45 protein-coding genes are annotated in these 47,802 nt (G+C 70.9%); 23 read left to right on the top strand and 22 right to left on the bottom strand.

Annotated features, from left to right (window positions below; genetic code table 11):
- From DCW30_RS01870 to DCW30_RS01830, 7 genes are all read left to right on the top strand, one after another.
- A partial coding sequence (locus DCW30_RS01870) for a type II secretion system F family protein (protein ID WP_206740250.1) occupies nt 1–478 on the top strand: 478 nt, incomplete at its 5' end.
- Nucleotides 479–527: 49 nt separating this feature from the next.
- Nucleotides 528–1,415, top strand: a complete 888-nt coding sequence (locus DCW30_RS01865) for a DUF5936 domain-containing protein (RefSeq protein WP_062783981.1) — start codon at nt 528–530, stop codon at nt 1,413–1,415.
- 275 nt (nt 1,416–1,690) lie between these two features.
- A complete protein-coding gene (locus tag DCW30_RS01860) occupies nt 1,691–1,909 on the top strand; it encodes a hypothetical protein (RefSeq protein WP_103557426.1) in 219 nt (72 codons plus the stop codon).
- Between the two features lie 38 nt (nt 1,910–1,947).
- A complete protein-coding gene (locus tag DCW30_RS01855; RefSeq protein ID WP_472573278.1) occupies nt 1,948–2,508 on the top strand; it encodes a pilus assembly protein TadG-related protein in 561 nt (186 codons plus the stop codon).
- Between the two features lie 32 nt (nt 2,509–2,540).
- Nucleotides 2,541–3,140: a hypothetical protein gene (locus DCW30_RS01850; RefSeq protein WP_076684787.1), complete on the top strand. Its 600-nt coding sequence runs from the start codon at nt 2,541–2,543 to the stop codon at nt 3,138–3,140.
- A gap of 4 nt (nt 3,141–3,144) precedes the next feature.
- Nucleotides 3,145–3,885: an OmpA family protein gene (locus DCW30_RS01840; protein ID WP_076684786.1), complete on the top strand. Its 741-nt coding sequence runs from the start codon at nt 3,145–3,147 to the stop codon at nt 3,883–3,885.
- Nucleotides 3,886–4,210: 325 nt separating this feature from the next.
- Complete coding sequence (locus tag DCW30_RS01830) at nt 4,211–5,152, top strand: class I SAM-dependent methyltransferase (protein WP_079250020.1); 942 nt, start codon at nt 4,211–4,213, stop codon at nt 5,150–5,152.
- A 653-nt stretch (nt 5,153–5,805) separates the two neighbouring features.
- Here DCW30_RS01830 and mgrA read toward each other — a convergent pair.
- Nucleotides 5,806–6,843: an L-glyceraldehyde 3-phosphate reductase gene (gene mgrA / locus DCW30_RS01825; protein WP_076684785.1), complete on the bottom strand. Its 1,038-nt coding sequence runs from the start codon at nt 6,841–6,843 to the stop codon at nt 5,806–5,808.
- A gap of 143 nt (nt 6,844–6,986) precedes the next feature.
- Between mgrA and DCW30_RS01820 the strand changes: the two genes are divergently transcribed.
- The 4 genes from DCW30_RS01820 (at nt 6,987) to DCW30_RS01805 (ending at nt 12,016) form a co-directional block, all read left to right on the top strand.
- Nucleotides 6,987–7,748, top strand: coding sequence for an isoprenyl transferase (locus DCW30_RS01820; protein ID WP_062781907.1), 762 nt, complete (start codon nt 6,987–6,989; stop codon nt 7,746–7,748).
- A 329-nt stretch (nt 7,749–8,077) separates the two neighbouring features.
- Complete coding sequence (locus DCW30_RS01815) at nt 8,078–9,400, top strand: PhoH family protein (protein WP_062781910.1); 1,323 nt, start codon at nt 8,078–8,080, stop codon at nt 9,398–9,400.
- Nucleotides 9,401–9,798: 398 nt separating this feature from the next.
- Nucleotides 9,799–10,527, top strand: a complete 729-nt coding sequence (locus DCW30_RS01810; protein WP_472573273.1) for an aggregation-promoting factor C-terminal-like domain-containing protein — start codon at nt 9,799–9,801, stop codon at nt 10,525–10,527.
- Nucleotides 10,528–10,660: 133 nt separating this feature from the next.
- Nucleotides 10,661–12,016 (top strand): AI-2E family transporter, encoded by a 1,356-nt coding sequence (locus DCW30_RS01805; protein ID WP_076684783.1) that lies wholly within the window; start codon nt 10,661–10,663, stop codon nt 12,014–12,016.
- Between the two features lie 112 nt (nt 12,017–12,128).
- Here the strand turns inward: DCW30_RS01805 and DCW30_RS01800 are convergent, their stop codons facing one another.
- On the bottom strand, nt 12,129–12,659 hold the full coding sequence (locus DCW30_RS01800) for an alkyl hydroperoxide reductase (protein WP_062781919.1): 531 nt from the start codon (nt 12,657–12,659) through the stop codon (nt 12,129–12,131).
- Between the two features lie 15 nt (nt 12,660–12,674).
- On the bottom strand, nt 12,675–13,229 hold the full coding sequence (locus DCW30_RS01795; RefSeq protein ID WP_062781922.1) for a peroxiredoxin: 555 nt from the start codon (nt 13,227–13,229) through the stop codon (nt 12,675–12,677).
- Nucleotides 13,230–13,360: 131 nt separating this feature from the next.
- Between DCW30_RS01795 and DCW30_RS01790 the strand changes: the two genes are divergently transcribed.
- Nucleotides 13,361–14,314 carry a hydrogen peroxide-inducible genes activator gene (locus DCW30_RS01790; RefSeq protein ID WP_076684782.1) on the top strand — a complete coding sequence of 318 codons (954 nt, stop codon included), beginning with the start codon at nt 13,361–13,363 and terminating at the stop codon, nt 14,312–14,314.
- A gap of 37 nt (nt 14,315–14,351) precedes the next feature.
- Here the strand turns inward: DCW30_RS01790 and DCW30_RS01785 are convergent, their stop codons facing one another.
- The 3 genes from DCW30_RS01785 to DCW30_RS01775 are packed head-to-tail and all read right to left on the bottom strand — an operon-like array spanning nt 14,352 to nt 17,976.
- Complete coding sequence (locus tag DCW30_RS01785) at nt 14,352–16,769, bottom strand: ABC transporter permease (protein WP_076684781.1); 2,418 nt, start codon at nt 16,767–16,769, stop codon at nt 14,352–14,354.
- The gene (locus tag DCW30_RS01780) at nt 16,766–17,452 is read right to left on the bottom strand and encodes an ABC transporter ATP-binding protein (protein ID WP_076684780.1); all 687 of its coding nucleotides are present in this window, start codon (nt 17,450–17,452) and stop codon (nt 16,766–16,768) included. Before DCW30_RS01780 ends, DCW30_RS01785 begins: the two co-directional genes overlap by 4 nt.
- Nucleotides 17,449–17,976, bottom strand: a complete 528-nt coding sequence (locus DCW30_RS01775; protein WP_062781931.1) for a PadR family transcriptional regulator — start codon at nt 17,974–17,976, stop codon at nt 17,449–17,451. Before DCW30_RS01775 ends, DCW30_RS01780 begins: the two co-directional genes overlap by 4 nt.
- Nucleotides 17,977–18,274: 298 nt before the next feature.
- On the opposite strand from DCW30_RS01775, the gene DCW30_RS01770 reads away from it, so the two are divergent.
- Nucleotides 18,275–20,533, top strand: a complete 2,259-nt coding sequence (locus DCW30_RS01770) for a transglycosylase domain-containing protein (RefSeq protein ID WP_076684779.1) — start codon at nt 18,275–18,277, stop codon at nt 20,531–20,533.
- 62 nt (nt 20,534–20,595) lie between these two features.
- On the opposite strand, the gene DCW30_RS01765 is transcribed toward DCW30_RS01770, so the two are convergent.
- The 5 genes from DCW30_RS01765 to DCW30_RS01745 form a co-directional block, all read right to left on the bottom strand.
- Nucleotides 20,596–22,593, bottom strand: coding sequence for an ATP-binding SpoIIE family protein phosphatase (locus tag DCW30_RS01765; protein ID WP_205576596.1), 1,998 nt, complete (start codon nt 22,591–22,593; stop codon nt 20,596–20,598).
- A 62-nt stretch (nt 22,594–22,655) separates the two neighbouring features.
- Nucleotides 22,656–23,309 carry a class I SAM-dependent DNA methyltransferase gene (locus DCW30_RS01760; RefSeq protein ID WP_418347078.1) on the bottom strand — a complete coding sequence of 218 codons (654 nt, stop codon included), beginning with the start codon at nt 23,307–23,309 and terminating at the stop codon, nt 22,656–22,658.
- 122 nt (nt 23,310–23,431) lie between these two features.
- The gene (fomD, locus tag DCW30_RS01755) at nt 23,432–24,115 is read right to left on the bottom strand and encodes a cytidylyl-2-hydroxypropylphosphonate hydrolase (protein WP_076684777.1); all 684 of its coding nucleotides are present in this window, start codon (nt 24,113–24,115) and stop codon (nt 23,432–23,434) included.
- 57 nt (nt 24,116–24,172) lie between these two features.
- Nucleotides 24,173–25,576, bottom strand: a complete 1,404-nt coding sequence (locus tag DCW30_RS01750; protein ID WP_062781943.1) for a class II fumarate hydratase — start codon at nt 25,574–25,576, stop codon at nt 24,173–24,175.
- Nucleotides 25,577–25,728: 152 nt separating this feature from the next.
- Nucleotides 25,729–27,402: a fumarate hydratase gene (locus DCW30_RS01745; protein WP_076684776.1), complete on the bottom strand. Its 1,674-nt coding sequence runs from the start codon at nt 27,400–27,402 to the stop codon at nt 25,729–25,731.
- 226 nt (nt 27,403–27,628) lie between these two features.
- Between DCW30_RS01745 and DCW30_RS01740 the strand changes: the two genes are divergently transcribed.
- A complete protein-coding gene (locus tag DCW30_RS01740) occupies nt 27,629–28,315 on the top strand; it encodes a DUF1707 SHOCT-like domain-containing protein (protein ID WP_076684775.1) in 687 nt (228 codons plus the stop codon).
- A gap of 126 nt (nt 28,316–28,441) precedes the next feature.
- Nucleotides 28,442–28,849, top strand: coding sequence for a WhiB family transcriptional regulator (locus tag DCW30_RS01735; RefSeq protein ID WP_076684774.1), 408 nt, complete (start codon nt 28,442–28,444; stop codon nt 28,847–28,849).
- Between the two features lie 73 nt (nt 28,850–28,922).
- Here DCW30_RS01735 and glpX read toward each other — a convergent pair whose 3' ends face one another.
- Nucleotides 28,923–29,954, bottom strand: coding sequence for a class II fructose-bisphosphatase (gene glpX / locus DCW30_RS01730; protein WP_076684773.1), 1,032 nt, complete (start codon nt 29,952–29,954; stop codon nt 28,923–28,925).
- A 241-nt stretch (nt 29,955–30,195) separates the two neighbouring features.
- Here glpX and DCW30_RS01725 point away from each other — a divergent pair, with 241 nt between their 5' ends.
- A complete protein-coding gene (locus DCW30_RS01725) occupies nt 30,196–30,714 on the top strand; it encodes a DUF4245 domain-containing protein (protein ID WP_076684772.1) in 519 nt (172 codons plus the stop codon).
- Nucleotides 30,715–30,786: 72 nt separating this feature from the next.
- Here the strand turns inward: DCW30_RS01725 and DCW30_RS01720 are convergent, their stop codons facing one another.
- The 5 genes from DCW30_RS01720 to DCW30_RS01700 form a co-directional block, all read right to left on the bottom strand.
- Nucleotides 30,787–32,163, bottom strand: coding sequence for an erythromycin esterase family protein (locus tag DCW30_RS01720; protein WP_076684771.1), 1,377 nt, complete (start codon nt 32,161–32,163; stop codon nt 30,787–30,789).
- A 288-nt stretch (nt 32,164–32,451) separates the two neighbouring features.
- Nucleotides 32,452–33,042, bottom strand: a complete 591-nt coding sequence (locus tag DCW30_RS01715) for a malonic semialdehyde reductase (RefSeq protein WP_076684770.1) — start codon at nt 33,040–33,042, stop codon at nt 32,452–32,454.
- A gap of 256 nt (nt 33,043–33,298) precedes the next feature.
- The gene (locus tag DCW30_RS01710) at nt 33,299–33,562 is read right to left on the bottom strand and encodes an exodeoxyribonuclease VII small subunit (protein WP_076684769.1); all 264 of its coding nucleotides are present in this window, start codon (nt 33,560–33,562) and stop codon (nt 33,299–33,301) included.
- 9 nt (nt 33,563–33,571) lie between these two features.
- A complete protein-coding gene (gene xseA, locus DCW30_RS01705) occupies nt 33,572–34,822 on the bottom strand; it encodes an exodeoxyribonuclease VII large subunit (protein ID WP_076684768.1) in 1,251 nt (416 codons plus the stop codon).
- Nucleotides 34,823–35,023: 201 nt separating this feature from the next.
- Nucleotides 35,024–36,406 carry an APC family permease gene (locus DCW30_RS01700; protein WP_076684767.1) on the bottom strand — a complete coding sequence of 461 codons (1,383 nt, stop codon included), beginning with the start codon at nt 36,404–36,406 and terminating at the stop codon, nt 35,024–35,026.
- A gap of 88 nt (nt 36,407–36,494) precedes the next feature.
- Between DCW30_RS01700 and DCW30_RS01695 the strand changes: the two genes are divergently transcribed.
- Both DCW30_RS01695 and ppgK read left to right on the top strand, forming a co-directional pair.
- Nucleotides 36,495–37,487, top strand: a complete 993-nt coding sequence (locus DCW30_RS01695) for a 4-hydroxy-3-methylbut-2-enyl diphosphate reductase (protein ID WP_076684766.1) — start codon at nt 36,495–36,497, stop codon at nt 37,485–37,487.
- A 260-nt stretch (nt 37,488–37,747) separates the two neighbouring features.
- On the top strand, nt 37,748–38,488 hold the full coding sequence (gene ppgK / locus DCW30_RS01690; protein ID WP_062781976.1) for a polyphosphate--glucose phosphotransferase: 741 nt from the start codon (nt 37,748–37,750) through the stop codon (nt 38,486–38,488).
- 14 nt (nt 38,489–38,502) lie between these two features.
- Here ppgK and DCW30_RS01685 read toward each other — a convergent pair whose 3' ends face one another.
- The gene (locus tag DCW30_RS01685; protein ID WP_418347077.1) at nt 38,503–39,096 is read right to left on the bottom strand and encodes a DUF6542 domain-containing protein; all 594 of its coding nucleotides are present in this window, start codon (nt 39,094–39,096) and stop codon (nt 38,503–38,505) included.
- A gap of 311 nt (nt 39,097–39,407) precedes the next feature.
- Here DCW30_RS01685 and ychF point away from each other — a divergent pair, with 311 nt between their 5' ends.
- From ychF to DCW30_RS01670, 3 genes are all read left to right on the top strand, one after another.
- Entirely contained in the window at nt 39,408–40,496 is a 1,089-nt protein-coding gene (gene ychF / locus DCW30_RS01680) for a redox-regulated ATPase YchF (RefSeq protein WP_062781979.1), read from the top strand.
- 524 nt (nt 40,497–41,020) lie between these two features.
- Complete coding sequence (locus tag DCW30_RS01675) at nt 41,021–41,272, top strand: type II toxin-antitoxin system VapB family antitoxin (RefSeq protein WP_076684765.1); 252 nt, start codon at nt 41,021–41,023, stop codon at nt 41,270–41,272.
- Nucleotides 41,269–41,685 (top strand): PIN domain nuclease, encoded by a 417-nt coding sequence (locus DCW30_RS01670; RefSeq protein WP_076684764.1) that lies wholly within the window; start codon nt 41,269–41,271, stop codon nt 41,683–41,685. The genes DCW30_RS01675 and DCW30_RS01670 overlap by 4 nt, the downstream gene beginning before the upstream one ends.
- Before the next feature lie 626 nt (nt 41,686–42,311).
- Here the strand turns inward: DCW30_RS01670 and DCW30_RS01665 are convergent.
- The gene (locus DCW30_RS01665; protein WP_076684763.1) at nt 42,312–43,325 is read right to left on the bottom strand and encodes an ABC transporter permease; all 1,014 of its coding nucleotides are present in this window, start codon (nt 43,323–43,325) and stop codon (nt 42,312–42,314) included.
- Nucleotides 43,322–44,290 (bottom strand): ABC transporter ATP-binding protein, encoded by a 969-nt coding sequence (locus tag DCW30_RS01660; RefSeq protein WP_076688926.1) that lies wholly within the window; start codon nt 44,288–44,290, stop codon nt 43,322–43,324. Before DCW30_RS01660 ends, DCW30_RS01665 begins: the two co-directional genes overlap by 4 nt.
- A 603-nt stretch (nt 44,291–44,893) precedes the next feature.
- On the opposite strand from DCW30_RS01660, the gene DCW30_RS01655 reads away from it, so the two are divergent.
- Nucleotides 44,894–46,153, top strand: coding sequence for a sensor histidine kinase (locus DCW30_RS01655; protein ID WP_076684762.1), 1,260 nt, complete (start codon nt 44,894–44,896; stop codon nt 46,151–46,153).
- Nucleotides 46,150–46,806: a response regulator gene (locus tag DCW30_RS01650; RefSeq protein ID WP_076688924.1), complete on the top strand. Its 657-nt coding sequence runs from the start codon at nt 46,150–46,152 to the stop codon at nt 46,804–46,806. Before DCW30_RS01655 ends, DCW30_RS01650 begins: the two co-directional genes overlap by 4 nt.
- A 90-nt stretch (nt 46,807–46,896) precedes the next feature.
- On the opposite strand, the gene DCW30_RS01645 is transcribed toward DCW30_RS01650, so the two are convergent.
- Both DCW30_RS01645 and DCW30_RS01640 read right to left on the bottom strand, forming a co-directional pair.
- Nucleotides 46,897–47,082 (bottom strand): acyl-CoA carboxylase subunit epsilon, encoded by a 186-nt coding sequence (locus tag DCW30_RS01645; RefSeq protein WP_076684761.1) that lies wholly within the window; start codon nt 47,080–47,082, stop codon nt 46,897–46,899.
- 28 nt (nt 47,083–47,110) lie between these two features.
- The coding region (locus DCW30_RS01640; RefSeq protein WP_277820324.1) for an acyl-CoA carboxylase subunit beta at nt 47,111–47,802 on the bottom strand (692 nt) is incomplete at its 5' end.

The raw sequence follows: 47,802 nt of genomic DNA, 5'->3' as shown, positions 1-47,802 counted from the left end.
GGGCCTCGCCCTGCGCACCTCCCTGGCCATGGCGGCCGAGGAACTGGAGGCGCCGGCGGGCGAGGAGCTCTCGCACGTCGCCGACCAGCTCACGCTGGGCCGCTCCATCGACGACACCCTGGGCGAGCTGGCACGCCGCCTCCCCTCCCGCGAACTGATCGTCCTGGTCACCACGCTGGTCCTGTCCAACAAGGCGGGCGGCACGGTCGTCAACTCCCTCCGCAACCTCACGCAGACCCTGGAGGACAGGAAGGAGACGCGGCGCGAGGTCCGCACGATGCTGTCGGAGGTCCACGCGACCGCGTTCACGGTCCCGCTCCTCGGCCTCGGCTCCCTCCTGCTCATCAACTCCTCCAACGAGGGCGCGCTGGAGCGGGTGACCGGCTCCCCGATGGGCCAGACGCTGATCCTGATCTCCCTGGGCCTCTACGGCATCGGCTTCTTCGTGATCCGACGCCTCGGCAAGATCGAGGTGTGAGGCCCATGAACCGGCCGACCGGGCACCGCTCCACGAAGGGGTTACGTTGATGGCGCTGGCTCTCGCGGTGGTGATGGCCCTGGCCGTGGCGGGCGTCTGCCAGGGCATCCGCATGTACCGCGCGGACGCGAAGCTCCCCTCCGACCTCGCCGTGGCCCTGGAGGTCGGCGCGACCCGCGTCTCGGCGGCGGGCTCGGCGGTGGACCGCCTCGGCATGCGGTTCGCCCCCCTCGTCCTGCGCCTGATGGGCCCGAAGCGGGTCGACGCCAAGCGGCGCCGCATCGACATGGCGGGCAACCCCGGCGGCCTCACGATCGACCGCTACGCGGCGCGCCGCGCGGTCTACGGCGTCTTCGGAACCCTCCTCGGCCTGATCTTCCTCACCAACGGCTCCCCGCTCTTCGCCGTCCTGACCTTCGCCTTCGGCGCCACGGCCGCGGACGGCCTGATCTGGCAGGCGATCCGCGAACGCCGGGAGGTCATCGACCGCACCCTGCCGGACTTCCTCGACGTCCTCGCGGTCGTCGTCTCGGCCGGACTCGGCTTCCGCCAGGCCCTGGACCGGGTGGCCGAGCGGTACGAGGGGCCCTGGGCGGACGAACTCCGCATCACGCTGCGCCAGATGGACATGGGCGTCAGCCGCCGCCAGGCCTTCGACGCCCTGCGCCGCCGCAACGCCTCCGAGCAGGTCGCCCAGTTCGTCTCCGCCCTGCAGCAGGGCGAGGAGCTGGGCTCCCCGATCGCGGACACGCTGATCCAGATCGCCACGGACATGCGCCGCACCGACGCCCAGAATTCCCGCCGCCGGGCCGCGAAGACCATTCCCAAGGCCACGATGGTGACCTTGGTCTTCATGCTCCCCGCCACGATGATCCTTATCGCGGCAGGCATGTTCCTGGGCTCGGGTTCCGACTTCGGCTCCATTCTGGGCCGTTGAGCACGATGCCGACATCGACTTCGCGAAACCCCTTCGCGTGTGCAACTCGATGTGGGACAGTCGTTCCTGAGTTCGCGGATCGCGGGAGGGGGCTTCGTGCATGATGATCTCACCGAGGGGGGAGAGAATCCGCCAACTTGCCGGGCCGGGGCGTACCAAAACCCATTGTCTGCGCAGAGTTGCTGCCGAGTCACGTGTTGTCGCGTACGTTGCCCATGGCGACGCCGACGGTGGTAGCGGTGGTCGCGGAATCGGGTGGGAGAGAAGGGGCCGTCGTGCTGAAGGAACGCGTGCTCGAAGTCTGGGTGAACTGGACGTTGACGATCGCGGGTCGCATCCGCGGGCGGGAGCGGGATGCGGGGGCGGGGTTCGTGGAGTATGCGGGGTTGATGATTCTTATTGCGGGGATCTTCACGTTGATCGACCAACTGGGCTTGGACGGGACCATTTCGTCGGCCATCGGGGACGCGGTCGACGATGTCGTGGGCGGCTAGCGCATCAGCTGCATGGTGACCGAGGCTCGACCCTCCCTATCTACATCTGGCTGACGGGGATTCTTCTCTTTGTCGCGTTTGCCTTCTTCGCTTTCGCTCAAGCGGCCTCGGCACGCAACGGTGCGCAGTCAGCTGCGGATGCGGCAGCTCTGGCCGCTGCGCAGGAGGCCAGGGAGGAACTGGTCGTGGGCCTCGGGTTGTCCATCGGTGAAGGCGGGGACTGGCTCGACTGGCTCGCGGGGAATGGGCTGACCGGTGCCGGTGCACACGAGGCGGGCCAGTCGCTCGCCGCGCTCAACGGCGCGAAGGCTACTGTCGTCGCGACCGAAATGAACGGATACCCCGGCTTTCGGGCTTCGGTCGTAACCAATTACACGGTGGGTGACTCGATCATTCCCGGCACGGAATCCCAGCACGCCAAGGCTGATGCCACTGCGGTCATCAAGCCGCGCTGTAATGTTGACTCGGCGGCCGACCCGGGGAAGACCGTGGAATTCACGTGCGACGGCGAAGAACCCATCGAGATCGACCCGGATGACTTCGAGCTGGACGATCTCCCGGAAGCATCCGTTCTCTTCTCTGTCCACCTGGCCGACTGACCGGCGATCGACGAAAGAAGGAAGCCGTAGCCATGAACTCTCGGCGAACCCTCACGGCCCGTCGGGCGATGACTGCTGTAGCAATCACAACCGGGCTGGTCCTCACGCTGGCTGGTTGTGGCGGTGGGGATGACGGAAACGGCAAGGCCGAAGAACCCACCTCGTCCGCTTCTTCAGGGCAGAAGGACAGTGGCGGTGATGAAAAAGGGCAGACGGACAAGCCCTCCGGCGGCCAGGCATTGGCGGAGGCCAAAGACGGGGACATCAATGTGAAGATCAACTCCGCCCTTCGGGACGGAGGTGGGTTCGTCACGGTTTCCGGAACGGTGACGAACAACGGCGGTCGGTCCTGGATGGGAGCGGACTGGGCCAGCGATGAGCGGGAGCTCAGGTCGAACGGTGGCTCACTTTCCGGCGCCAGTTTGGTCGACAAGGAGGGAAAGAAGAAGTACCTGGTCCTCAGAGACACCTCGGGGCGCTGCCTTTGCACCAAGTTCAATGGACGAGTGCGGCAGGGAGACACCGCGAACTGGTTCGCCCAGTTCCCCGCCCCGCCGGAAGGCACCAGCAAGGTCACCTTCCAGGTGGGGTCGATGCCACCCGCCCCCATCGAACTCTCCGACGGTGAGTAGCCCCATGAGCCGCCACCCCCACCCCCAGACCCGCCGCCCCGCGGCCCCCCGCGCCGCGGGGACCGTCGTTCTCGCCGCCGCTCTGGTGCTCACCCTCGGAGCCGGGAGCGGATGGGCCGATGAAGGGGAGCCCAGCGCGCCGCCCGGCAGCACCACTACCTCCCCGCCCCCGGAGGTCGACTCCAACAGCCCCGGCCTCAAGCTCGCCGACGGCGCGACGCTCGCCCCCGCCAAGGTGCTGGACATCAAGTCGGTCGTCGAGGACCTCGGCGGCGAGGAGCGGCGCGAGGACACCAACACGGACGTGAAGTTCGCGCTGCAGGCGGAGGTGCTGTTCCCCAAGGACAGCTCCAAGCTGAACCCCGAGGCGACCGCCCGCATCAAGGCGATCGCGGCGGAGGCCGAGGCGCAGAAGGCCACGGACGTACGGGTCTTCGGGTTCACGGACAACCTCGGCTCCTACAGCCACGGCAAGAAGCTCTCACGACAGCGCGCCGAAGCGGTCCACGACGAACTCGCGAGCCACCTGGGCCCCGAGGTCACCTTCTCCGTGCGCGGCTACAGCGAGGACTACCCCATCGCGGACAACGGCTCCGAGGAGGGCCGCAAGAAGAACCGCCGGGTGGAGGTCTCGTTCCCGCGCGGGACCGCGGCCGGCACGGGCACGAACGCCGGCAGCGGAACCGGCCCCGCGGGAGACAACGACGACGGCACGGGCGACGCGAGCGGCGACGCTGGCGACTGAGCCAGGGATACCGGCTCGCGTCCTCGCCCGCGTAATCCGGGTCCAAGTAGATGAAGCACCGGTGGATCAGCCAGTCCCGGATCTCGAAGACGTCGCAGAAGCGGCCACCGCCCCACTCCGGCAGCCCGGCCCCACGGCCCGTCCAGGTGCGGGAGTCTGACGGACCCGCGGCGGCCGTCAAGGGAGGACGCGGCGGAGAGAGGACGCGGCGGAGAGAGGGCGCTGAGGGGAGCGGGCGCTGAGGAGAGCGGGCCCCGCGGAGAGCGGGGACGCCGCCCGCGGAAACCGGGATGTGACGCGACGGCCGCAATGTCAGGATCGCCCCATGAACAACGCCGACCCCTCCGACCCCGCAGAGCACGCAAGGCACGCAGAGCCCTCCGGCTCCCCAGAGCACGCAAGGCACGCAGAGCCCTCCGGCTCCGCAGAGCACGCAAAGCCATCAAAGGCCCCCAGCACCACCCCCGCCTCCACTACCGCCCCCCTCTCCACCCCCACCCTCGCCCCCGCCCCCCGCGGCTTCGACGACCTCGTCGCGGAAGCCGAGGCCGCCCCCACCGCCGGGTGGGACTTCTCCTGGTTCGAGGGGCGGGCCACCGAGGCGCGGCCCTCGTGGCGGTACGCCGAGGCGATGGCCCGGCGGCTGGCCACGGCCTCGGCCGCGCTCGACATCCAGACCGGCGGCGGCGAGGTCGTCGCATCGGCCGCCACCCTGCCGCCGCTCATGGTCGCCACGGAGGGCTGGCCCGCGAACGTCGCCAAGGCCACCGCGCTGCTGCATCCGCGGGGCGTCGCGGTCGTGGCGTCGCCGGAGGACGCGCCGCTGCCGTTCGCGGACGGCGCCTTCGACCTGGTCACCAGCCGGCATCCGGTGCAAGCCCACTTCGACGAGATCGCCCGTGTGCTGCGCCCCGGCGGCACGTACTTCGCGCAGCACGTCGGCCCCGCCAGCGTCTTCGAGGTGGTCGAGTACTTCCTCGGGCGGCAGCCGGAGGAGGTCAGGAACGGCCGCCGTCCCGATCGGGAGCGCGCCGAGGCCGAGGCCGCGGGGCTTGAGGTCGTGGACCTGCGGGCCGAGCGGCTGCGGATCGAGTTCTTCGACGTCGGCGCAGTCGTGCACTTCCTGCGCAAGGTCGTGTGGATGGTCCCGGGCTTCAGTGTGGAGAAGTACCGGCCGCGCCTGCGGGAGCTGCACGAGCAGATCCAGGAGCAGGGACCGTTCGTCGCCCACAGCACCCGCCACCTCTTCGACCTGCGCAAGCCATAACCGGGTCAACCCCGCCCCAACGTCCGGTTGATGGGCGTTCCGGGAAGACGGAACGGGTGTCGCACCCCACCCCGTAAGCCACAAAATCGAAGCCTTGATTCCGCATCGTTATCAATACTGGCTCGATCCTCCTCTCGGCGTCGCGTAAGTTCAGACCAACGCTAATTCGCGCAAGCAAAGCTGCGTGCGTGGTGCCGTGCGGTGGAGGGGGCCGCACGGCGCCGCGGGCCGTCATCCGGCCTCGCCCGGGGCGACCCTCGCCCCACACGCTCCGCTCGGCGCGCCCCGCGTACGCCGTTAGCGCCGGGGACAGCCGGGGCGTCAAGCGTGTGAGCCATATGGCGGTCACTCTTGTGAGTGGTACCTGCCGCGGCCGGAAAACGCCCAGGAATCAAGAATTCCGTAGGGGACACGGGCTCTCGCAGTCGCCGCGTGCTCTCGGAGAGTAGTTGTGGCACGCCGATGCACCCGGGATCACTTACGAAGGGTTATGGTGGAAACCCCCCCCTCGGGCCGGTCCGTCTCCCCCCCACGGACCGGCCCGATTTTTTGTGCCCGGACCGCGCCCGGGTCCGGGGCGGGTCCGGGGCGCGTCCCGAGGGGGACGGGAACAGGGCCCCGGCCGCCGCGGCGGCGGCCGGAACCCCGCGTCCTCAGCCCCGGCCGGCCCAGATGTTCGTGCCCGGCGTCGACACGGCGAAGGCGTCGATGGCCGCCAGTTCCTCGTCGGTGAGCTTCGGCCCCGCCAGCGCCGCCACGTTCTCCTCCAGCTGGCCCACGCTGGACGCCCCGATCAGCGCCGAGGTCATGCGCTCGTCGCGGAGCACCCAGTTGAGGGCGAGCTGGGCGAGGGACTGGCCGCGGCCCGCCGCGATGTCGTTCAGGCCGTTGAGGCGGCGTACGACCTCCTCGCTCAGCAGGTCCGGGTCGAGGGACTTGCCCTGGGTGGCGCGCGAGCCCTCCGGAATGCCCTTCAGGTACTTGTTGGTGAGCAGGCCCTGCGCGAGCGGCACGAAGGAGATGCAGCCCATGCCGGCCGCCTCCAGCGTGTCGAGGAGGCCGTCCTCCTCGGTCCAGCGGTTGATCATCGAGTACGACGGCTGGTGGATGAGGGCGGGAACGCCCATCTCCCGCAGCAGCCGCGCCGCTTCGGCGGTCTGCTCGCTGTTGTAGGACGACACGCCGACGTAGAGAGCCTTGCCCTGCTGGACGGCGGACGCGAGCGCGCCCATCGTCTCCTCCAGTGGCGTGTCGGGGTCGAAGCGGTGCGAGTAGAAGATGTCGACGTGGTCGAGGCCCATGCGCGAGAGCGAGGCGTCGAGGGACGACAGCAGGTACTTGCGGCTGCCCCACTCGCCGTACGGGCCGGGGTGCATGAGGTAGCCGGCCTTGGTCGAGATGATCAGCTCGTCGCGGTACGGGGCGAAGTCCTGCGCGAACAGCTTGCCGAAGTTGAGCTCGGCGGAACCGGGCGGCGGGCCGTAGTTGTTCGCCAGGTCGAAGTGGGTGACGCCCAGGTCGAAGGCGCGCCGCAGGATCGAGCGCTGGGTGTCCAGGGCCTTGTCGTCGCCGAAGTTGTGCCACAGGCCGAGGGAGACCGCGGGCAGCTTCAGGCCGCTGCGGCCGGTGCGGCGGTACTCCATCGAGTCGTAGCGGTCGGATGCCGCGCGATACAGAGACGTGTCGTTCATGGGGATGAAGCTACTTCAGCCACCTGCCCGCGCGTACGCCCCGAGTTTCTGGGCCAGGCCCGCACAGCGGTAGGGTGTCGCCCTCGGGGACTGCCCTACGCACACCCCTTGAGGACCGCCATCTGCTGGAGGGGCTGACACACGTGAACCTGCGCGACCTGGTGTACGGACTTTACGCACGCCGGGTGGAAGGCCGCCTCGATCACGACCAGGTGCCCAAGCACATCGGCGTCATCCTCGACGGCAACCGCCGCTGGGCGAAGGCGTCCGGCGGGACGACCGCACAGGGGCACCAGGCGGGCGCGTACAAGATCGAGGAGTTCCTCGGCTGGTGCGCGGAGACGGACGTCGAGGTCGTCACGTTGTGGATGCTCTCCACCGACAACTTCGACCGGCCCGAGGAGGAGCTGACGCCGCTCCTCGGCATCATCGAGGCCACGGTCCGCTCGCTCGTCGCCGACGGCCGCTGGCGCGTGCACCACGTCGGCGCGCTCGACCTGCTGCCGGCCCGCACGCAGAGCGTCATGAAGGAAGCCGAGCAGGCCACGCACGGCAACACCGGGATACTGGTCAACGTCGCCGTGGGCTACGGCGGTCGCCAGGAGATCGCCGACGCGGTCCGCTCGCTGCTCCTGGAGCACGCCGAGAAGGGCGCCAGCCTGGAGGACGTCGCGGAGAGCGTCGACATCGACCTGATCTCCAAGCACCTCTACACCAGCGGCCAGCCGGACCCCGACCTGGTGATCCGCACGAGCGGGGAGCAGCGACTCTCCGGATTCATGCTCTGGCAGTCCGCTCACTCCGAGTACTACTTCTGCGAAGTCTTCTGGCCGGCCTTCCGCAAGGTCGACTTCCTGCGTGCGCTGCGTGATTACGCCGCCCGCCACCGCCGTTACGGGGGCTGACCCGTATCACCCCACGAGGTCGGGGTAACCCAGAGTTAACCAACGTGTCGTCATATGCCGTGGCATGGCTGCGCTTGTTCGAGGGAATAACCCCTCCAGGTCGGCGTCCCGGCAGTATCCGACAGGGGCGTCGTATCCAGCGGGCGGCATAGGGCCGTCCGCCCGGGAGGCCCTTTGCACCAGGACGACCGTGTGGACAGCACGGGCGGCATGGAGGGCCGGTCCTCGGCCCGCGCATCGCGGCCGTGTCCGGCCTGGTTCACACCCGCCAGCCCGTCCGGCACCCCTCCCGTAGCTCCCCGACCTCATCCGAGGGGGTACGTCCTTCCGTGGTGACCAGCACAAAGCGCCGCATGCCCGACAGGCGCACCTATGTTCTCGACACCAGCGTCCTACTGGCCGACCCGAACGCACTGACCCGCTTCGACGAGCACGAAGTCGTGCTGCCCGTCGTCGTGGTGACGGAGCTGGAGGCCAAACGGCACCATCCGGAGCTCGGTTACTTCGCCCGGCAGGCGCTGCGCCTGCTGGACGACTTCCGTATCCGGCACGGCCGCCTGGACGCCCCGATTCCCATCGGGGACCTGGGCGGCTCGCTGCGCGTCGAGCTCAACCACTCCGATCCCGGCGTGCTCCCGGCCGGCTACCGGTTGGGGGACAACGACTCACGGATTCTCGCCGTGGCCCGCAATCTCCAGGCCGAGGGGTACGACGTCACGGTCGTCTCCAAGGACCTGCCGCTGCGGATCAAGGCCTCCTCGGTCGGGCTGCTCGCGGAGGAGTACCGCGCGGAGCTGGCCATCACGGACTCCGGCTGGACCGGCATGTCCGAGCTGACGCTCACCGCGGAACAGGTCGACCTCCTCTTCGAAGAGGACAGCCTGTACGTGCCCGAGGCCGCCGACCTGCCCGTGCACACGGGCCTGACCGTCCAGTCGGAGCGCGGCAAGGCCCTCGGCCGCGTCACGCCCGAGGGCAACGTCCGCCTCGTGCGCGGAGACAGGGAGGCCTTCGGCATCAAGGGCAGGAGCGCCGAGCAGCGGATCGCGCTCGATCTGCTCCTCGACCCGGACGTCGGGATCGTCTCGATGGGCGGGCGCGCGGGCACCGGCAAGTCGGCGCTCGCGCTCTGCGCGGGCCTGGAGGCGGTCCTCGAACGCAGGCAGCACCAGAAGGTGATGGTGTTCCGGCCGCTGTACGCCGTGGGCGGGCAGGAGCTCGGCTATCTGCCGGGCACCGAGGCCGAGAAGATGGGGCCGTGGGCCCAGGCGGTCTTCGACACGCTCGGTTCGGTGGCGGGCAAGGAGGTCATCGAGGAGGTGACCGCGCGCGGGATGCTGGAGGTCCTGCCGCTCACCCACATCCGCGGGCGCTCGCTGCACGACGCGTTCGTCATCGTGGACGAGGCCCAGTCGCTGGAGCGGAACGTCCTGCTGACCGTCTTGTCCAGGATCGGGGCGAACTCCCGTGTCGTCCTCACCCATGACGTCGCCCAGCGCGACAACCTCCGGGTGGGGCGGTACGACGGAGTGGTCGCCGTCGTGGAGAAGCTGAAGGGCCATCCGCTCTTCGCCCACGTGACGCTCACGCGCTCCGAGCGTTCCCAGATCGCGGCCCTGGTGACCGAAATGCTGGAGGACGGACACCTCTAGGTCAGTTCACGGGAGAATCACCACAGTTGGCGCCGTCCGGCAAAGCGAAGGAGCCTAGCCGGGCGGCGTCTCGCTGCGCCCCCTTTTCCGAAAAACTCCTGGGGCAAACGGGGTGTGAGCTTTAACACGCAACAGAGAATTGCCTTGCGGCGTCCGGCTGGGGCAGAGTCTCAGTCCTGTCAGGCCCCGCATGCGACACACGTGTACCCCCAGCGGTACGAGACAACAGAACTTCATAGTGGCCGTCGCATGCCGCCCGAGCACCACGCGGCGCTCCCCGAGCGGGAGTTGTCCACCGGGTCCGTGCCTCCCGTGACCGATCGCAAGCGGAGGCCAGTGCCAGGGGCACGATTGCGTCCGCGAGGTCACCTATGCGGGCGATGCTGGAAGGAAACCGTGTGAGCCGGATTTCGGTCCGGGGATTCGCCGTGGCGTCAGCCACCGCGGTCACCACCGTCGGCGCTGTCGTGGGCGTTGCCTCGGGCAACACCCAGCCCTCGAACTCGAACGACTTCGAGGCAGCGGCAAGCGACGCGACGCTCCTCGCAGACATACCCGCGGGTCAGCAGGCCCAGGTCCAGACGGCGTCCCTGACGCAGCAGGCCGACGCCCAGGCCATGGCCGCCGACACCGCGGCGAAGAAGACCGCGGCGGAGGAAGCGCGCAAGCAGGCCGCCGCGTCCGCGATCGAGAAGCAGCAGGCCGCGGAGAAGGCGGAGGCGGCCGCGAAGGCCAAGAAGGCCGCCCTCAAGAAGGAGCGCGAGGACAAGGCCGAGGCCAAGGCCAGCCGCTCCTCCGCACGCGACGCCTCCAGCTTCGCGACCAAGAGCTCTTACACGGTCGCCGAGGTCCAGGCGATGGCTCGGCAGATGATCCCCGCCGACCAGTTCCAGTGCTTCAGCAACATCGTCAACCACGAGTCGACGTGGAACTACAAGGCCGTCAACGCCTCTTCGGGAGCGTACGGCCTCGTGCAGGCGCTGCCCGGCTCCAAGATGGCCTCGGCCGGCGCCGACTGGCAGACCAACCCGGCCACGCAGATCAAGTGGGGCCTGAACTACATGAACGACCGCTACCAGAGCCCGTGCGGCGCCTGGTCCTTCTGGCAGTCCAATCACTGGTACTAGGCCCTCCGGCCGTACCGCGCTCGACCTCGTGAGGCCCCTCACCGTTCTCCGGTGAGGGGCCTCGCCCGTGTACGGTCGGTCCGGACGGCTCCAGGAGGGAGTGGTGCGGAAAGACGGGGGTAGAGGACGGATCATGTCGCGAGTGCCAGGGTGGCTCGGCCGGATCGGTGCCGGACTGAGTGAGATGGGTGAGCGGTTGAACGAGCAACGGCGCCACCACGACGCCGACTCCGACACCGACGATCCGCAGGATTTCGGCAACCAGGACCTCGGCAACGGGGAGCACGAACACGTGCCGCCCCCTCCCGCGTACGCGCCGGCCATAGCGGCCAGACCCGACCCCGTGGCGTCCATCCCCTGGGGCATGCGTGTCGCCGCGGAGGCCGGCTGGCGGCTCCTCGTCCTCGCGGGCACCCTCTGGATCCTGATGAAGGTCATCAGCGCGGTCCAGCTCGTGGTGCTGGCCTTCGTGGCCGCGCTCCTCATCACCGCGCTGCTCCAACCCACGGTGGCCCGGCTCAGGCGGGTCGGTCTGCCGCGCGGCCTGGCGACGGCGGTCACGGCGATCCTCGGCTTCGTCATCATGGGCCTGGTCGGCTGGTTCGTGGTCTGGCAGGTGATGGAGAACGCCGACGAGCTCTCCGGGCAGATCCAGGACGGCATCGAGGACCTGCGCAAGTGGCTCCTCAACAGCCCGTTCCACGTGACCGAGGATCAGATCAACGACATCGCCAAGACGTTGCGGGACGCGGTCGGCGCCAATACCGAGGAACTGACCTCGGCGGGCCTGGAAGGCGTCACGGTCATCGTGGAGGCGCTGACCGGCATCCTGCTCGCGATGTTCTCGACGCTCTTCCTGCTGTACGACGGCAAGCGCATCTGGCAGTGGTTCCTGAAGCTGGTGCCCGCCCAGGCGCGGCCCGGCATCGCGGGCGCGGGACCCCGGGCGTGGCGCACGCTCACCGCGTACGTGCGCGGCACGGTGATAGTGGCCATGATCGACGCCATCTTCATCGGCCTCGGCATCTACTTCCTCGGGGTGCCGATGGCGGTGCCGCTGGCCGTCATCATCTTCCTGGCCTCGTTCGTGCCGCTGGTCGGCGCCGTGGTCTCCGGGGCCCTCGCGGTGGTCGTCGCGCTGGTGACGCAGGGCGTGTTCACGGCCGTGATGGCGCTGGCGGTCGTCCTCGCCGTGCAGCAGATCGAGGGGCACATCCTGCAGCCGTTCATCCTCGGCCGCGCGGTGCGGGTGCATCCTCTGGCGGTGATCCTGTCGGTCGCCGCGGGCGGCATGGTAGCCGGGATCGGCGGGGCGGTCGTCGCGGTGCCGCTGGTCGCCGTCACCAACACGGTCGTCGGCTACCTGCGGGCGTACTCCAGGGAGGCCGCGCTCAAGCAGTCCCCGCAGCCGCGCGGCGCGACCGCGCCGGACACCGCGTCGACGGAGCCGGCCGCGCCGGAGCCACCCGCGGAGGGCAAGGAGGCGTAGCGCGCCCCCCCCGTGCACACGGAAGGCCCGTACGCACGAAGGCCCGTACACACGGAAGCGGCCCGGTCCGAAACCAAGGTTTCGGACCGGGCCGCTTCCGTGTGGGGGCCTGTTACGCCAGGACGTCCTCGGAGTCCAGGGTGACGCCGACCGCCTGGATGACCGCGGCGACCTTGAAGGCCTCCTGGATCGTCTCGCGGTCGACACCGGCCTTGCGCAGGACCTGCTCGTGCGAGTCCAGGCACTGGCCGCAGCCGTTGATCGCGGAGACCGCGAGCGACCACAGCTCGAAGTCGACCTTCTCGACCCCGGGGTTGCCGATGACGTTCATCCGCAGACCGGCGCGCATCGTCCCGTACTCCGGGTCGGAGAGCAGGTGACGCGTGCGGTAGAAGACGTTGTTCATCGCCATGACGGCGGCGGCCGACTTGGCGGCCGTGTACGCCTCGGGGGAGAGGTTCGCCTTCGCCTCGGGCTCCAGCTCGCGCAGCACCCTCGGGGAGCGGGACGCGATCGCGCAGGCGAGCACGGTGCCCCACAGCTGCTGCTGCGGCAGGTCGCTGTTGCCGATGACCGAGCCGAGGTTCAGCTTCAGGTCCTTGGCGTAGTCCGGTACGGCGGACTTCAGTTCGTCGAGTGCCATGTCAGTGGGCTCCGTTCACTCGCCGGAGAGCAGGGCGACCGGGTCGAGGGTCTCGTCGCCCTTGCTCCAGTTGCAGGGGCAGAGCTCGTCGGTCTGCAGGGCGTCGAGGACCCGCAGGACCTCCTTGGGGTTACGGCCCACGGAACCGGCGGTCACCATCGTGAACTGGATCTCGTTGTTCTGGTCGACGATGAAGACGGCGCGCTGCGCGAAGCCGTCCTCGCCCTCGATGCCGAGGGCACGCATGAGCTCGTGCTTGGAGTCCGCCAGCATCGGGAAGGGCAGGTCCGTCAGGTCCGGGTGGTCCTTGCGCCAGGCGTGGTGCACGAACTCGGAGTCACCGGAGAAGCCGAGGATCTGGGCGTCACGGTCGGCGAACTCGTCGTTCAGCTTGCCGAAGGCCGCGATCTCGGTCGGGCACACGAAGGTGAAGTCCTTGGGCCAAGCGAAGACGATCTTCCACTTGCCCTCGTAGGTCTTGTGGTTGATCTGCTCGAACTCCGAGCCCTTCTCCAGGGAGACACAGGCGGTCAGATCGAACTCGGGGAACTTGTCACCGACAGTGAGCACACGTACTCCTTGCGCGAAGAGAGTCCCTTTTGGGGACTTTCCTGGGAATTGGACTGATGTTGATGGTGGCACAGGGTGCATTGATTAGGGAAATAGCTAGAGTGGGTCGTGTTGATCGGAGGTAGCTATCAGTGCGAGCCATAAATAGGGGCAAGCAGCCACAAGGCAAGCAGCCGAGCCTGGCGCAGCTGCGCGCGTTCGCGGCCGTGGCCGAGCATCTGCACTTCAGGGACGCCGCGGCGGCCATCGGAATGAGCCAGCCCGCCCTGTCGGGAGCCGTCGCGGCCCTGGAGGAGGCACTGGGTGTCCAGCTGCTTGAGCGGACCACCCGCAAGGTGCTGCTCTCCCCGGCGGGGGAGCGGCTCGCCGTGCGGGTCGGGGCGGTCCTCGGCGAGGTCGAGGCGCTCATGGAGGAGGCCGACGCCGTCAAGGCTCCGTTCACCGGCGCGCTGCGGCTCGGCGTGATCCCGACCGTCGCCCCGTACCTGCTGCCGACGGTCATCGGCCTGGTCCACGAGAAGTACCCCGACCTCGACCTCCAGGTGCACGAGGAGCAGACCTCGTCGCTGCTGGAAGGGCTCGCCGCGGGACGGCTCGACCTGCTGCTCCTCGCCGTCCCGCTCGGCATGCCCGGTGTCACCGAGCTGCCCCTGTTCGACGAGGACTTCGTGCTCGTCACCCCGCTCGACCACTGGCTCGGCGGCCGCGAGGGAATCCCCCGCGAGGCGCTGAAGGAACTGCGTCTGCTGCTCCTGGACGAGGGGCACTGCCTGCGCGACCAGGCCCTCGACATCTGCCGCGAGGCCGGCCGCGCCGAGGCCCCGGTGACCACCACCGCGGCCGGGCTCTCCACCCTCGTCCAACTGGTGGCAGGCGGACTCGGCGTGACGCTGCTGCCGCGCACCGCGGTGCGGGTGGAGACCAGCCGCAGCAACCAGCTGCTCACCGGGTACTTCGCCGACCCGGCGCCCACCCGGCGGATCGCCCTGGCGATGCGGACGGGGGCCGCGCGGGCCGCGGAGTACGAGGAGCTGGCCGAGGCGCTGCGGGACGCCGTACGGCCGCTGCCGGTGCGGGTGGTGTGAACCACCCGCACCGCCGGTGCGGGACGCGCGCCCGCAGTTACTCCGTGCGCAGGCCGTCCGGCCGCATCATCCGCCACAGCGGCGGCAGGCTGAGCAGCGTCACGGCCGCGACGAGGACGGCTCCCGCGCCGGTCAGCGGCAGGAAGAGCAGCCAGTCGGTGACCGGTTTGCGGATCATGCGGACCATGACCCAGCCGAGGCCGAGGCCGCCGGCGATCGCCAGGGCCAGGCCGATGACGACCGGGACGGCCGTCTGCCACAGCACCGACCACGCCATCGAGGAGCGGCGGGTGCCGAAGGCGGTGAGCGCGGCGAGGAGCTTCTTGCGCTCACGCAGCTGCTCCAGCATGGACACCAGCATGGACGCCGCGATCAGCACCATCGTGGCCATCGCGCCGATCTGCAGGCCGGTCCGGACGGTCGCGTACTGCTTGTCGCGCTCGACGGCGCGCAGCGTCATCACGTCGAGGAACGGGCCGACGTGGGCGGCGGTGTTGCGGATGTGCTCCTCGGCGTCCGGCGTGCCCCTGTCGACCTTGATCATGGCGGTCGTCGAGGCGTCGGTCAGCTTCGCGGGGTCGACGGCGCCGGGGGTGGCGTAGATGCCGTCGTGCTCCTCGCCGGCCGGGTCGGGACGGGTCCTGACCACGCGGGAGTCGGCGGGCAGCGTCCACGGCACGTGCCGGTGCCCCGCCTCGTCCCAGCTCTGGGCGTTGAGGTCGACCGGCTTGCCGGGGCGGGCCGCCTCGTCGACCCAGTTGTTCATCCCCTTGTTGCCGCTGTGCGCGACGAAGGTGTCACCGTCCTCGCAGCGGCCGATGCGGGCGAGTTCGCGCAGGTTCTCGCAGGTGGCGACCGTCAGCTCCGTGGTGGGCCGGATGTCGTCGGCATTCTCCAGCCTGCCCGGCTTCACGACGTACGTGGTGACCGTGCCGATGACGTGCTCGACGCCCTTGGTCGTGCGGAACCGCTCGATCATCCGCTCGGCGAGCTCGCCGTCGCCCACGTCGGCCCTGACCACCAGGCTGGCGCGGCCCGGGGCGTTGTCGGTGGTGCGGTTGAAGTCGTCGTGCATCGCCACGAACAGCATCTGCAGGGCCACCGCGCCTGCGACGGCCACGGTGATGCCGCTGACCGCCCTGGCCGCCGTGCCGCTGCTCAGCTGCAGCCTGCGGACGGCGAGCTGCCAGGGCACGGGGCCGCCGCCGCGCAGCCTCGCCACGCTCGCCTCGACGAGCCACGGCAGCAGCGCTGCCAGGCCCACCAGGGTGAGCGTCGCACCGAGGCCGATGGCGTAGACCGGCGGGTCGAACTCGCCGCTGACGCGGCCCGCGGCCAGCAGGACGCCGAGGCCGAGCAGCGGCATGACCACGCGCCACCACAGCCGGCGCTTGCGGGGCCTGGTGTTGCGCACGACGCCCAGCGGTTCGATGGAGACGGCCCGCAGCGAGATCAGCGTGACCACGACGGAGGTGACCGGCACGGCGAGGAGGACCGTCACGGCGAGGCCGGGGACCGGCACGACGTCGGAGGGGAACGCGCTGACCTGCCACATGTCGACCAGGCCGAACAGTTCGCGCACCCCGAGGAAGGCGATGCCGCCCACGGCGAGGCCGAGCAGCGCGCCGCACAGGGCCTCGCCCGCGGCGATCCGGCGCACGCTGCGCGCGTCGGCGCCGACCAGGCGCAGCGCGGCGAGCCGCCGGTCGCGCCGCTCGCCGCCGAAGCGGACGGCGGTGCCGATGAAGATGATCACCGGGGTGAGCAGGACCACGCAGATCAGGACGACGAGGACGACCAGGAGCGGGTCGAGGGGCTCCTTGGGCTGCGCCCAGCCGAACGCGGCGACGCGGTGGCCGCCCTGGTCGCGGGTGAGGGAGTCGGAACCGGCGTAGTAGTACAGCTCCTTGGGGTGGACGAGGCCCGCGTCGGCGATGGTGCCGGTGATCCGGTAGCGGTCGAAGCGCTCCTTGAGCAGGGCGCCGTCAGGGCTGTCCAGGAGGTCCCGCAGGGCGGGGGAGGCGATCATCTCGCCGTCGCCCGGCAGCTTCGCGACGCCGGGCGGCACGACCGGGTGCGTGCCCTCGGCGCGCAGCACGCGGCCGCTCACCGTCGAGTCGCGGAAGTCGGTCTGCACGTCGCGCTGGAGCACCGTCGAGTCCGACTTCGGGACGGGCTTGCCGGTGAACTGGTCCTGCGCCGAGCGGGCCACCGAGCGGTCGTCGCGCCGCTGCATCAGCTCCGGCACGGACGCCGCGCCGAGCAGCAGCGCCACGCCGAGACCGACGCCGACCGCGGTCAGCAGCGTGCGGGTCCAGCCCTCGCGCCCGCCGCCGAGGGCGAAGCGCACGCCCATGGCGAGGTCGCGCCAGAAGACGCGCTGCCTCCTGCCCGCGGTGTTCCCGGCGGGCGCGCCGGTCGCCGGTGCCGACCTGGGGCGGGTGTCGAGACTCATACCGCTCGCTCCATGTCGCGCGACCTGCCGTCGCGCACGACGATCTCGCGGTCGGAGTAGGCGGCGACGCGGGTCTCGTGGGTGACGAGGACGACGGCGGCGTTGGTCGCACGGGCGGCGTCGGTCAGCAGCTCCATGACGCGCTCGCCGTTGAGGGAGTCGAGCGCGCCCGTCGGCTCGTCGGCGAAGACCACGCGGGGGCTGGTGGCGAGGGCGCGGGCGACGGCCACGCGCTGGCCCTGGCCGCCGGAGACCTCGCCGGGCCGCTTGGCGGTGACGTCGTCGACCTCCAGGCGCTCCATCCAGCCACGGGCGGTCGCCTCGGCTTCCTTGCGCCGCGCGCCGTTCAGCCGCAGCGGGAGGGCCACGTTCTCGACGCAGGTCAGCTCGGGGACGAGCTGTCCGAACTGGAAGACGAAGCCGAACTCGCTGCGCCGCAGCGCGCTCAGGGCGGCGTCCGGCAGGCCGGTCAGCTCGCGGCCGTCGTACGTGATGGAACCCTCGTCGGGCCGGACGATCCCGGCGAGGCAGTGCAGCAGGGTCGACTTGCCGGAGCCCGAGGGGCCCATGACGGCGACGACCTCGCCGGGGTGGATGGAGAACGCGGCGCCGTCGAGCGCGGCGGTCGGGCCGTAGGTCTTGCGGAGTCCGTCGGCCTGGAGAAGGGAACCAGCGGGGGTCATGCGGGACGCACCTCCTGGGCGAGCCTGCCGAGGCGGGCGGCGGTCAGTTCGAGCCAGCGCAGATCGGCTTCGAGGTGGAAGAGCGCGTGGTCGCAGATGAGCTGGTCGGCGAGGTCGCCCTTGCGCTTGCGGTCGGTGAGGATGCGCATCAGGCGCAGGTGTTCGGCGCGCTGCACGTCGAGGAGTTCGGCGGCGTCGCGGTCGGTGAGGAGCGCGAGCACGACCTTGGTGTACAGGGTCGACTGGAGGTAGGGCTCCGGCTTCTCCGGGGTGGCGAGCCACCGCTGGACATCCGTGACGCCCGCCTCGGTGATCGCGTACCGCTTGCGCTCGGGACCGCCGCCTGCCTCTATGCCGTCGACCTCGACGAGGCCGTTCTTCAGCAGGCGGGACATGGTCGAGTAGACCTGCCCGTAGTGCAGGGGCTTGTCGTGCCCGAACTTCTCGTCGAAGGCGCGCTTGAGGTCGTAGCCGTGCCGGGGGCCCGACTCCAGAAGACCCAGGAGGGTGTGGCCAATGGACATGCGGCGCACTCTACACCCTGTGTATACGTGGCGTGTATACGCCCTGTGCAGAGCCGGTGAATCACCATGCCCGTGCAACCTTCCGGCCCCTGAAACCGTCGGTTCCTCAGAGGCGGGTGCTCATTGTCACGTCCGGAAAAGACCGGATCGAAGGACCTTTGTCCCGTGGTGCGGTGTTAGTTTCATGAGCTGACTTAGCGACCAGATGAGTTGCCAGTGAGAAGACGGCGCGTACGGGAAGCACGGTGAAGTGCTGGACGTACGGGGCGTACGAGACGGAAGCGGAGCATTCTCAGTCATGGGCCGAGCCGAAGAACGACAAGCGCGGCAGCGCGGTGCCCGCCGGGCAGCGCGCGGGCGCCCGTCAGGCGGGGGCAAGCCCAAGCGCACCGGCATACGCCGCTTCTTCACCTGGAAGAAGATGCTGGGCACGCTCTTCGGGTTCGTGCTGCTCGGCATGCTCGGCTTCGTCGTGCTGTACATGGTGGTCGACATCCCCGAGGGCAACGCCCTCGCCAAGAAGCAGAGCAACGTCTACAAGTACAGCGACGGCACGATCATCGCGCGCACCGGTGACGTGAACCGCGAGATCGTCGACCTGGACAAGGTGCCCGAGGACGTACAGAAGGCGTTCGTCGCCGCGGAGAACAAGTCCTTCTACAAGGACGAGGGCGTCGACTTCAAGGGCACGGCCCGCGGCGTTCTCAACACGGTGACCGGCAAGGGCAAGCAGGGTGGTTCGACCATCACCCAGCAGTACGTGAAGAACTACTACCTCAGCCAGGAGCAGACCGTCAGCCGCAAGCTGAAGGAACTGGTCGTCTCGCTCAAGGTGGACCGCGAGAAGAGCAAGGACGACATCCTCGCGGGGTACATCAACACCAGCTACTACGGACGCGGCGCCTACGGCATCCAGGCCGCTGCCCAGGCCTACTACGGCATCGACGCCAAGGAGCTGGACGTGGACCAGGGCGCCTACCTCGCGGCCCTCCTCCAGGCCCCCAGCCAGTACGACTGGGCGGTCGCGTCGCCGACCGGCAGGAAGCTCGTCAAACAGCGCTGGAACTACGTTCTCGACAACATGGTCGAGGAGGGCTGGCTGGACTCCGGCAAGCGGGCGGAACTCACGTTCGCCAAGCCCGAGGACCCGAAGGCGCCGCCCGGCCGCGAGGGCCAGGTCGGCTACCTCGTGGAGGAGGCGAAGCGCGAGGTCCTGCGCAACAGCGACCTCAGCGAGGCCGAGTTCGAGGCCGGCGGCTACACCGTCACGCTGAACATCGACCCCAAGAAGCAGAAGCAGCTTCAGGAGGCCGTCGACAAGAAGCTGAACGACCGGCTCGACCGCAAGGACAACAAGGCCGACGCCCGCGTCCAGGCGGGCGCCGCGTCCGTCGACCCCAGGAACGGCAAGGTCCTCGCCATGTACGGCGGCGAGGACTACGTGAAGCACTACACGAACAACGCCACCCGCCGCGACTACCAGGCGGCCTCCACCTTCAAGCCGCTGATCCTCGCCGCGGCCCTGGAGCACGGCGCCACCACGCAGGACGGCAAGCCGATCACCGCGGGCACGGTCTACGACGGCACGAGCAAGCGCCCGGTCAAGGGCAGTGACGTGGGCTTCGCGCCGCCGAACGAGGACGACGTCGACTACGGCCCCGTCACCGTCCAGAAGGCGATGAACAAGTCCATCAACTCCGTCTTCGCGCAGATGGGCGTGGACGTCGGGATGCCCGAGGTCATGGAGATGGCGGGCAAGCTCGGCATGGACGTCAAGGGCCTGCCCGCCGTGCCGGCGCAGACCCTCGGCTCCATGGGCGCGAGCCCCCTCGAGATGGCGGGCGTGTACGCCACGCTCGACAACCACGGCAAGAAGGTCACCCCGGCCCTCGTCGGCGCGGTCGAGCACAAGGACCGCACGGTCGACCTGCCCGACCCGATCGGCGATCAGGTCATCAAGCGCGGCACGGCCGACTCGGTCACCTCGGTCCTGACCGGCGTGGTCGACGACGGCACGGGCAGCGCGGTGCGCAACCCCTCGCAGGACGTGGCGGGCAAGACCGGTACCTCCGACGACAACAAGTCGGCCTGGTTCACCGGCTACACGCCGAAGCTCGTCACCGCCGTCGGCCTGTTCGGCGAGGGCGCCCCCGACACGCCGGAGAAGAACAAGCAGGTCTCCATGAAGGGCGCCGGGGGCCGCGCCCGCGTCGACGGCGGCAGCTTCCCCGCCGACATCTGGGCCGCGTACACCTTCGAGGCGATGGGTTCCCCCACCGCGTTCGACCTCGACACCGACATGGGCGCCGCCATCGCGCCGCCCCCGGAGCCGACGACGAAGGCACCGAAGGAGCCGACGAACGAGCCGACGGAGCCGGAGGACGACCCGACGACGAAGCCGCCGTCGCAGTCCCCGACCACGAAGCCGCCGTCGGACGACCCGACGACCAAGCCGCCGTCGGACGACCCGACGACGAAGCCGCCGACGACCGAACCGGGGCCGAGCGACACGGCCGGTGAGCCCGACGAACCCGAGGGCCTGCTCGGCAGGGACTGACGGCTCACCGCACGCGCGAAGGCGCCCGGAACCGAAGGGGTTCCGGGCGCCTTCGCGTACGGCTAGCTCCGGTTCAGCTCGAACCAGACGACCTTGCCCGTGCTCAGGCGCGTGGCGCCCCACCGCCGGGCCAGCTTGTTGACCAGGTAGAGCCCCCGGCCGCCCTCGTCCGTGGCGCGGGCCTGGCGGAGCCTCGGCAGCTGCGGGACGTCGTCGCCGACCTCGCACCGCAGGACGTCGGTGCGCAGCAGCCGCAGGGTGATCGGCCGGGACGCGTACCGCACGGCGTTGGTGACGACCTCGCTGACGAGCAGCTCCACCGCGTCCGTCATGTCCTCCAGGCCCCACCGGGCGAGCGCGCTGCGGGCCAGGCGGCGGGCGCGGGACGGCGTGGCGTCCTCCGGTTCCAGGAACCAGTACGCGACGTCGCTCGGCGCGATGCCGTCGAAGCGGGCGGCGAGCAGCGCGATGTCGTCGTCGCGGTCGCCGGGGCCCAGCATGTCGAGCACCTCGTCGCAGAGCGCTTCGAGGGGCGGCGGATGGTCCGGGCCCGTCAGCTGCGCCGTGGCGGCGAGACGCTCCCGCAACTGCTCTATGCCGGTCCAGACGTCGCGCAGCCGGGACTCCACGAGCCCGTCCGTGTACAGGAGCAGCGTCGCGCCCGCCGGGGCGTCCAGCTCCACGGCCTCGAAGTCGACCCCGCCCACGCCGATCGGGGCGCCCGGCGGCACCCGCAGGACCTCGGCGCGGCCGCCCAGGTGCAGCAGCACGGGCGGCGGATGCCCGGCGTTGGCGATGGTGATGCGGTGCGACACCGGGTCGTAGACCGCGTACAGGCAGGTGGCCATGCGGTCGGAGCCGAGCCGCTGGGCCTGCTCGTCGAGGTGGTGCAGGACCTCCTGCGGCGGCAGGTCGAGCCCGGCGAGGGTCTGCGCGGTCGTCCGGAGCTGGCCCATGATCGCGGCCGAGGTCATGGAGTGCCCCATGACGTCGCCCACCACCAGGGCGACGCGGCTGCCCGGCAGTGGGATCGCGTCGTACCAGTCGCCGCCGACCCGCGCGGTCTCGGCCGCCGGCAGATAGCGCGAGGCGAGCCGCACGCCGGTCGGGCGGGGCAGCGTCTCGGGGAGCATGGTGCGCTGCAGCTCGTCGGCGATGTACGCCTCGCGGCCGTACAGGACGGCCTTGTCGATGCCGAGCGCGCTGTGCGTGGCCAGCTGGGCGGCGACGAGGAGGTCGTCCACCTCGAAGGCGGGGCGGTCGGGGCGGCGCAGGAACACGGCGGCGCCGATCACCCGCCGCCTGCCCCGCAGCGGCGCGAGGATGGCCCGCTGCCCCGCCGGCACGGTCCGCCCCTCGCCGAGGAGTTCGGGCAGCGCCGCCTGGGCCGCCGCCGAGTCCGCGAAGACCGGACGCACGCCCCGCAGGACCTCGGCCAGCGCGCCGCCCGGCCGCACCTCGCACAGCTCGGAGGTGGCCGTGACGCCGGTGAAGCCGCTGCCGGGCACGGGCTGGAGCGAGGCCGGCGCGCCGCCGTCGGTGTCCGGCTCGTCGGCGCCCTCCTCCAGGGAGCGCAGCCGGTCGGTGCGGCGCAGGCGCAGCACCAGCGGGCCCGTGGGCCGTTCGTCGCCGACGGGCAGCGGGTCGCGCAGATAGACCAGGATGGCGTCGGAGAACGTCGGGACCGTGGCGCGGCACAGGCCCATGACGATCTCGTCGAGGTCTATGCCGCGGGCGATCCGCCGCGTCGCCGCACCCACGAACCGCAGCCGGTCGCCGTCGCGCCGCATCGCCACGGGCCCGGCGCCCGGCGGCCGGGGCCTGCCGGTGCGCCGTTCCTCGCCGTCCGGCGGTCCCGCGGGCCCCGCGGCGGGCAGGGGCGGCACGGCCTCGGGCGGGCGCGGCCTGCCCGGGTCGGGCTCGGCCGCCGATGGCTGGGAGTGCTCACCGGCCCCGGGCACGCCGGAGGAACGCAGCAGCGCCCCGCGGGGGTCCGCGGGGGCGGTCGGCTCGGCAGCGGGTGCCTTGCGACCCTCGTAGGGGGTGAGGTGCTCCGTCACGCGTTTCGAATCCGTCCGTCCGGGGCTGCGCGCCGAGCGCGCCGTCCAGCGTTGCGCGTCGCTCAGCCGCGTCGGCAGTGCAGAAAGATCTGTTGCTCGGGTGGTACGTCGGTGCTGGCCGGCGCGTACGAGTACGTGGTCTCGTCGACGATGTCGAAGCCGGTGTCCCGCACGACCTGACGCAGCTCGTCGCCCAGGTAACCCGATACCCGGATCGTGCGTCCCAGGAACGGGATCGTCGCGTCGTCGAGGTCGGCCTCGACCATGGACAGCGCCAGCAGGCCTCCCTCACTCCCCGAAGTCCCCGGACGCAGCAGCCCGTGCAGCCGCCGCAGCGCCTCGGGGATCTCGGGGCGCGGCAGCATCAGCAGGGAGAAGAAGCAGGCGATGCCGTCGAACCGGCCGATTCCGTTCGGTCCGTCCGCCCGGAGGTCCGCGATGTCGATCTGCCGGAACTCCGCCGCGGGGACGTTCTTTCCGGCCAGTTCGAGCATGCCCGCCGAGATGTCCGTGCCGAGGACGGTGAGGCCCGCCTCGGTCAGCTGCCGGGCGGTGGGCAGGCCCGTGCCGCAGCCCGCGTCGAGCACCCGGGAGCCGGGCGGCAGCGCCTCGGCGAGGCGGCGTCCGGCGGCGAGCTGGCCCTCCTTGTGCGGGAAGGCGTCGTCGTAGAACCGGCCGATGGCGTCGAAGGCCTCGGCCTGTCCTCTGCGGTCCACGCTCACGTTCTGCCGCCCCTCGATGACTTCCTGTCAGGCACCGCACAGGTTCGCGGAGTTGCTGCTGTGCGCCCTTGCGGAGGACGATCCTACGTTTGACCCACGGGGGCGCATCAAGGGTCTCATGACGACGCATGCGCGGGGGTACGGTCCCAGTCATCCGGAAGGGAGGGTACGCCCCAGGACGGATCGGGGCGCCAGTGCTGCCAGCCGTCCGAGAACGGCGCCCCCCAGGCCTCGATCACGCCAAGGGCGGCCCGCCCGGCGGCGCGTACGCCAGCGGCCTTCTCCGGGTCCATCAGACCCACCCGCACCGCCTGTGCGAACTCGTCCTCGTCGTGCCACCGCCAACTCCGGTCCGGCCGCACGGAGATGTCCAGAAAGTGATCCTCGGAGTCCACGCCGCCCGCCCAGCGCGCGAGGGGCTCCTCCAGGTTCACGTACCAGTTCTTGAACTGCCAGCCGTGGTCCCAGAACAGCCAGACCGACCAGGGCTCGCCGGGGTGCGCCAGCTTCAGGACGCCGGTGCCCGCCCAGTGGCTCCTGCTGACCGCGCGCGGCTTGGTGTAGCGGGTGGCGAGCGGCTCGCGGTGCACCGGCGTCCCGTCGGCGAGCACCGGCTTCACGCACTCGGTGCCGGGCGCCATCCACACGGCGAGCAGCGAGGGGGTGTCCTGGACGACGGTGACGGGACGGCAGATGTGGAAGCGTTCCCCGGCGTTCTCCCGGTACCGCCACAGGATGTGGTCGCCGGGGGCCCACCTGGCCGCTCCGCCGTCCGCCGTCTTTCCGTCGAGGTCTGTCATGGACAGATATTAGACGCCGTCACCGTGCGGGGCCCGTGTGTTGCGGGAGGCGGGATGTCAGGGATGCGTCATCCGCAGCACGTCCAGGGCCTCGTCGAGCTGCTCCAGGGTGAGGGCGCCCCGCTCGACGTAACCGGACTCCAGGACGACCTCGCGGATCGTCCTGCGCTCGGCCAGGGACCTCTTCGCCACCTTCGCGGCCTCCTCGTAGCCGATGTACTTGTTCAGCGGCGTCACGACGGAGGGCGAGGACTCGGCGTACTCCCTGGCCCGCTCGCGGTGGGCGGTGATGCCGTCGACGGTCCGGTCGGCCAGCAGCCGCGAGACGTTGGCGAGGAGGCGGACCGACTCCAGGACGTTCTTGGCGATGACCGGGAGCATGACGTTCAGTTCGAAGTTGCCCGCGGCGCCGGCCGCGGCGACCGTCGCGTCGTTCCCCGTGACCTGGGCGGCGACCATCAGGGCGGCCTCGGGGACGACAGGGTTGACCTTGCCCGGCATGATCGAGGAGCCGGGCTGCAGGTCGGGCAGGCTGATCTCGGCGAGGCCCGTGCGCGGGCCCGATGCCATCCACCGCAGGTCGTTGGCGATCTTCGTCAGGCCCACGCCGATGGTCCTGAGCTGCCCGCTGGTCTCCACGATGCCGTCGCGCGCGCCCTGTGCCTCGAAGTGGTCGCGGGCCTCGGTCAGCGGCAGGCCCGTGGCCCGCGCGACCTCCTCGATGACGGCGGCGGAGAAACCGGGCGGGGTGTTGATGCCGGTGCCCACGGCCGTGCCGCCGAGGGGCAGTTCGGCCAGGCGCGGCAGCGAGGCCTTCAGCCGCTCGACGCCGTACCGCATCTGGGCCGCGTATCCGGCGAACTCCTGGCCGAGGGTCACGGGCGTGGCGTCCATGAGGTGCGTGCGCCCGGACTTCACCACGTCGGCGAACTCTTCGGCCTTGCGCTCCAGGGCGGCGGCCAGGTGCTCCAGGGCCGGGATCAGGTCGCCGGTGACCGCGCCGGTCGCCGCGATGTGGATCGAGGAGGGGAAGACGTCGTTCGAGGACTGCGAGGCGTTGACGTGGTCGTTGGGGTGCACGTCGCGGCCGAGCCGCTCGGTGGCGAGCGTGGCGATGACCTCGTTGGCGTTCATGTTGGACGAGGTGCCGGAGCCGGTCTGGAAGACGTCCACGGGGAAGTGCTCGTCCCAGCGGCCGTCCGCGACCTCGGCCGCCGCGTCCGCGATGGCCTCGGCGATGTCCTTGTCGAGCACGCCGAGGGAGGCGTTGACCTTGGCGGCGGCCGCCTTGATCCGCGCGAGGGCCGCGATGTGGGCCCGCTCGATGCGCTGCCCCGAGATGGGGAAGTTCTCCACCGCGCGCTGGGTCTGGGCCCGCCACTTGGCGTCCGCGGGGACCCGCACCTCGCCCATGGAATCGTGCTCGGTCCGGTACCCGCCGGTGCGGTCGTCGCTGGTCATGCCGTGAACCTACCTCTCCGCTCGACCCCGTCGAAAAGCATCGAAAGGGTGAGCGCGTGTCTTGATCCGCCTATTCCCTTGCCGATTGCCCGCCGGTACGGCAAGGACCCCTCCACGCACGCGTGAAAGGGTCCTTGCTCATGCTGTCGTCGCTAGGCCAGGCCGGGGCCGCGCACCGGGATGTGCGTGAACGTCGGCTCGGGGGCCGGGTTCTGGAAGAAATCGTTGCCCTTGTCGTCGACGACGATGAAGGCGGGGAAGTCCTCGACCTCGATCTTCCAGACCGCCTCCATGCCGAGCTCCTCGTACTCGACGACCTCGACCTTCTTGATGCAGTCCTGGGCCAGGCGCGCGGCGGGGCCGCCGATCGAGCCGAGGTAGAAGCCGCCGTGCGCGTCGCACGCGTCGGTGACCTGCTTGCTCCGGTTGCCCTTGGCCAGCATGACCTTGGAGCCGCCCGCCGCCTGGAACTGCTCCACGTAGGAGTCCATGCGCCCGGCCGTGGTCGGCCCGAAGGAGCCGGAGGCGTAGCCCTCGGGGGTCTTGGCGGGGCCCGCGTAGTACACGGGGTGGTCCTTCAGGTACTGCGGCATCTCCTCACCCGCGTCGAGCCGCTCCTTGATCTTGGCGTGCGCGATGTCGCGCGCCACGACCAGGGGGCCGGTCAGGGAGAGGCGGGTCTTCACCGGGTGCTTGGTCAGCTCGGCGAGGATGGCGTCCATGGGCTGGTTGAGGTCGATCTTGACGACGTCGGCGGTCGCGTCGTCGTCGAGGTGCTCGTCCGTGGTCTCCGGCAGGAAGCGCGCCGGGTCCGTCTCCAGCTGCTCCAGGAAGACGCCCTCGGCGGTGATCTTCGCGGTGGCCTGGCGGTCGGCCGAGCAGGAGACGGCGATCGCGACGGGCAGCGAGGCGCCGTGCCGGGGCAGGCGGACCACGCGGACGTCGTGGCAGAAGTACTTGCCGCCGAACTGCGCGCCGATGCCGATCTTCTGGGTGAGCTCGAAGACCTTCTCCTCCAGCTCCTTGTCCCGGAAGCCGTGGCCGGTCGGGGAGCCCTCGGCGGGCAGCTCGTCGAGGTAGTGCGCGGAGGCGTACTTCGCGGTCTTCAGGGCGAACTCGGCGGACGTGCCGCCGACGACGATCGCCAGGTGGTACGGCGGGCACGCGGCCGTGCCCAGCGAGCGGATCTTCTCCTCCAGGAACTTCATCATGGAGGCCTCGTTCAGGACGGCCTTCGTCTCCTGGTAGAGGAACGACTTGTTCGCCGAGCCGCCGCCCTTGGCCATGAAGAGGAACTTGTAGGCGCCGCCGTCGGTCGCGTACAGCTCGATCTGCGCCGGCAGGTTGGAGCCGGTGTTCTTCTCCTCCCACATGGTCAGCGGGGCCATCTGGGAGTAGCGCAGGTTCAGCTTGGTGTACGCGTCGTAGATGCCCTGGGAGAGCGCCTTCTCGTCCTCGCCCTCGGTGAGGACGTTCTGGCCGCGCTTGCCCATGACGATGGCGGTGCCGGTGTCCTGGCACATGGGGAGCACGCCGGCGGCGGCGATGTTCGCGTTCTTCAGCAGGTCGAGGGCGACGAACTTGTCGTTGCCCGACGCCTCCGGGTCGTCGATGATGCGCCGGAGCTGGGCCAGGTGCGCGGGCCGCAGGTAGTGCTGGATGTCGTGGACGGCCTCGGCGGCGAGCTTGCGCAGGGCCTCCGGGTCGACCTTGAGGAACGTCCGCCCGTCGGCCTCGAAGGTGGAGACACCCTCGGCGGTCACCAGCCGGTACGGGGTGGTGTCCTCTCCCAGCGGGAGCAGATCGGAGTACGCAAACTCTGGCATTACGGCCATTCCTCACTCGGCAGACAGCGGCGCGGCCTCCATTGGCGACGCGTCAACCAGCGTAAGACGCGCCGGAGGCGGCAGGCCTGTGAGGTAAGGCTCAGTAGGCCCGGCCGGGCGGGGCGCGCCGGGCGGCACGGCGGGGTTGTCCACAGGGCGGTGGTGCGACGCGCCGGTTGTCCACAAGGGGTAGTCGCGATCTATCGCGAGTGAGTACGCTACGGACGTGGACCTCGAAAAGCGCCCCTCGCAGCCCGCTCCCGCCGCGGCCGGCCCGGCCGGCTCGCTCCGTGCCTCCGACGCCGACCGCGACCGCACGGCCGACATCCTCCGCGAGGCCCTGGCGGAGGGCCGCCTCACCGCGGAGGAACACTCCGAGCGCATCGACGGGGTCTATCGCGCGAAGACCATGGCCGAGCTGGAGCCGCTGGTCAGCGACCTGCCCGCGGCGCACGGCCGGCCGCGGCCCGCGCATGTCCCCGGCCTCGCGCCGTCCAGGCCGTCGCCGGGAGCCGTCCCCCCGGTCGCCGACGAGAACCTGGTCGCGGTGCTCAGCGGCAGCGTCCGCAGGGGCCGCTGGCGCGTGGCCCGCCGCACCCACGCGTACGCGATCTTCGGCAGCGTCGAGATCGACCTGAGCGAGGCGATATTCGAGCAGCGCCAGGTGGTCATCAAGGCGATAGCCGTCTTCGGCTCCGTCGAGGTCCGCGTCCCGGAGAACGTCTCGCTGCGCGGCCACGGCACGGGCGTCCTCGGCAGCTTCGAGGTCGACACCCTCGACTCGCGCGACGAGGACGCCCCGGTCGTCTTCGTCGACGGCGCCGCGGTCTTCGGCAGCATCGAGGCGCGGCCCAGGCGCGGTCGCTTCGTGCGCGATCTGCACCGGCAGCTGCGCAAGCACCTGGGGCACTGACGTCACACGCGTCGCGCACGGGAGGGGCGCGTTCGCGTCGATCGGAACTCAGTGCATAGGCGCGTACACAGCGGGTAGAGCTGCTCCATCGTCTCTCGCTCGCGAAGCCGTCGTCAGGAGTAGGCCGTGCTGCAACCGTCGCATCAGTCCTCGCAGGTCGCCGCAGTTCCGGCCGACGGGGGCTCCCCTGCACGAGCGAACGCGGGTGCGTGGGGGAGAGGACCCTCACGGGACCGCGACGACGACAGCCCCTGGCACACGGAAGCGGTGTGCCGCCGCGACGAGGCCGGACTGTTCTTCGCCCCGTCCAAGGAGCCGACCGCGGCCAGGCTCTCGCGCGAGGAGGCGGCCAAGCGGGTCTGCGCCCGCTGCCCCGTGATGGTCGAATGCCGCGAGCACGCCCTGCTCCAGCCCGAGCCGTACGGCGTGTGGGGCGGCCTCACCGCCGCCGAGCGCCGCGTGGTCCTGGCCCGGCGCCGCAGGCGTGACATGGAGCTCAAGAAGGCGACGCACTCGATAGCCGCCGCCGGATAGCCGGCGCCGCGCGACACATGGGGGCGCCCCCCGCACGGGGCGCCCCCATCTCGCGTGTCCGCGGTGTCGCGCGCTACTTGGCGCGGTCGAAGTCGACGGCGCTGTAGGCGCGCAGCTTCGAGAGCCGGTGGTCGGAGTCGATCTTGCGGATCGTGCCCGACTTGGAGCGCATGACCAGCGACGACGTCGAGGCGGTGGCCGCGCGGTAGCGGACGCCCTGGAGCAGTTCGCCGTCGGTGATGCCGGTCGCGACGAAGAAGACGTTGTCGCCCTTGACCAGGTCGTCCGTCGACAGCGTGCGGTCCAGGTCGTGGCCCGCGTCGACGGCCCGCTGCCGCTCCTCGTCGTCCTTGGGCCACAGCTTGCCCTGGATCACCCCGCCCAGGCACTTGATCGCGCAGGCCGAGATGATGCCCTCGGGGGTGCCGCCGATGCCCATGAGCAGGTCGACGCCGGTGCCCTCGCGCACGGCCATGACCGAGCCCGCCACGTCGCCGTCCGAGATGAACTTGATGCGGGCGCCGGTCTCCCGGATCTCCTTGACGATGCCCTCGTGGCGGGGACGGTCGAGGATCATGACCGTGACGTCCTCGGGCGAGGAGTTCTTGGCCTTGGCGACCCGGCGGATGTTGACCGACACGGGGGCGTTGATGTCCACGTAGTCGGCGGCCTCGGGGCCGGTGACCAGCTTGTCCATGTAGAAGACGGCGGACGGGTCGAACATCGCGCCGCGGTCGGCGGCGGCGAGCACGGCGATGGCGTTCGGCATCCCCTTCGCACAGAGGGTCGTGCCGTCGATCGGGTCGACCGCGATGTCGACCTCGGCGCCCGTGCTGTCGCCGATGCGCTCTCCGTTGAAGAGCATCGGGGCTTCGTCCTTCTCGCCCTCGCCGATGACGACGACGCCGTTCATCGAGACGGTGGAGACGAGGGTCCGCATGGCCCTGACGGCGGCGCCGTCCGCGCCGTTCTTGTCGCCGCGGCCGACCCAGCGGCCCGCCGCCATGGCGGCGGCCTCGGTGACCCGGACGAGCTCCAGGGCGAGGTTGCGGTCGGGAGCCTCGGGAGAGACCTCGAGCTCGGACGGGAGATGATGCTCGGTCATCGGAAGAGCACCTTTCTGCTGATACAAAAAAGTGGCGCGCCCGTAGGGCGTCCTTGGAAGGGCGGTGGTGCGCGACGGGAGGGCGGCCGGATGAGGGATTGTGAACGACTCTATCCGCAGGCCGACAAAATGAGCAGTGGGCCCCACGCATGAGCGGCCCCGACCGGGTGGGACACGCCGGCGGGACGCGGAGGGCGACACCGGGGGAAGAGTCGCATTCCGGGCCTGAGACCATGGGGGCGTGGCAGGCAGACAAGGCACCCAGACCGTCAAGAACATGGTGTGGTCGTTGGTGGTGATCGCCCTGGTGGCAGGCGTGATCTACATCTTCGTCCCGCACGACGAGTCCAAGACACCGGTCGAGCGCGTCGACTACCGGGTCGAGCTTCTGACGGCCCGGCGCGCCGCGGCCTATCCCGTGGCGGCGCCCGAGGGCCTGTCGAAGGAGTGGAAGCCGACCTCGGTGCGGTTCAACGGCGCCGAGCACGACAGCTGGCACCTGGGCTTCCTCGACCCGGACGGTGAGTACGTGGCGGTCAAGCAGTCCACCGACAAGCCGGCCAAGTTCATCCCGCGGGCCACCAAGGAGGCGCGGAAGACCGCCGCCACCGAGGAGATCGAAGGCCGCACCTGGCAGCGCTACCGGGGTGCCACGTACGACGCCCTGGTGAGCACGGAGAAGGGCGCGACGACCGTGGTCGCGGGCACCGCCTCGTTCGGACAGCTCGCGAAGATGGCGGAGTCGCTGAAGACGGCGTGACCGCGGCGCCGGCGTCCGGGGGCGCCCGGCGGTCCGGACGCGACCGGCTCGCCGCGCCGCGCGGGCCCGGTGCTACTCGAGCATGCGGGCCGCCTCCACCCGGTGCAGATGGACCACGACGTCGTGCGTCTTCGCGAGCCGGATCTTCGCGGCGTCCCCCTTCCAGGGGTAGGTGGCGGCGATGTTCTTCACGGTGCGCGGCTCGGCGAGCCAGGTGCGGGCCGGGGCCGGGGCGTCGCGCAGGTCCACCACGAAGTCGCGGTGCCGCACCCGGTCGAGGGTGTGCTCGGTGGTGCCGGGCGCGGCCGGGCCGACGGCGAAGCGGTGGACGCCGCCGTCCTGGCCGAGGGCGTTGAACGAGCCCCGGTCGAAGGTGAGGCCGACACTCAGGTAGTCGCGGCCCAACCGCTCGCGCAGGAAGTCGCCCTGCGCCTTCGGGTGGGTCTCGGGGGCGTAGGTCGTGAGCGCGACGTGGCCGTTGTGGGCGGCGAGCACGATCTTGTCGCCGGTCCGCCGCTGCCACCAGGTGACGTTCTCCGCCATGACCTGGTCGCGGTAGCGCATGGCGTCGGGGACGCTCCGCGGGTCGTCCCAGTCGAAGGCGTACAGCGTGGTCATCTGGTGGATCGCGGTGGCGTGCTGGACGGCCCAGGCGTGCGCTTCGGCGTCGGCGCCCCTGCCCGGCCGCTGTTCGAGCAGCCGCACCGCCCGGCCGGTCCGCTCGGCGAGCTCCTCGCGTTCGGCCAGTGGCTTGGCCAGGTAGTCGTTGACGTAGGTGTCGGCGTCGGTGGCGGGCCGCATGCCCCGGTACAGCTCGGTGAGCTTCGGGGTGAGTTCGGGCCGGGCCTCGGCCGCGTAGTCGCTCACCTTGTCGTACAGCTCGGCGCCGGCGAATCCGTTGTCGTCGCCGACGAAGCTGACCGGGTCCTTCGGGTGCTTGACGTTGTACGCGCGCATCCACTGGAGCAGATCGCGGTACTCGGCGTTGTTCCAGAACCGGTAGGAGCCCTGGAACTCCTCGTCCATGATCTGCTTCAGGTCGCCCTCGCCGCGCGTGAGGTACGCGTCGAGCCGCAGTCCGGTGCTCCACGGGGCTTCGAGGGCGAAGGCCCGAAAGCCCTTCTCCTCGACCAGGTACCGGAGGACCCGGTGCTTGACGGTGAAGAACTCGTGCGAGCTGTGGGTGGCCTCGCCGAGACCGACCACCCGGGCGTCCCCGACCATCCGGCCGAACGGGCGGAGGTCGGCCAGGCCGCCGCGGGGCCCGGTGGTGCGCAGCGGGTGGGCCACCCGGCCGAGGGCCGCCTCGGGGGAGGAGAACGCGGTGGCGTCGGCGGACGCCGCCGCGGCGGTCCGGGCGGTCGGGGCGGCGGAGGCGGCCGGGGCGAGGGCCAGGGTGACGCCGAGCGGGATGAGCAGTGCGGCGATCAGCGCCTTGTGCGTGTTCATGGGCCCCACTCTCGCCGCGCGGGGGCGCCCGGGACCATCCGCTGCGCCCCCTGATCGTCCGGGGGTGCACTACACCTTGCCGAGGGGAGCCTGGCCCCCTTCGCGCACCGGGGAGGGCGAGGAGGCCGCGTCGACCGGCCCGCGACGGAAAGGGCCGGCCGGGCCCGCGTCAGCGTGTGCGACGCGGGCCCGGCCGGCCCGGAAACCTCCTGGCGCCGCTGCCGCGGGCCGACCGGCAGTCAGCCGGTCGGTCACGCGGTCAGGCAGGCAGTCAGTCAGGGCGGGGCCTCAGACCGTGGTGACGACGTCCTCGTAGGACAGGCGCGGGGAGCGCGGGAACCAGGCGTCCTCGCCGGGCTTGCCGATGTTGACGACCATCAGCGGGGTGTGGTCGTCGTCCAGGAACTCCTTCTGGAGGCCGGCCGGGTCGTAACCGGTCATCGGGCCGGCGGCGAGGCCGGCGGCGCGCACGCCGATGATGAAGTACGCGGCCTGCAGCGTGGCGTTCAGGAGGGCGGCCTGCTCACGGGCGGGGCGCTCGGAGAAGAAGGCGTCCTTGGCCTGCGGGAAGTGCGGGAACAGCGCCGGGAGCTCCTCGTGGAACTCGTTGTCGGCGGAGAGGATCGCGACCAGCGGCGCCGCCGAGGTCTTCGGGCGGTTGCCCTCGGCCATGTGCTGCACCAGGCGCTCGCGGGCCTCGGGGGAGCGGACCAGGGTGACGCGCAGCGGCGACTGGTTGAAGGCGGTCGGGCCGTACTTGACCAGGTCGTAGATCGCCTGGACCTGCTCGTCGGTGACCGGCTCGTCGGTGAAGGTGTTCGCGGTGCGGGCCTCGCGGAACAGCAGGTCCTGGGCGGCGGGGTCAAGGGCGAGAGACATGGATCAACCTTCTCGATACGTGCGGTGCTGGAGATCAGCTGGCACGACCGACCGTACGACAGGTGACGTTTAAGATTCAACCAAAGCGAGTCCCTCGTGATCCGCTTCACAGGGTTCTGTCCGAAAGTGGACTGCCTGGCCGGTCCGCTGCGGTCCTGCCCGTCCGGCCTGCCCCCGTCCGCTCCGGGCCACTCCGGGCGGGTCCGCCCCGGTATGCCACGGGCCCGCCTGGACCCGCCCCGCGGTCAAGCCCCGGTCAGGCCTCGTCCTCGTCCTCGTCGCCGACGGAGTCCCCGGATTCCGGTCCCGCGAGGGCCGCGTCCAGGCGGGCGCGGGCGCCGTCGAGCCAGCGGCGGCAGATCTTGGCCAGCTCCTCGCCGCGCTCCCACAGGGCGAGGGACTCCTCCAGTGTCGTACCGCCCGTTTCGAGGCGGCGTACGACCTCGATCAGCTCGTCCCGCGCCTGCTCGTACCCGAGCGCGTCCGCGGAGCCCACGGTCTCGTCCGTTGTGCTGGTCATGCGCCCACCCTAAATCTCGGCATCGTCCGCGTCGGCCGCGGCTTCGTCGGCTCGCCCCACGGTTCGTACGGTGAACTCGCCCTCGGCCACCCGGGCCCGCAGCTCCTCGTCGGCGCTCACGTCGCCCGGGGCCCTGACGACCGTGCCGTCCGGCTTCTGGAGCACCGCGTACCCCCGCTGGAGCGTCGCCGCGGGGGAGAGGGCCACCACGCGCGCATGGGTGTGCGTCAGCTCCGAACCCGCCCGGTCGAGCAGGTGCCCGAGCGTGCGGCGGCTGCGGTCGACGAGGGCGGAGACCTGCTCCTCGCGCTCCTCGACCATGCGGTGCGGATGCTCCATCGAGGGCCGGGCCAGCGCGTGGGCGAGGCCGCGGTCCTCCCGGTCGAGGAAGGCGTCCATGCAGCGCCGGGCGCGGTCCCGCAGCCAGCGCACCCGCTCGTACTCCTCCCCGACGTCCGGCACGACCTTCTTGGCCGCGTCGGTGGGCGTGGAGGCGCGCAGGTCCGCCACGAGGTCCAGAAGAGGGCTGTCCGGCTCGTGGCCGATCGCGGAGACGACCGGTGTGCGGCAGGAGGCCACCGCGCGGACCAGCTGCTCGTCGGAGAACGGCAGCAGGTCCTCCACGCTGCCGCCGCCCCGCGCCACGATGATCACGTCGACCTCGTCGAGGGCGTCGAGGTCCTTCACGGCCTGGACGACCTGCGGCACCGCGTGCACGCCCTGCACCGGGACGTTGCGCACCTCGAAGCGGACGGCGGGCCAGCGGTGCCGGGCGTTCTCCAGGACATCCCGCTCGGCGGCCGAGGCCCGGCCCGTGATCAGGCCGATGAGCTGCGGAAGGAAGGGCAGCGGCTGCTTCCTCGCCGGGGCGAAGAGACCCTCTCCGGAGAGGCGCTTCTTGAGCTGCTCGATGCGGGCGAGCAGCTCACCGACGCCGACCGGCTTTATCTCGGCGGCCCGCAGGGAGAGCTGCCCCCGCGGGGCATACCACTCGGGCTTCGCGTGGACGACGACGCGGGCGCCCTCGGAGACGACGTCGGCCACGGCGTCGAAGACCTGGCGGTAGCAGGTGACGCTGACCGAGATGTCGTGCGAGGGGTCGCGGAGCGTCATGAAGACGACGCCCGCGCCCGGCCTCCGGGACAGCTGCGTGATCTGCCCCTCGACCCACACGGCGCCGAGCCGATCGATCCAGCCGCCGATCAGCCGCGACACCTGCCCGACGGGCAGCGGCGCGTCGGCGGACGTGTTGAGAGCCATGCGGTGAGCGTAGTCGCCGGGTCTGACAGAGACGGCGACTCGTTCGGCGCGGACCCTTGCGGGGAAACGGGTCTGTGGCCGGGTGGACGTCAACCGGTGACGGGGTGCGCGTCAGCCGGTGACGGGGCGGGTGTCGATCGCGGCGAAGGGGTGGGCGTGAGCCGGTGACGGGGCGGGTGTCGATCGCGGCGAAGGGGCGGCCTAGTCGACCCGCCGAGCCCGCTGCACGAGAAGCACGGCCAGCCCCACGGCCAGCCACACCGCGCCGACGGCCTGCGCGGACCCCGCGGCCTCCCAGATGACCGCCACGGTGATCGCCGCTCCCAGCAGGGGGACGAGGAGGTGCCGCCACCAACTGAAGCCGGCCGCCCGGTGGCGGAAGACGAACCATCCCACCACGCTCGCGTGCAGCAGCAGGAACGCCGTGAGCGCCCCGATGTCGACCACCGACACCAGGTGGTCCATGCCGTCGTCCCGCCGGGCCGCCCACACCGCGGCGACCATCGTCACGACAGCCGCACAGAGCAGCGCGACCCGCGGCGTACCGGAGTCGGTCCGGGCGAGCGCCTTCGGCAACCGCCGGCCCCTGGCCATGGCGAACAGCAGCCGTCCCGCCGCGGCCTGCCCGGCGAGCGCGGCGAACGCGGCGCCGATGGCCTTGCTGACGGCCACCAGGTCGTGCAGCCACGACCCGGCCGCCGAGTCGACCGCGTCGTAGAAGGCCGTGCCCTGTTTGACCGGCTCCGCCGCCAGCTCGGCGGAGGACAGCGGCTCCAGGAGCGCCACCAGGTACGTCTGGACGACGAAGAGCACGCCGGCGAGCGCCAGGCAGAACAGCACGGCCCGCGCGACCTTCGCCGAGCCGCCCGTCACCTCCTCGGCGAAGGAGGCGATGGCGTCGAAGCCCAGATAGGAGAGGACGGCGATGGACACCGCCCCCACCACGGCGGACAGCGCGAACGCCCCTTGCGAGCCGTCACCGGTCAGCGGCGAGAGCCAGTCCCGCTGGGTGCCGTCCCTGGCGATGACGGCCACGGCGGCGACGACGAAGACGAGGAGGACGACGACCTCCATGGCGAGCACGGCGAAGCCGGCCCGCGCGGCCGTCCGCACGCCCCACAGGTTCAGCAGGGTCGTGATGAGCACCGCGAGGGCCGTCCACACCCACCGCGACACCGACGGCACCAGGGAGTTCATGGCGATGCCGGAGAAGAGGTACGCGACCGCCGGGATGAGCAGGTAGTCGAGCATCGCCATCCACCCGGCGATGAACCCGAAGCCCTTGCCGAGCCCCGCGCGCGCGTAGGCGAAAACGGACCCCGCCTGGGGGACGACCCGCACCATCTGGGCGTAGCTGAACGCGGTGAACGCCATGGCGACCGTGGCGATCAGATAGACGAGGGCGACGGCCCCGTGCGCCTTCGCGTCGAGCGTCCCGAAGACGCCGACCGGCGCCATGGGGGCGATGAAGAGCAGACCGTAGACGACGAGGTCTCGGAAGCCCAGACTGCGCCGCAGTCTCGTGTCCTCGGGGGGCTCGACGCCCGCGGCACGGGCTCCCTCACTTGCGGTCTCACCGGACATCGTGCCTCCGTGGATCGGCGCGTGGATCGACGCAGGCCTCCAGTCTCCCCAACGGGGCGATCTTTGACGCGCTGGACGCGGCCTTACGATGGGTGGCATGACTGCAACGCCTGGCTCCCGCCGTGTCCTGCTCGCCGCTCCCCGTGGCTACTGCGCGGGCGTGGACCGTGCCGTGATCGCCGTCGAGAAGGCCCTGGAGCAGTACGGGGCCCCGATCTACGTCCGCCACGAGATCGTGCACAACAAGTACGTGGTGCAGACCCTGGAGAAGAAGGGCGCCATCTTCGTCGAGGAGACGGCGGAGGTCCCGGAGGGCTCCATCGTGATGTTCTCCGCGCACGGCGTGGCCCCGACCGTCCACGCGGAGGCCGCCGAGCGCAAGCTGGCGACGATCGACGCGACGTGCCCGCTGGTCACGAAGGTGCACAAGGAGGCCGTCCGGTTCGCCAAGGACGACTTCGACATCCTCCTGATCGGCCACGAGGGCCACGAGGAGGTCATCGGCACGTCCGGCGAGGCGCCCGAGCACATCACGCTGGTCGACGGCCCCGACGACGTCGCGAACGTCGAGGTCCGCGACCCGGACAAGGTCGTCTGGCTCTCCCAGACCACGCTCTCCGTCGACGAGACGATGGAGACCGTCGACGCGCTCAAGGGCAAGTTCCCGAACCTGCTCTCGCCGCCCAGCGACGACATCTGCTACGCCACGCAGAACCGCCAGACCGCGGTGAAGAAGCTCGCGGAGGACGCCGAGCTGGTCATCGTCGTCGGCTCCAAGAACTCCTCCAACTCCATCCGCATGGTCGAGGTCGCCCTCGACGCGGGCGCCCCCGCGTCGCACCTGGTCGACGGCGCCGACGAGATCGACGAGGCGTGGCTCGAAGGCGTCACGACGGTCGGTCTGACCTCGGGTGCCTCCGTGCCCGACGTCCTGGTGGACGGCGTCATCGAATGGCTCGCCGAGCGGGGCTACGGCGACGTCGAGACGGTGAAGACCGCCGAGGAGTCGATCACCTTCTCGCTGCCGAAGGAGCTCCGCAGGGACCTGCGGGCCGAGGCGGCGGAGCTGTCCCAGGGCTGACGACCCAGGCTCCGGAGCTGTCTTCAGGGCTGACCGGGCCGAGGCGGCGCTGTTTCGGGGCCGGCCGGGCTGAGGGGGCTGAGGCGGCGCTGTCTCGGGGCCGGCCGGGCTGATCGGGTCGAGGCGGCGGCGCTGTCGCAGGCCGACGGCGGCCCAGGCTCCGGAGCTGTCCCAGAGTTGACCGGGTCGAGGCGGCGGCGCCGGCCGGAACCGCGGCGGCGTGGCTGCCCCGGCGCTGTTCCGGGTCGTACGGTGGGGCCATGGAGATCTTCGGTGTGGACATCGGCGGCTCAGGGATCAAGGGCGCTCCCGTGGACCTTGACCGCGGAGACCTGGCCCAGGAGCGGCACAAGGTCCTGACCCCCCATCCGGCGACACCCGACGCGGTGGTCGCGGGCGTGTGCGAGGTCGTGGAGCACTTCGGCTGGAAGGGGCCCATCGGCGCCACCTTCCCCGGAGTGATCACCGACGGCACGGCGCGCACGGCGGCCAACGTCGACAAGAGCTGGATCGGCACGGACATCCAGCGGCTGGTCTCGGACCGGCTCGGCGGCGCCCCCGTGACCGTGCTGAACGACGCGGACGCGGCGGGCGTGGCCGAGATGCACTTCGGCGCGGGCAAGGACCGCAAGGGCACGGTCCTCCTCCTCACCCTCGGCACGGGCATCGGCAGCGCGCTGTTCACCGGCGGGCGCCTGGTGCCCAACACCGAGCTGGGCCACCTGGAACTGCACGGCCACGACGCGGAGAAGCGGGCCTCGTCCAAGGCCCGCGAGGACGAGGACCTGAGCTGGGAGCACTGGGCTCACCGCGTGCAGAAGTACCTCGCGCACGTGGAGATGCTGTTCTCGCCGGAGCTGTTCATCATCGGCGGCGGGGTGAGCCGCAAGGCCCACAAGTTCCTGCCGCTGATCGAGGGCATCTCCGCGGAGATCGTCCCGGCGCAGCTCCAGAACAACGCCGGCATCGTGGGAGCGGCGATGGCGGCGAGCGAGGCGTAGCGGCCCGTGGGCGGTCAGACGGCGGGGGCGCGCTTCGGGCCGGGCCCCGCCGTCTCCTTCCGTGCGGGCCCCTGCCCGACCTGCCCGCGCCGCTCGGCCATCAGCCGGATCTTGCGTACGCCCACGACGAGCCCGGCGATGAGCGTGCCCCCGTACAGCCAGCCCGCGTGCAGCGCGAGTGAGGTCACGAGGCCCATGAGGCGTCCGCCGAAGCCGGTGCCGCCGGAGATCGGCAGGACCCCGGCAGCGAAGGCGATCGGCACGCTGATGGGAGCGGTGACCAGGTCGGCCGGGCGCACCCAGAGCGCGGTGAACGTGGCGACGGGCAGGAACAGCACGCCGTACGCGACGAGAGCATCGTCGAACATCAGTCCGAGCAGGCAGGCGAGCAGGAACAGCACCCCGGTGCAGAACAGGCCGCTGCCGAGCCCGGTCAGGCGCGGGTTCGGCATCCGCCGCAGGGCGCGGCCGAGCGGTGCGCGACGCAGGGCCCGTACCAGCGGCGGCGCGGGCCTGCGCGGGCGCGGCGCGGTCCGGCGCGCCGTGCCGCCCGGCCGGGCCGCCCGGCCCTGCGAGGGCAGCGGGGCGCTCCGGCGGGGCCGGGCCACGGAAGGGGCCTTCGGTTCGGTCTGAGGGGGACGCGTCCTGTGTTGCTCCACTGGTCCAACCTAGGTCGGCTGCCGCGCGGATTCAGGGGCGGGACACGCCTTTGACGTGACCTTGGCCATCCGTTCGACGCGGCGGCGGCCGCCCGGACGGGCCCGCGGCGACACGCCGTAGACTGGGGGATCGGCCCTTGTGCGAAGCGCGCGTACGCGATGCAGGTACGCGTACGAAGCGCGGTGCGCGTACCGAAGCTTCCGGTACTCGGCACTCGGGCCGTGCTCCCACCCAGCCCTCACGTACGGGAAGTCGCAACGTGTCGCTCACGATCGGAATCGTCGGTCTGCCGAATGTCGGCAAGTCGACCCTGTTCAACGCCCTGACCAAGAACGACGTGCTGGCGGCCAACTACCCGTTCGCCACGATCGAGCCGAACGTCGGCGTGGTCGGTGTCCCCGACCCCCGCCTGACGAAGTTGGCCGAGATCTTCTCCTCCCAGCGCGTCCTGCCCGCCACGGTCGACTTCGTCGACATCGCCGGCATCGTGCGCGGCGCGAGCGAGGGCGAGGGTCTGGGCAACAAGTTCCTCGCGAACATCCGCGAGTCGGACGCGATCTGCCAGGTCATCCGTGCCTTCAAGGACGAGAACGTCGTGCACGTGGACGGCAAGGTCTCGCCCAAGGACGACATCGAGACGATCAACACCGAGCTGATCCTCGCCGACCTCCAGACGATCGAGAAGGTGCTTCCCCGCCTCCAGAAGGAGTCGCGGATCAAGAAGGACATCGCGCCGAAGGTCAAGGCGGTCGAGGAGGCGAAGGAGATCCTGGAGCGGGGCGACACCCTCTTCTCCCAGGGCATCGTCCAGGGCTCGGAGCGCTCGGAACTCCTCCACGACCTGCACCTGTTGACGACGAAGCCGTTCCTCTACGTCTTCAACGTCGACGAGGACGAGCTGACGGACGACGACTTCAAGGCCGAGCAGCGCGCCCTGGTCGCCCCCGCGGAGGCGATCTTCCTCAACGCGAAGCTGGAGGCGGACCTCGCGGAGCTGGACGACGAGGAGGCCCTGGAGCTCCTCCAGTCGGTCGGCCAGGAAGAGCCGGGCCTCGCCACCCTCGCCCACGTGGGCTTCCGCACCCTCGGCCTCCAGACCTACCTCACGGCAGGCCCGAAGGAATCCCGCGCCTGGACGATCCCCCAGGGCGCCACGGCCCCCGAGGCGGCGGGCGTCATCCACACGGACTTCCAGAAGGGCTTCATCAAGGCGGAGGTCATCTCCTTCGCGGACCTGGTGGAGACGGGCTCGGTGGCAGAGGCCCGCGCGAAGGGCAAGGCGCGCATGGAGGGCAAGGAGTATGTGATGCAGGACGGGGATGTGGTGGAGTTCCGCTTCAACGTATAGCGGGTGACTCAACACCACTTCGCTGACCTGGCAAGCGTGCAGGTCAGATAGGGTCCGACTCTGCGGAGTCGGGCCCTTTGTTTTTCCCGTGCTGGGATGCGGGTGGGCTGACCGTGCTGGGATTGAACCCGGCGTACAGCTCAACTTTTCTGTGTCTACAGCCACCCGGGATGGGGCGTTCCCGCCGGCTTCGGTGGTCGTGACCCAGCACTGAACACGGGAAATGCTCGCTGAGCTGGGAAGTGACTTGCCCCCCAGAGGGCGTCCAGCCCTCTTCTGGGACCGACCTAGCGGCGATCAGCTCGCTGCTCTTCGCTCCCTCCGGGATAGTGCCTGCCGAGCGCCCGGACCGTACGTCCAGTACGCCCAACTCCTGGAGCGAGCGCGGGGCGGATATGGGGCTGATCTGCCCGGAGCGACTCGGCTTCTGATCTAGGCACCCAGGCGCACCTCGGCTCCCTGATGTCATTTCTATGCCTGAATCGATATCATTGGTGAGTCGTCGGGCTGTGGAGGGATATCTGATGGCCAGGACTGTGATCGATCTGGACGAGGAGATCGTCGAGCAGGCGATGCGGGTGTACGGGGTGAAGACGAAGGCCGCCGCAGTGCGGGCGGCCATGGAGGAGGGGGTGAGGCTGCGGCTGCGCCGGGAGCTGTTCGATGCCATTGACGAGGGTGAGTTCGAGGACGCGTTCGCGGAGATCCGGTCGCAGACGGGGCCGCGGAATCCGGACGGCTCGCTGAAGCGCGCAGGCGGGGCTTCGGTGGCGTGAAGGGGCGCTACCTCATCGACAAGTCCGCGCTGGCCCGCCGGGGCAAGCCGGCGGTGCGGGCGCGGCTGGATGCGCTGGACCGTGACGGGCTCCTAGCGGTGTGCGCCCCGACCGAGTACGAGGTACTGTACTCGGCGCGCGGAAAGCCCGAGGCGCTGCGCCTGCGTACTCTGCTCCGTGGTTTCGACTACGTGCCCTGCAATGACGAGGAGTTCGAGCGGGCACTCGCGATCCAGGCACTGGCGCTGAACGCTGGTTTTCACCGGGCGCTGTCGCTGGCCGACGTCCTCATCGCGGCAACCGCCGAACGGCACCGGGCCACGGTCCTGCACTACGACGGTGACTTCGACATGATCGCCTCGGTGAGCGGGCTGCAAGCCGAGTGGGTCGTGGAGCCCGGCACCGCCGACTGAGCCGGGAACGCGCATGCCGTGCCAGGGCATGCCTCGACGGGTGAGGGCAGGGCTGCCCGTCGTCAGCCGGATCGTTGTGGATCTGCTTAATGGTGCGGTTCGAGGACTGCGGCTGAAACTCAGGTCAGAGCTTCGAGCATTCGTGCACCGGCGCCCGCATATGTTAGGCAGCTTTCTCGGCGTCGAATCTTCTTGTACTTTGTCGAGATTCCCGTGCTGGGATGGTGCTGGGACGCGCCCATATATCCGCAGGTCAAACCGGTTGTGGTGGAGTTCCGGTTCAACGTGTAGCGGACGACGTATCCACGTCTACGGGTCTGAGGGGCCCCGACCTTTCGAGGTCGGGCGCCCTCGGACCGGCACTGCCAGACTTCGATCCCGAGACATACCCGGGCATGGCCGCGCTGACGCTCCGCTGGGGCGACTTCGGTTCCGTCGTGGCGTTCGACCGGATGCTCGACATGGTGCTGGACGGGATCAGGGGGCTGGCCGTTCGCCCGGGCCTGAGCGGGAGGTCCGTGGTGGAGCGTCAGTCGCCCGCCTCCGCCACCGTCGGACCCGTCTCCACCATCGCCCGAGTCGATATGAGGGCCGGCGCGAGAGCCGGTGCTCCCGCGCTCCCACCCTCAGAGCAGTCGCTTGCGGCCCCAGATGATGATGAACGTGGTGACGGCCGCGGTGGCCGTGAGCATGATGGCGGCTCCCAGCCACTGCATCGGCTGCATCTCGGAGGCCGGGAGGTAGTCGGCCGCGTAGCCGATGACGTGCTTCGACTTCAGGCAGGCCGTGTGGGCCCGGGTGTTCTCCATCGTGTCCAGGCAGGTCGTCCAGTCCAGACGGGCCCCGGAGTCCGTGAGGAAGTCGGTGCCCTGGCCCTGCTGGACCGCCTGGGCCGGCAGTTCGGGTTGCCGGGCGTCGGGGCCGACACCCGTGTCGGTGGTGACCGAGAGGACGTTGCCGAGGTCCAGCCGGAAGCGGTCCCAGACGACGCCGATCGCCACCACGATGCCGAGCGTGACCACCATGGACACCAGCGTGCGGCGCAGGAGCATGCCGACCGCCGCGCCCACGGTGAACGTGAGCAGGGCGTACGCCGCCGGCATGGGGCCCGTGACGTCGAAGAGCGCGCTGCTCGTCCACTCCAGGGTGTCGGCCTGGCTGCGGACCGGGTTCCACCACCAGGTGAAGACGGCGCCCAGCAGGGTGGTGGACAGGGCGATCAACGCGGCCGGCATCACCAGCTTCGTGGTGAGCCAGCGGAGGCGGCTGACCGACTGCGAGGTCACCAGCTTCGCGGTGCCGGTCTCCAGGTCACCCGCCACGAGCGGGGCGCCGATGAGGACACCCGCCAGGACGGGGGCGTAGCCCAGATAGCTGCCGACGCTGAACAGGCGGCCGACGTGCTGTTCGAGGCCGGGGCCGCCCCGGACGGACGCGGCCAGGTGGTTCGTCAGCTCGCCGCGCAGGTGGACCATGGCCAGCGCGGTCAGGAGCGTCAGGGTGAGCAGGGTCCACAACGCCGCCCGGTGCTGGCGCCAGACGAGCCAGACCGGGCCGCCGAGCCGGGGCATCCGTCGGCTGCGCGGAGGGCGCGCGCCGGCGGGGGCCGTGCGGGCCGGGTCAGCGGTCAACGTGCTCATGCGGTCACAGCCTTCTGCCGGTCGCGGGTGATGACGTCGTGGATGTCGCCGGGCCGGGCGCCGGGGGCGATCAGCGGGGGCGCGTCGGGTGAGCGCAGGTAGGCGAGCAGCAGCTCCTCCAGGGTGGGCGGCTCGGCCTGGCCGCCGTACGGGACCGGGGCGCCGAGCCGCACCAGGACCCCCGTCCGGCCGGCGCCGCCGTGCGGCTCGGATTCGATGACCTGGTGCGGGCCGCCGACCGGGAGCGAGGCGCCCGGCGGGACCGCGAACAGGGCGTGTGCCGCGCGCAGCTCGTTCACCTCGCCCGCCAGACGCAGACCGCCGTTCGCCACGACGACGAGGTAGTCGCAGATGTGCTCCAGCTCGGCGAGCATGTGCGAGGAGATCAGTACCGTCGTGCCGCGTTCGGCGGCCGCCGCCGTCAGCGTCGCCATGAGCTCGCGGCGGACCAGCGGGTCGAGGTCGGCCATCGGTTCGTCCAGGATCAGCAGGTCGGGGCGCTTGCCGAAGGCCAGGGCGAAGGCGACGCGGGTGCGCTGGCCGCCGGACAACGTGCCGATCTTCGCCTCCAGCGGCACGTGGCCCGCGCGGACGAGCTCCTCGGCGACTCGCTGGTCCCAGCGGGGGTTCAGTTCGCGGCCGAGCCGCAGCGTCTCGGCCACGGTGAAGCGCCGGAACAGCGGCTTCTCCTGGGTGAGGAACGCGGTGCGCATGACCGCCTCCGCCGACCCCGGGGCCGCGCCGAAGATCCGCAGGGCGCCGGCCGTCGGGCGGATCATGTCGGTGGCCAGGCCCATCAGCGTGCTCTTGCCGGCGCCGTTGGGTCCCACGAGTCCGCAGACCCGCCCGGCCGGCAGCCGGAACGAGACGTCGCGCAGGGCCCAGCCGCGCCGGTACTTCTTGCCCAGCCCGTACGCCTCGATCGCGGACTCGGAGCGGCGGTGCGGGGCCGCCTGCGGGTACAGAGGGGACCGAGAGGCCTCGGGGGGTTCCGGGGCTCCCGGCACCTGTGGGTACTGAGGGGGCCGAGAGGCCTCGGGGAATTCCGGGACCCCCGGCACCTGCGGGAACTGAGGGGGCTCCTGGGGTCCCGGCGGCTGCGGGGGCTGACGGAACTGCGGGGTCTGCGGGGGCTGTGGGAACTGCGGGGTCTGCGGGGGCGTCCCCGCGGAATGCCGTGCTCCCGGTCCGTCGCCCAGGTGCGTCGTCGCGTGGTCCATGGGTGGGTGGCTCCTGTCGTGGGGAGGGGGCCGTGGGGGACCTTCCGGGGTCCGCACTACGGTGGCGTCGGCTGCCGCGTCCGGTGGTCACCGCGTCCGGCGATCACCACTTCCGGCGGTCACCACTCTTCTCGGCCGCGTCCCGCGAGGTATCGGGCGAAAGACAGATCATCGATGGCAGGCTCCGACTTTCGGCCGGTGCGGGAGATCGCGGGCGTACGGGATCGTGGTGGCATGGTGAGCGAGCCGAGAGGGCCGCGCGGACCGCGCAGGCAAAGAGAACGCGGACCGCGCAGGCAGAGAGAACGCGGGCCGCGCAGGCGGAGAGAACAGAGGGAGCTGAGGCGGGTGCATGACGCGGTGGAGGCGGCGACCAGGGCAAACGCGTCCACGGACACACGGGGGAACAGGCCCGCGAGGCTGCTGTCCCTCACGTCATGGGTGCTGCTCGTCGCGGCCCTGGCCGGGCTCGTCCTGCTCGATCTGCTGGCCGGTTTCTACTGGGTCCAGAGCCACGGTCCGACCAAGCTGATCGGCGCCCTGCTGGCCGTCGCGGCGGCCATCGCCTCGCCCCGGCTCGACGGCGAGCGGCGGCTGCCGATGACGGCCTGCGCCCTCGCGCTCGTCTCGCTCTGCGTCTCGGTGTGGCTGCACGCGGAGATGGTGGCCAGCTCGCAGGCCCTCGGATTCGCCGAACCGGCGGCGCTGACGTGGCTCCTGCTGGTCGTCGCCCGGCAAGGGAAGCCCTCGTGGGTCGTGGCGGCCGTGCCCGGGCTGTGCGTGGCCATCGTGCTGCGGCCGGTGGCGGTCACGGTGCGGGAGTCCACCACCATCATGGCGCTGCTCTTCGCGCTGGCCGCCGTGACCGCGCTGGGCATCGGGCTCGGGATACGGCTGCTCATGGTGGACCGGCGGCGGCAGGCGGCGGCGCTCCGGCTCGAACAGCGCACCGAGTTCGCCAGGGACCTGCACGACTTCGTCGCCCATCACGTGACCGGCATCGTCGTCCAGGCGCAGGGCGCGCAGGCGATCGCGGACCGCCGCCCCGAACTCGTGCCGCCCGCCCTGCGGCGGATCGAACAGGCCGGCTCGGAGGCGCTCGCCTCCATGCGGCACATGGTGGGGATGCTGCGCGACGCCGACGGGGAGGTGGCGGTGACGCCGCTGGCGGGGATCGACGAAGTGCGGTCGCTCGTCGAGGAGTTCTCGGCGATGGGCGGCGCGCGGGCCCGGCTCGATCTGGAGGGGGCCCTCGACGACCAGCCGGTGGAGGTGACCACCACGGCGCACCGGGTGGTCATGGAGGCCCTCACCAACGTACGCAAACACGCCCAGGCCTGTACGGAGGTACGGGTGCGGGTGAGCCGTTCGGCGGACCGGCTGACGGTACAGGTCAACGACGACGGACGGACGCGCCACGTCTCGCACGGCGGCTACGGGCTGAAGGGCCTCGCCGAGCGCGTGGACCTGATCGGCGGAAGCGTGCGGGCGGGGCCGGTCACGGGCGGCGGCTGGGGCGTCGAGGCGACGCTGCCGGTGCCGGCGGCCGGGTGGTCGAGGGCCGGGGCGCCGTCCGGCGCGGCCCTGGCGGGGACGGCGGCCTCGTGACGATCCGGGTGCTGATCGCCGACGACCAGGCCATGGTGCGCGCAGGGTTCGCGATGATCCTCGCGGCGGAGGACGACATCGACGTCGTGGGGGAGGCCACGGACGGCCTCCACGCCCTGGAACTCGCCCAGCGCCACAAGCCCGACGTCGTCCTGATGGACATCCGGATGCCGCGCATGGACGGCCTGGAGGCGCTGCGCAGGCTGACGCGCCCCGGCACGGTGGACCCGCCGAAGGTCGTGGTCGTCACGACGTTCGACGACGACGAGTACGTGCAACGCGCCCTCGGTCAGGGTGCGTCGGGCTTCCTCATCAAGGACTCGGGCCCGGCCCTGCTCGTCGAGGCCATCAGGGCGGCCGACTCGGGTGAGGCGCTGGTGAGCCCGGCGATCACGGTCCGTCTGCTGCGGCAGCTCAACAGCGTCAAGCGCACCTCCCGCGAGCCGCACACCGCGCTCTCCGAACGGGAGCTGGACCTGGTGCGCCTGGTCGCCCGCGGCCTGACGAACGCCGAGATCGCCGCCGAGCTGACCATCTCGCTCGGCACGGTGAAGACCCACCTGGGCAACGTCCAGACCAAACTGTCCGCCCGCAACCGCGTGGAGATCGCGGCCTGGGCCTGGGAGTCGGGGGTGGTGGAGGGGCGGGGGTGAGCCGCCGCCCTCGCGGGACGGGGAAACGGATGGAGGGCCGTACCCCGGTTTCGGGGTGCGGCCCTCCATCCGTCCGGCGGTGGGGTTGTGTCAGCCCTGCCAGCTGTGCGGGGCCTTGTAGTTGTCCCTGCGCCAGGCCGTCAGGGGAGGCTTGTGGGCGGGGATGGAGGGGTGGGGGGTCGCGCGGGAGAGGAGCAGGACCGTGACGGCTGCCAGCTCGGCCTCTGTGGGGGTGCCCTTTTCTATGCGGATGTCGACCTCTGCTGCGGGTGGCATGTGACCTCCAGGGGGAAAGGGGGCGGGGCTACTGCGGGGGGTTGCCGTGTTTGCGGGCCGGGCGGTCCGCGTGCTTGTTCGCCAGCATGGCCAGGCCGGCGATCAGCACCTGGCGCGTTTCCGTCGGGTCGATGACGTCGTCCACCAGGCCGCGTTCGGCGGCGTAGTAGGGGTGCATCAGCTCGGCCTTGTACTCCTTGACCATGCGGGCGCGCATGGCTTCGGGGTCTTCCGCCGCGGCGATCTGGCGGCGGAAGATGACGTTGGCCGCGCCTTCCGCGCCCATGACGGCGATCTCGTTGGTGGGCCAGGCGTAGGTGAGGTCGGCGCCGATGGACTGGCTGTCCATGACGATGTACGCGCCGCCGTACGCCTTGCGCAGGATCAGGGAGATACGGGGGACCGTGGCGTTGCAGTAGGCGTAGAGGAGCTTCGCGCCGTGGCGGATGATGCCGCCGTGTTCCTGGTCGACGCCCGGCAGGAAGCCGGGGACGTCCAGGAGCGTCACGATCGGGATGTTGAACGCGTCGCACATCTGGACGAAGCGGGCCGCCTTCTCGGAGGCCTCGATGTCCAGGACGCCGGCCAGGGCCTGCGGCTGGTTCGCCACGATGCCGACGACCTTGCCGTCCAGCCGGGCCAGCGCGCAGATGATGTTCCGCGCCCAGCGCTCGTGGACCTCCAGGTAGTCACCGTCGTCGACGATCTCCTCGATCACCT

Origin of the sequence: Streptomyces alfalfae, assembly GCF_004127445.1 — a bacterium.
GTDB classification, from domain to species: Bacteria; Actinomycetota; Actinomycetes; order Streptomycetales; family Streptomycetaceae; genus Streptomyces; species Streptomyces alfalfae.
The sequence above is the reverse complement of the archived record's forward strand: the minus strand, read 5'-3'. Positions and strand labels throughout refer to the sequence as shown.

Excerpts from the sequence above, each read along its gene's own strand:
- fomD (WP_076684777.1), bottom strand. The coding sequence starts at position 24,115 with ATGACAGACCTCGACGGAAAGACGGCGGACGGCGGAGCGGCCAGGTGG.
- xseA (WP_076684768.1), bottom strand. The coding sequence starts at position 34,822 with ATGGCTCTCAACACGTCCGCCGACGCGCCGCTGCCCGTCGGGCAGGTG.
- DCW30_RS01665 (WP_076684763.1), bottom strand. The coding sequence starts at position 43,325 with ATGAGCACGTTGACCGCTGACCCGGCCCGCACGGCCCCCGCCGGCGCG.
- DCW30_RS01700 (WP_076684767.1), bottom strand. The coding sequence starts at position 36,406 with ATGTCCGGTGAGACCGCAAGTGAGGGAGCCCGTGCCGCGGGCGTCGAG.
- DCW30_RS01780 (WP_076684780.1), bottom strand. The coding sequence starts at position 17,452 with ATGACCCCCGCTGGTTCCCTTCTCCAGGCCGACGGACTCCGCAAGACC.
- DCW30_RS01710 (WP_076684769.1), bottom strand. The coding sequence starts at position 33,562 with ATGACCAGCACAACGGACGAGACCGTGGGCTCCGCGGACGCGCTCGGG.
- DCW30_RS01745 (WP_076684776.1), bottom strand. The coding sequence starts at position 27,402 with ATGCCAGAGTTTGCGTACTCCGATCTGCTCCCGCTGGGAGAGGACACC.
- DCW30_RS01830 (WP_079250020.1), top strand. The coding sequence starts at position 4,211 with ATGAACAACGCCGACCCCTCCGACCCCGCAGAGCACGCAAGGCACGCA.
- DCW30_RS01750 (WP_062781943.1), bottom strand. The coding sequence starts at position 25,576 with ATGACCAGCGACGACCGCACCGGCGGGTACCGGACCGAGCACGATTCC.
- glpX (WP_076684773.1), bottom strand. The coding sequence starts at position 29,954 with ATGACCGAGCATCATCTCCCGTCCGAGCTCGAGGTCTCTCCCGAGGCT.
- DCW30_RS01800 (WP_062781919.1), bottom strand. The coding sequence starts at position 12,659 with ATGGCACTCGACGAACTGAAGTCCGCCGTACCGGACTACGCCAAGGAC.
- DCW30_RS01865 (WP_062783981.1), top strand. The coding sequence starts at position 528 with ATGGCGCTGGCTCTCGCGGTGGTGATGGCCCTGGCCGTGGCGGGCGTC.
- DCW30_RS01715 (WP_076684770.1), bottom strand. The coding sequence starts at position 33,042 with ATGTCTCTCGCCCTTGACCCCGCCGCCCAGGACCTGCTGTTCCGCGAG.
- DCW30_RS01775 (WP_062781931.1), bottom strand. The coding sequence starts at position 17,976 with ATGTCCATTGGCCACACCCTCCTGGGTCTTCTGGAGTCGGGCCCCCGG.
- DCW30_RS01675 (WP_076684765.1), top strand. The coding sequence starts at position 41,021 with ATGGCCAGGACTGTGATCGATCTGGACGAGGAGATCGTCGAGCAGGCG.
- DCW30_RS01695 (WP_076684766.1), top strand. The coding sequence starts at position 36,495 with ATGGGTGGCATGACTGCAACGCCTGGCTCCCGCCGTGTCCTGCTCGCC.
- DCW30_RS01840 (WP_076684786.1), top strand. The coding sequence starts at position 3,145 with ATGAGCCGCCACCCCCACCCCCAGACCCGCCGCCCCGCGGCCCCCCGC.
- DCW30_RS01770 (WP_076684779.1), top strand. The coding sequence starts at position 18,275 with ATGGGCCGAGCCGAAGAACGACAAGCGCGGCAGCGCGGTGCCCGCCGG.
- DCW30_RS01805 (WP_076684783.1), top strand. The coding sequence starts at position 10,661 with ATGTCGCGAGTGCCAGGGTGGCTCGGCCGGATCGGTGCCGGACTGAGT.
- DCW30_RS01850 (WP_076684787.1), top strand. The coding sequence starts at position 2,541 with ATGAACTCTCGGCGAACCCTCACGGCCCGTCGGGCGATGACTGCTGTA.
- ppgK (WP_062781976.1), top strand. The coding sequence starts at position 37,748 with ATGGAGATCTTCGGTGTGGACATCGGCGGCTCAGGGATCAAGGGCGCT.
- DCW30_RS01720 (WP_076684771.1), bottom strand. The coding sequence starts at position 32,163 with ATGAACACGCACAAGGCGCTGATCGCCGCACTGCTCATCCCGCTCGGC.
- mgrA (WP_076684785.1), bottom strand. The coding sequence starts at position 6,843 with ATGAACGACACGTCTCTGTATCGCGCGGCATCCGACCGCTACGACTCG.
- DCW30_RS01645 (WP_076684761.1), bottom strand. The coding sequence starts at position 47,082 with ATGCCACCCGCAGCAGAGGTCGACATCCGCATAGAAAAGGGCACCCCC.
- DCW30_RS01785 (WP_076684781.1), bottom strand. The coding sequence starts at position 16,769 with ATGAGTCTCGACACCCGCCCCAGGTCGGCACCGGCGACCGGCGCGCCC.